The sequence below is a fragment of the Bilophila wadsworthia ATCC 49260 genome, from assembly GCF_000701705.1.
Taxonomy (GTDB): domain Bacteria; phylum Desulfobacterota; class Desulfovibrionia; order Desulfovibrionales; family Desulfovibrionaceae; genus Bilophila; species Bilophila wadsworthia.
In genome coordinates this window covers 1-42,650 of the sequence record NZ_JNJP01000030.1, presented here as the reverse complement: position 1 = coordinate 42,650, position 42,650 = coordinate 1, and the positions used below count along the sequence as shown (strand labels likewise).

At 59.0% G+C, this 42,650-nt stretch carries 42 protein-coding genes and 1 pseudogene; 33 read left to right on the top strand and 10 right to left on the bottom strand.

What is annotated here, in order from left to right; translation table 11 throughout:
* The 5 genes and pseudogenes from T370_RS0111580 to T370_RS0111560 all read left to right on the top strand — a co-directional run.
* Positions 1 to 388, top strand: a pseudogene (locus T370_RS0111580) (MarR family transcriptional regulator); the annotation flags it as partial.
* Positions 389 to 396: 8 nt separating this feature from the next.
* A complete protein-coding gene (locus tag T370_RS0111575; RefSeq protein ID WP_051643829.1) occupies positions 397 to 816 on the top strand; it encodes a Mor transcription activator family protein in 420 nt (139 codons plus the stop codon).
* Positions 813 to 1,349, top strand: coding sequence for a VRR-NUC domain-containing protein (locus tag T370_RS0111570; RefSeq protein ID WP_029435825.1), 537 nt, complete (start codon positions 813 to 815; stop codon positions 1,347 to 1,349). The genes T370_RS0111575 and T370_RS0111570 overlap by 4 nt, the downstream gene beginning before the upstream one ends.
* Positions 1,279 to 1,605 (top strand): hypothetical protein, encoded by a 327-nt coding sequence (locus tag T370_RS0111565; RefSeq protein WP_248604253.1) that lies wholly within the window; start codon positions 1,279 to 1,281, stop codon positions 1,603 to 1,605. The genes T370_RS0111570 and T370_RS0111565 overlap by 71 nt, the downstream gene beginning before the upstream one ends.
* Positions 1,572 to 1,901: a hypothetical protein gene (locus T370_RS0111560; RefSeq protein ID WP_248604252.1), complete on the top strand. Its 330-nt coding sequence runs from the start codon at positions 1,572 to 1,574 to the stop codon at positions 1,899 to 1,901. Before T370_RS0111565 ends, T370_RS0111560 begins: the two co-directional genes overlap by 34 nt.
* 237 nt (positions 1,902 to 2,138) lie before the next feature.
* Here T370_RS0111560 and T370_RS23645 read toward each other — a convergent pair whose 3' ends face one another.
* The 3 genes from T370_RS23645 to T370_RS0111540 form a co-directional block, all read right to left on the bottom strand.
* A complete protein-coding gene (locus tag T370_RS23645) occupies positions 2,139 to 2,825 on the bottom strand; it encodes a Rha family transcriptional regulator (protein ID WP_051643828.1) in 687 nt (228 codons plus the stop codon).
* Positions 2,826 to 3,132: 307 nt separating this feature from the next.
* Positions 3,133 to 3,438, bottom strand: a complete 306-nt coding sequence (locus T370_RS24365; RefSeq protein ID WP_081847545.1) for a Rha family transcriptional regulator — start codon at positions 3,436 to 3,438, stop codon at positions 3,133 to 3,135.
* 294 nt (positions 3,439 to 3,732) lie between these two features.
* Positions 3,733 to 3,993 (bottom strand): hypothetical protein, encoded by a 261-nt coding sequence (locus tag T370_RS0111540; protein WP_029435819.1) that lies wholly within the window; start codon positions 3,991 to 3,993, stop codon positions 3,733 to 3,735.
* A 161-nt stretch (positions 3,994 to 4,154) separates the two neighbouring features.
* On the opposite strand from T370_RS0111540, the gene T370_RS0111535 reads away from it, so the two are divergent.
* The 26 genes from T370_RS0111535 (at position 4,155) to T370_RS0111405 (ending at position 26,010) form a co-directional block, all read left to right on the top strand.
* On the top strand, positions 4,155 to 4,535 hold the full coding sequence (locus T370_RS0111535; RefSeq protein WP_029435818.1) for a D-Ala-D-Ala carboxypeptidase family metallohydrolase: 381 nt from the start codon (positions 4,155 to 4,157) through the stop codon (positions 4,533 to 4,535).
* An 11-nt stretch (positions 4,536 to 4,546) separates the two neighbouring features.
* Positions 4,547 to 4,765 (top strand): hypothetical protein, encoded by a 219-nt coding sequence (locus T370_RS0111530; protein WP_248604251.1) that lies wholly within the window; start codon positions 4,547 to 4,549, stop codon positions 4,763 to 4,765.
* 8 nt (positions 4,766 to 4,773) lie between these two features.
* Entirely contained in the window at positions 4,774 to 5,061 is a 288-nt protein-coding gene (locus T370_RS0111525; protein WP_156034412.1) for a hypothetical protein, read from the top strand.
* On the top strand, positions 5,058 to 5,333 hold the full coding sequence (locus tag T370_RS0111520) for a hypothetical protein (protein ID WP_005027273.1): 276 nt from the start codon (positions 5,058 to 5,060) through the stop codon (positions 5,331 to 5,333). Before T370_RS0111525 ends, T370_RS0111520 begins: the two co-directional genes overlap by 4 nt.
* A 2-nt stretch (positions 5,334 to 5,335) precedes the next feature.
* Positions 5,336 to 5,812 (top strand): hypothetical protein, encoded by a 477-nt coding sequence (locus tag T370_RS0111515; protein ID WP_029435815.1) that lies wholly within the window; start codon positions 5,336 to 5,338, stop codon positions 5,810 to 5,812.
* Between the two features lie 3 nt (positions 5,813 to 5,815).
* Positions 5,816 to 7,120, top strand: a complete 1,305-nt coding sequence (locus T370_RS0111510; RefSeq protein ID WP_051643827.1) for a hypothetical protein — start codon at positions 5,816 to 5,818, stop codon at positions 7,118 to 7,120.
* Entirely contained in the window at positions 7,120 to 9,222 is a 2,103-nt protein-coding gene (locus T370_RS0111505; protein ID WP_029435813.1) for a portal protein, read from the top strand. The genes T370_RS0111510 and T370_RS0111505 overlap by 1 nt, the downstream gene beginning before the upstream one ends.
* Positions 9,206 to 9,502, top strand: a complete 297-nt coding sequence (locus T370_RS0111500; protein WP_156034411.1) for a hypothetical protein — start codon at positions 9,206 to 9,208, stop codon at positions 9,500 to 9,502. The genes T370_RS0111505 and T370_RS0111500 overlap by 17 nt, the downstream gene beginning before the upstream one ends.
* 13 nt (positions 9,503 to 9,515) lie before the next feature.
* The gene (locus T370_RS0111495; protein WP_029435811.1) at positions 9,516 to 10,619 is read left to right on the top strand and encodes a hypothetical protein; all 1,104 of its coding nucleotides are present in this window, start codon (positions 9,516 to 9,518) and stop codon (positions 10,617 to 10,619) included.
* Positions 10,620 to 10,629: 10 nt separating this feature from the next.
* The gene (locus tag T370_RS0111490; protein WP_029435810.1) at positions 10,630 to 11,715 is read left to right on the top strand and encodes a N4-gp56 family major capsid protein; all 1,086 of its coding nucleotides are present in this window, start codon (positions 10,630 to 10,632) and stop codon (positions 11,713 to 11,715) included.
* Positions 11,716 to 11,723: 8 nt separating this feature from the next.
* Positions 11,724 to 12,173 (top strand): hypothetical protein, encoded by a 450-nt coding sequence (locus T370_RS0111485; protein WP_029435809.1) that lies wholly within the window; start codon positions 11,724 to 11,726, stop codon positions 12,171 to 12,173.
* A 46-nt stretch (positions 12,174 to 12,219) separates the two neighbouring features.
* On the top strand, positions 12,220 to 12,540 hold the full coding sequence (locus T370_RS0111480; RefSeq protein ID WP_016361037.1) for a hypothetical protein: 321 nt from the start codon (positions 12,220 to 12,222) through the stop codon (positions 12,538 to 12,540).
* A gap of 2 nt (positions 12,541 to 12,542) precedes the next feature.
* Positions 12,543 to 13,247: a phage adaptor protein gene (locus tag T370_RS0111475; RefSeq protein WP_005027256.1), complete on the top strand. Its 705-nt coding sequence runs from the start codon at positions 12,543 to 12,545 to the stop codon at positions 13,245 to 13,247.
* Positions 13,234 to 13,800 (top strand): phage adaptor protein, encoded by a 567-nt coding sequence (locus T370_RS0111470; protein ID WP_029435808.1) that lies wholly within the window; start codon positions 13,234 to 13,236, stop codon positions 13,798 to 13,800. The genes T370_RS0111475 and T370_RS0111470 overlap by 14 nt, the downstream gene beginning before the upstream one ends.
* 9 nt (positions 13,801 to 13,809) lie before the next feature.
* Complete coding sequence (locus T370_RS23640) at positions 13,810 to 17,154, top strand: pyocin knob domain-containing protein (RefSeq protein ID WP_051643826.1); 3,345 nt, start codon at positions 13,810 to 13,812, stop codon at positions 17,152 to 17,154.
* Between the two features lie 10 nt (positions 17,155 to 17,164).
* Positions 17,165 to 17,725, top strand: coding sequence for a hypothetical protein (locus tag T370_RS0111455; protein WP_029435805.1), 561 nt, complete (start codon positions 17,165 to 17,167; stop codon positions 17,723 to 17,725).
* Complete coding sequence (locus tag T370_RS0111450; protein ID WP_029435804.1) at positions 17,722 to 17,967, top strand: hypothetical protein; 246 nt, start codon at positions 17,722 to 17,724, stop codon at positions 17,965 to 17,967. Before T370_RS0111455 ends, T370_RS0111450 begins: the two co-directional genes overlap by 4 nt.
* Positions 17,964 to 19,226 carry a hypothetical protein gene (locus T370_RS0111445; RefSeq protein ID WP_029435803.1) on the top strand — a complete coding sequence of 421 codons (1,263 nt, stop codon included), beginning with the start codon at positions 17,964 to 17,966 and terminating at the stop codon, positions 19,224 to 19,226. The genes T370_RS0111450 and T370_RS0111445 overlap by 4 nt, the downstream gene beginning before the upstream one ends.
* 169 nt (positions 19,227 to 19,395) lie before the next feature.
* A complete protein-coding gene (locus T370_RS0111440; protein ID WP_029435802.1) occupies positions 19,396 to 19,845 on the top strand; it encodes a DUF4376 domain-containing protein in 450 nt (149 codons plus the stop codon).
* A 34-nt stretch (positions 19,846 to 19,879) separates the two neighbouring features.
* Positions 19,880 to 21,883 (top strand): hypothetical protein, encoded by a 2,004-nt coding sequence (locus T370_RS0111435; protein WP_029435801.1) that lies wholly within the window; start codon positions 19,880 to 19,882, stop codon positions 21,881 to 21,883.
* Positions 21,880 to 22,065 carry a hypothetical protein gene (locus T370_RS0111430; protein WP_016361036.1) on the top strand — a complete coding sequence of 62 codons (186 nt, stop codon included), beginning with the start codon at positions 21,880 to 21,882 and terminating at the stop codon, positions 22,063 to 22,065. The genes T370_RS0111435 and T370_RS0111430 overlap by 4 nt, the downstream gene beginning before the upstream one ends.
* Positions 22,066 to 22,075: 10 nt before the next feature.
* Positions 22,076 to 22,609: a hypothetical protein gene (locus tag T370_RS0111425; RefSeq protein WP_148399793.1), complete on the top strand. Its 534-nt coding sequence runs from the start codon at positions 22,076 to 22,078 to the stop codon at positions 22,607 to 22,609.
* 2 nt (positions 22,610 to 22,611) lie between these two features.
* Positions 22,612 to 23,223 carry a hypothetical protein gene (locus T370_RS0111420; RefSeq protein WP_029435800.1) on the top strand — a complete coding sequence of 204 codons (612 nt, stop codon included), beginning with the start codon at positions 22,612 to 22,614 and terminating at the stop codon, positions 23,221 to 23,223.
* Positions 23,224 to 23,226: 3 nt separating this feature from the next.
* Positions 23,227 to 23,586 (top strand): hypothetical protein, encoded by a 360-nt coding sequence (locus tag T370_RS0111415; protein ID WP_029435799.1) that lies wholly within the window; start codon positions 23,227 to 23,229, stop codon positions 23,584 to 23,586.
* Positions 23,579 to 24,010, top strand: a complete 432-nt coding sequence (locus T370_RS0111410; protein ID WP_016361033.1) for a hypothetical protein — start codon at positions 23,579 to 23,581, stop codon at positions 24,008 to 24,010. The genes T370_RS0111415 and T370_RS0111410 overlap by 8 nt, the downstream gene beginning before the upstream one ends.
* Positions 24,011 to 24,018: 8 nt before the next feature.
* Positions 24,019 to 26,010 carry a hypothetical protein gene (locus tag T370_RS0111405; RefSeq protein WP_029435798.1) on the top strand — a complete coding sequence of 664 codons (1,992 nt, stop codon included), beginning with the start codon at positions 24,019 to 24,021 and terminating at the stop codon, positions 26,008 to 26,010.
* Positions 26,011 to 26,104: 94 nt separating this feature from the next.
* Here the strand turns inward: T370_RS0111405 and brnA are convergent, their stop codons facing one another.
* The 7 genes from brnA to T370_RS0111360 all read right to left on the bottom strand — a co-directional run bounded on the left by brnA (position 26,105) and on the right by T370_RS0111360 (position 30,738).
* A complete protein-coding gene (gene brnA, locus T370_RS0111400; protein ID WP_029435797.1) occupies positions 26,105 to 26,347 on the bottom strand; it encodes a type II toxin-antitoxin system BrnA family antitoxin in 243 nt (80 codons plus the stop codon).
* A 76-nt stretch (positions 26,348 to 26,423) separates the two neighbouring features.
* The gene (locus tag T370_RS0111395; RefSeq protein ID WP_029435796.1) at positions 26,424 to 26,702 is read right to left on the bottom strand and encodes a hypothetical protein; all 279 of its coding nucleotides are present in this window, start codon (positions 26,700 to 26,702) and stop codon (positions 26,424 to 26,426) included.
* 58 nt (positions 26,703 to 26,760) lie between these two features.
* Entirely contained in the window at positions 26,761 to 27,447 is a 687-nt protein-coding gene (locus tag T370_RS23635; protein WP_051643825.1) for a Rha family transcriptional regulator, read from the bottom strand.
* A gap of 290 nt (positions 27,448 to 27,737) precedes the next feature.
* The gene (locus T370_RS0111385) at positions 27,738 to 28,496 is read right to left on the bottom strand and encodes a group I intron-associated PD-(D/E)XK endonuclease (RefSeq protein WP_156034410.1); all 759 of its coding nucleotides are present in this window, start codon (positions 28,494 to 28,496) and stop codon (positions 27,738 to 27,740) included.
* Positions 28,486 to 28,995, bottom strand: a complete 510-nt coding sequence (locus tag T370_RS25015) for a hypothetical protein (protein ID WP_156034409.1) — start codon at positions 28,993 to 28,995, stop codon at positions 28,486 to 28,488. The genes T370_RS0111385 and T370_RS25015 overlap by 11 nt, the downstream gene beginning before the upstream one ends.
* Before the next feature lie 406 nt (positions 28,996 to 29,401).
* Positions 29,402 to 29,851 (bottom strand): hypothetical protein, encoded by a 450-nt coding sequence (locus T370_RS0111370; RefSeq protein WP_051643824.1) that lies wholly within the window; start codon positions 29,849 to 29,851, stop codon positions 29,402 to 29,404.
* Positions 29,852 to 30,192: 341 nt separating this feature from the next.
* Positions 30,193 to 30,738 carry a phage regulatory CII family protein gene (locus T370_RS0111360; protein ID WP_029435790.1) on the bottom strand — a complete coding sequence of 182 codons (546 nt, stop codon included), beginning with the start codon at positions 30,736 to 30,738 and terminating at the stop codon, positions 30,193 to 30,195.
* Between the two features lie 90 nt (positions 30,739 to 30,828).
* Between T370_RS0111360 and T370_RS0111355 the strand changes: the two genes are divergently transcribed.
* Both T370_RS0111355 and T370_RS23630 read left to right on the top strand, forming a co-directional pair.
* Complete coding sequence (locus tag T370_RS0111355; RefSeq protein WP_005027215.1) at positions 30,829 to 31,074, top strand: hypothetical protein; 246 nt, start codon at positions 30,829 to 30,831, stop codon at positions 31,072 to 31,074.
* 75 nt (positions 31,075 to 31,149) lie between these two features.
* A complete protein-coding gene (locus tag T370_RS23630; RefSeq protein ID WP_029435789.1) occupies positions 31,150 to 42,306 on the top strand; it encodes an LPD38 domain-containing protein in 11,157 nt (3,718 codons plus the stop codon).
* Positions 42,307 to 42,650 lie beyond the last annotated feature (344 nt).

Here is a 42,650-nt window from a genome sequence, read left to right as displayed (position 1 = left end):
CTTTCTGGACATCAAAGGACTATCCGAGTCCCTTGTGTCTGTTATTTGCCGGGCTGCCCAACAGGAAGCGGCGCGCAGGCCCGACCTTGTGGCGCGGGGCAAGACGCCGAAGATGCTGACCGGGTGGCTGTCCGGGCGGCGATGGGAGGACGAGGCGGACGCACCGCCCCCGCTTGTGCCGGTTGCGGCCCGTGGCCCTCTGCTTGGCGATCCCGTCATCGACATACCGACGCAGGAACAGCGCGATGAAGGCTGGAAGGCGGGCTTGTCGTTCATGGAAAAGTGGCGGCATGGCGAGAGACCGGACAATCAGGCCGGACAGTTTGACCGCCGGAAGCCGCTGCCCATTCCAGCGAACTTTGGGCGCGTCCTGCAACGGGCGCTGTAGGAGAATATATGAGTGATGAAGCACTTACGGCGGAATCGTTATCCGGCCCTTTGCGCTCTGTCGCGGAACGCTTGGGAATGCCGTTCGTTTTCCGGCTGGTCGAGAACTTTGGGGGAACGACCGTGGCAATACCGTCCGGGAGTGCCGGGAAAAAACAGTATCGGCGTCTGTGCGCGGCGTTGGGGGATGAATCGGCCTCAGCGTTGTGCCGGGAGTTTGCGAGACGGGCAATTTACATCCCCAACCTCAAACAGGCGATGCTGGACAAGCGCAACTCGTCTCTGAATATGGAACGGGACGAACTGGCTGGAAGGGGGCACAGCGAGAGGGCCTTGGTTGCCATTCTTGCCCGCAGGTACGGCCTCTCCGAGCGGCAGGTATGGCGCATCCTGAAGCAGCCGAGGACTCCGGGGGAGGCAACGCAATGAGCGATACCTGCACCTTTGCAGAATTCCTCGACCATTGTACGGGCAGGAAGGTGATGCCGCCCCCGGCACAGGCGAAGAAGCGGCCCTCCTGCCCTCCCGAGTCGGAAGAGCAGAAAGCCCTTTTCGACTGGTGGCAGCGAACGCCGTATGCCCGGCACTTCGTCATGTACCACATCCCCAACGGCGGGCGCCGGGACAAGATCACCGGGGCGCGGTTGAAGGCCGAGGGCGTGGTGGCGGGCGTCCCCGACGTGTTCCTTGCCTCGCCCCGGCAGGGGTTCCACGGCCTGTACATCGAGATGAAGCGCCAGCGCGGGGGGACGGTTCAGGCTACGCAGAAGGAGCTGATCACAGCACTCCGTCAGGCCGGGTACCGCGTCGAGGTCTGCAAGGGCTGGTGGGAGGCGCGGGAAGTCATCGAAAACTATCTGACCGGGGAAATCCCCAAAGGAGCGTCCAGGCGTGTCGAGCCAGCAGCAAACCAGCAGCCCCTCGCGGATCGTCGAGGTCGTCGTGCCGTTCAGGGAAGATGAAAGCTTTGTAGACAGGCTGGCCCGCGCCAATGCCGCCCTCGGCAGGGCTATCCATGCGCAACTCCCCGCGTGGGACGTCAAGCGCAACGAGATCGCCGTATTCGGGCCGCAACGGGCGCATCGCAACGGAAGCGTCTCGTATGTCTACCGGCTGGTCGAGGACCGCAAACCGCTGTTCGGCAAGGGAAGGGGGGCTGAAAGGGCGCTCATGAGGCACGAGATATGGAGTCAGCAACCGGAATCCGCAGCGCAGTAGGCTGGCGAAAGGTGGGTGATGTCGTGGAACTGATGGAAGCGGCCGTCCTTCTCGGCAACGGCGGACAGCGGGACGGGATGGCCATAATTGCGGCGCTGGCCCGGCGCATGGCGGAGGCGCAGAAGAAACATCCGGTGTTCGCGGAGGGCAAGTACCACGCGCTCGGCGTCATCGGCGCGGAATATGAGGAACTCGTGCGGGCGGTGGAGCGCGAAACGCCGGAACGGGTACGGGATGAGGCGCTTGATGTGGCGGTAACCGCCTTGCGCCTCTGGGCGGGGGAACAAGAGGCATGAGCAGAGAGATTCTGGTTTCGTACACGCCGAAGATCCTGCGGAGTCTCGCGGAGATCAAGGACGTCTTCGGTGTAGGGGAAAGGAGGATCAAGCTATGGGTGCAGCAAGGGGCACCCATAGCGGTGGAAGGTGAGGGGAACAATGTGCGTTATAGTGCAGAGGCTGCTAGGTTACAGGTGTGGCGGGAGGAAAGGGAACGCCCCCAAGTCCAGTAAACCGGAGGGCGCAGGCTTCATTTTACCGTGCGCTCATGGCGCGGGCGTATTCCAGCAGGAGCATTGCCGGGTTCTTCTCGTCCGGCAACCTATCGTCAAGGGAGTGCAGGGCGGCGATCATGCGCTCGGTGAAGTATCTGTCCCACTGGGCACCAACGCGGGTGCCGTGGAAGGGACGGTCGGGAGCTTGCTTGTAGACGCGGCTTTCCAGCGCGGTGAAGACGGGGATGCTCATGGTGATCAGCCTGCTGCACAGGCGGCTGAAGGTACGGTAGTATTGCTGTTGGGCTTCGCGGATTTCGGCAGCGAGTTCCAGCATGGCGGCTTCGTCGAAGCGCGGAGCGGCGGGCAGGGCGGGGCGGTTGCGCTTGGCAAGTTCGGCCTCCATGCGGTTGAAGGCTTCGATGTAGGCGAGCTTGAGAGCGAGGGCCTTCTTCCCGGTGTAGCCCATGACAAGGAGCATGAAGCCGTCCTTTTTGATAATGTACATGGGACGCGACTTAGCCTGCTCGTCAAGGTAAGATGCCAATCCAAAATTGGATTGGTTAAAATTGTCAGATAGTTGTTCGATAAGATCCTTAATCGAACGCATGACATGAAAATGCGTCTTCCCGAAGAACTTTGCGACTTCAAGGGAGGTGGTAGCGGGACGTCCATCGTGGAGAGAAACGGAAGGGACGGGATCGGAGAGAAGAAGAGCCTGACTCATATGAGCCTCCAAGTGATTAGTAGTTTGGCATTGGATATGAGAAATGCCGGGTCTCAACTACGCCACTTGGAGCGCTGCTCTTATTCCCCGTGAGGGTATTGTATTAGGAGCTATCAACCCGGCAAAATATGCATGGATAGATGGGCACTATAGCCCAAAAAGAAACCCAGCAAAGAGCCGGGCAGAGACGCGCGTAATTTTTTGAGCCAGCGGCGCGGACACTGCCAAGTGAAATAGTGAAGGTAGTCTCATTGAAAGCGCGTAAAAAGTCAAGAAAAAGCCCCGCACGAGGCGGGGCAAGGAAAATTTAACGGGCGAGCTTGAAGCGTATGGCTTCCGGGCCTGTATAGCCCATCGCCAAGAGGGTAAAGCCGTCACGGAAAATGATATACATAGGGAGGGACCGCCCAGTTTGATCCAAATAATTACTCACCTCAAAATTGAGGGCAGTAAATTCTTCTGGGCAGTTATCCATGATGCTACGGATGTCGCGTACTACATTGTCATGCCGCTTACGGAAATAGTGGGCAACTTCACGTGATGTGGTAGCGGGGCGTCCATCGTGGAGAGAAAGGGAAGGGACGGGATCGGAGAGAAGAAGGGCCTGTGACATAGTGAACCTCTCAGATTTTTTCGATTGGCCCTTGAAAATAACAAGGGCCGGGAGCTCGAAACTGTCTGAGAACAGCCAGGCCTATTTCCCCGAAGGGTATTGTATTAGCCTACTCCCGACCCGTGAAGATCGTATGATACACCACCCCCAAGGCATCAAGTATGTCTTGGCAGGGCACAAAAATAGCCACTCTCACGGGGTTGGCTTCCGTCTCAGAAAGGAGTTTCGAGGCTCCGTAGAAGGAAGTTAACCATGAAAGTGGCTGAAAGTCAACAGGGATAGAGATACACAAAGCTAGTCATCAAGGTAACGGCCCAAAATGCCATTTAATGAATAGTCATCACCTTCATAGAATATCAGAATATCAGTCATTTTTTTAATGAAATCCTCTTTACCCTGAGTATTGTATTCTGCACCGGCTTCTATTGCAATTCGAACATTACTCCCATCACCAGAAGGCATAATAGTAAGTTTTCTACCATTAGTAACATAAGAAAATTCTTGATCACTGTTCAGCAGGTTGTTGATGCAGATCTCTAGATCTTCAGGTCTCATAATGCCTCCTATCGAAAAAGTATATTTGTTATCTGTTCGTTTTTTGAAATGCTGTCAATCCCCCCTCCGGTCCATCACCAGTCCTCCACCAGTCCCTTATCAGTCTGACGTGCCCAAAACCTCATGTTACGCTTCTGAGCAAAAATCAGGAGCGTTTTTTCATGTCCACTCTTCGTTTTTTCAAGCCTGAGGAATTCGCCTGCAAATGCGGGTGCGGGCGCGGGTATGACGACATGGACGCAGGACTCCTGCGTATGCTCGACGAGGCGCGTGCGCTGGCGGGCATTCCGTTTTCCCTCTCTTCCGCTTTCCGTTGCGCCAAGCACAACAAGGCGGTGGGCGGGGTGGCTGATTCCGCGCACACCCACGGCTATGCCGTGGACATCAAGTGCACGTCCTCCCACTACCGTTTCCGCATCATTTCCGCGTTGCTTGAGGCCGGGTTCCGCCGCATCGAGGCCGGGCCGACGTGGGTTCATGTGGACAACGATCCGGCCAAGCCGCAGGACGTCATCTTTTACGCTGCCGGGAGGGTGTATTGATGGATTTTTCCATGATTTCCGATTTCCTGAATTCCCAGACCGGATCTTGGGCTTTGTTCCTGTCCGCCGCCAGCGCCGTGTGCGCGTGGGCCGCCACGCTCATGCCCGCCCCTTCGGAGACATCCGGCGTTATCTATCGGTCCCTCTACAAGGTCATCAACTGGATCGGGGCGAACATCGGCAAGGCCAGAAACGCCGATGACGCGCAGAAGCAGAGGAAGCTCCAATGAGGGGGGACATGCCATGCAGACGTTCCTTCGCCTTCTGGAAGCGGTGGCATCCCTCTGGGCTTCATTCCGCGCGTATGCTGAACGCCGCCGCGCTTCCGCTGCTCGTGATGCTCTGTCTGCCGCTCCTGTGCGGGTGCTCTGCGGCAAGCTCGGCGGACAGCCGGACAATCCCGCTGTCGCCCATACTGACGAGCCTGCGTCCGGTGACGCTGGACGGGATTGAAGGGGCATGGATGGACTGGCGCGACGCTCAGGCCCTTGCCGCGTGGATCGACGGCGTGGAAACGGCACGGTGAGCGACGATATGCAGATGCTCCGCGATCTCGGCGAAGTGAAGGCCGAACTCTCCGCAGTCAAGGCGGAACTGGCCGGGCTGCGCGAGCGCATCGACGATGTCGTCATCTCAAACCTGCGAGATCACGGCAAGCGCATGTCCATGCTCGAAACCCGCGTTGCCGCGCTCGAAGCCGCCGAGAACCGCCGGGCCGGGGGCATGGCCGCGCTGGTGGCCGTGGCGGCTGCGGCAGGTGCGGCCGGAAACGTCCTTTCGCGTTGGATTGCGGGGTGAATATGAGGAAGCAGCGGTACGACTGGGAAACGATCAGGGCGGAGTATGAAGCCGGTTCCAGCATGGGCAAGCTCTCCGACAAGTACGGCGTCGACAAGGCCGCCATCAGCCGCCGGGCGAAGAAAGAGGCATGGGCTCAAGATGTTACGGGTGCCGTTGATCGGGCAGTTGACGCAAAAGTCAACGGCATCGTCAACACCGTTGACCCTGAAAAAAAGGCCGCTGCCATCGCTTCCGCCGCTGACGAAAAAGTTGCGGTCATTATCCGGCACCGCGAGGAGTGGGAGACACAACGGGCGCTGGTCACAACGGCCATTGAGAAGAACGATTTCGACAAGGCCAAGCTCGCCAAAATCACCGCCGAGACGCTCAAGATCCGTCAGGAGGCCGAACGCAAGGCGTGGGGCATCCGCGACGTGGACGCCCAGCCTGACGGCGGCGTGCTGACCGTGCGCATCCTCCGGGTGAGCGGGGAGTAGGGGATGGAGATCACGCTTCCTCACAACTGGCGGCCCCGGGACTATCAGATTCCCATGTGGCGGTACATGGAGCACGGAGGGCGCCGTTCCGTCCTGCTCTGGCACCGACGCGCGGGGAAGGACGACAACAGCCTGCGCTACCTCGCCAGCGCCGCAATGGAGAAGACCGCGACGTACTGGTACCTGCTGCCCAAGGCCGTGCAGGTGCGCCGGGCCATTTGGGAGGCCGTCAACCCGCATACGGGCAAACGCCGGGTGATCGAAGCCTTCCCCGACGCCATCGTCGCCCGTACCCGCGACAACGAAATGACCCTCACCCTCGCCAACGGTTCCTCCGTCCACTTCCTCGGGGCGGACAACTTCGACACGCTGGTCGGTTCGCCGCCCTACGGCATTGTCTTTTCCGAATACTCCCTGACCAACCCGTTGTCGTGGGCGTACCTTAAACCGATACTTGAAGAAAACGGCGGATGGGCCATCTTCAACTTCACCTCGCGCGGGCGGAACCACGCGGCCACGCTCTACGAGTACGCAGCCGGGGAGGAAAGCTGGTTCGCGCAGCGCCTCCCGGTGACGGAAACGTCCGTGTTCACGCCGGAGCAGGTGGAGGAAATCCGCAAGGAGATGCACCGCACCTACGGCGAGGAGGACGGCGAGGCGCTGTTCCGGCAGGAATACATGTGCGACCTCGACGCGCCCGTGGTCGGGGCCTACTACGGCAAGCTCCTTGCCCGGGCGGCTGACGAGGGACGCATCACCGGCGTGCCCTATGACCCCGCCGCGCCCGTGTTCACGGCATGGGACCTTGGTATGGACGATTCCACCGCGATCTGGGTGGCGCAATGCGTGGGCCGGGAAATCCACCTCATCGACTACTACGAGGCCAATGGCCAGCCCCTCGCGCATTACGCGGACTGGGTGCGCGGACGCGGCTACGGCAGGCCGACGCACTACCTGCCGCACGACGCCCGGGCGCGTGAGCTCGGCACGGGCAAGAGCCGGGAGGAAGTGCTTGCCGGGCTGGACATCGGCCCCGTGCTCGTCGTCCCCCAGCAGAGCGTGGCCGACGGCATCAATGCCGTGCGCACCATCCTGCCGCGTTGCTGGTTCGACCAGATCAAATGCGGGGCCGGTGCGGAAGCCCTGCGCAATTACCGCAAAGAATACGACGAGAAACGGAAGGTATTCCATGACCGCCCGCTGCACGACTGGACGAGCCACGCTGCCGACGCCTTCCGGTATTTGGCCTTGAGTTGCGGTCAGCATCAGAAGTCCGGTTCCAAGGGCTTCCGCCCAAGGAGGCGATAATGGCGAAGCACGATAACCGGATGCCTATTCAGACAGCCCTCGGCTACGTTGAGGAGGCGCGCGCCGCCTCCCGTGACTGGCGGGCCAAGTCGTGGCGCGACCATGAGATGTACGACGGCGACCAATGGACGCCGGAAGACCGCCAGCGCGCCGTCGACGCGGGCATCGATCCGCTGACCATCAACCGCATCTTCCCGGCCATCAACCTCATCCTCGGGTCGCAGGAGCTGAACCGGGCGAACATCATCGCCAAAGCCCGTACCGCCAAGGACGGGCAGATCGCGGAGATCATGACCGAGGCGCTGGCCTTCGTGCTTGACCAGAACGACGGGCAGTACCGCATCGGTCAGGCTTTCAAGGATGCGGTGATCCCCGGCATCGGCTGGCTGTACTGCGGGTTCAACAACGATCCCCGGCAGGAGCGGATCAAGCTCGACTTCCGCGACTGGAAAGAGGTGTTCTGGGACCCCTTCGCCTCGCCGTGGCTGGAATCGGACAAATGCCGTTACGCCTTCTTCCAGCGCTGGATGGACCTCTTCGACCTGCAATGCCTGTATCCCGAGCGGGAAAAGGAGATTGGGGAAGCGTTCTCCGGCCTGAGCGCGCACGATTCGGACTACTCCTACATGGACGACGAGGCCGACATCGTGGAGCAGGACAAGCGCGTCCTCGGCTCGACCCGCTGGTCGGACCCTGAACGGCGGCGCATCAGGCCCGTGCAGCTCTGGTATCCTGTACTTGAAAAGGCCGTGTTCGCGCTGTTCCCCGACGGGCAGTGCGTGGAGGTGAACACCAAACTGCCCGACGCGCAGGTCTACATGCTGGTACGGAACGCCCAGCAGCTGATCACCACCTCCGTCCGCAAGCTCCGGGTGAAGACCTTCATCGGTTCCTATGAGCTGTCCGACGAGCCGTCGCCGTTCCCGCACGGACAGTACCCGTTCATTCCCTTCATCGGCTACCTCGACCGCTATTTGAATCCCTTCGGCGTGCCCCGGATGCTTTCCGGGCAAAACGAGGAAATCAACAAGCGCCGTTCCATGAACCTCGCCATGCTCCAGAAACGGCGCATCATCGTGGAGGAGGGCGCCGCCGATGACCTTCAGGACCTCTATGAGGAAGCCAACAAGCCCGACGGGTTCATGGTGTTGAAACCCGGAGGCCGTTCCAAGATGGAGATCATCGAGGGCGCGCAGCTCTCACAGTACCAGATTCAGGTGCTGGAGCAGTCGGAGAAGGAAATCCAGCAGATTTCCGGAGCCAACGACGAGGCGATGGGCTACACGTCCAACGCCAATTCCGGCAAGGCCATTGAGCTGCGCCGCCAGCAGTCCTCCACCATAATGGCTTCCCTGTTCGGCAACTACCGCCGTTCCATGTCCCGTCTTGGCCAGCTCGTCATCGCCAACGTGCAGGGCGCGTGGACCGCCGAAAAGGTGCTGCGCATCACCGACAAGATGACCAATGCCGAGCGGTTCGTGACCGTGAACCAGAAGGTTCTCGGCGAGTCCGGGGACGTCGTGGAAATCCACAACGACATCACACAGGGAATGTACGACGTGATCGTGTCCGACGCCCCGGCCACGGACAGCGTGCGCGAGCAGAACATGAATCTGCTCATCGAGTGGTGCAAGCAGTCGCCTCCCGAGGTCATCCCGTACCTCATGGGCATGGCGATGGAGATGAGCAACCTGCCGAACAAGGATCAGCTCATGATGAAGCTGAAGCCCATGATGGGCATCACCCCGGAAGAGATGGACATGTCGCCGGAGGAACTGCAGCAGCGGGCGCAGCAGGAGGCCGAAGCCAAGGCGCAGGCCGAGCAGATGCAGCAACAGGCGCAACAGCAGCTCATGCAGGCCGGGCTGGAAAAGGCGGGGCTTGAGAACGAGCTGCTCCGTGCCCAAATCGACAAGACGCGCTCGGAGGCCGGGATGAAAGCCCGCGAGCAGGATCGGAAGGAGTTCCATACCGGCATTGAGGCCGGGAACGCCATCCGGCAGGCCCGCAACGAGGATGCGGCCGTTGCTTCCCTTATGCCGCCAGCGCCGTTGCCTGTCTCCAACCCTCAACCCCCTATGCCGTATGGACAGACCTATTGATTTCGGGGCCATGACCACGGCGCAGGAAGCGGCATTCGACCGCAAGGCGGAGGCATGGTGCCGTGGGCACCGCCCCTGTCCTTCCGGGCGTGACCCCCGGTTCTGGAACAGGCGGGACCGCCCCGGCGCAATGGATGCCTACCGGAACGGCTACGACCGCATCCGGTGGGGCACTCCCGACACAAACGACACGGGCCGCACGGACAGTTCCCCGGCCCAGAGTCTTTCGGACGCATCCGCCGTCATGGATGCACCAAACCACTCGCCCGCTCAGGCGTAAAACGGAGAGGAACATGGAAGAAGAAATGATGGAAGCGTCGCAGGAAGCCCCGGTTCAGCAGGCCGTATCCCCGGCGGAACCCGCGCCCAAGCCCGCGCCGGAACAGGCCGGGCATGACGAACTGGACTTTTTCGACGAGGCGGTCAGCGAAGCGGAACTTCGCGGCGAAACGCCGGATGGCGAGGCTCACGGGCAAGACCGGACGGAGACGCCCGCTCCGAAAGAGCCGAAACCGGAAACGAAGCCCGGAGACGAACCGACGGGCGGGGATACCTCCCTCGGCGAAGATACATCCGCAGACGGGGCAAAGCCGCCCAAGGGGTTCGTGCCGCACGCCGCGCTGTCCGAGGAGCGCACGAAGCGCAAGGAAGCGCAGCAGCGCGTGGAGCAGCTTGAGCAGGAACTCGCGGCAAGGAAGGCCACCCATGAGCAACGGGAGATGCCGGAAGCGCCCAAGGATGCCTCCGAAGCGGCCCGGCGGTTCGCGGAACAGAATCCGCAGTATGCCGCGCTGGTTTTCGAGGATTCCCGCGACGGCCAGCTTCTTCGGGACAAGCTCGACACCTACGGCGAGGAAGACGCCATCGTATTGGCGAAGACTCTGCACGTCGAGCGCGAGTTTGCCGAGCAGAAACGCCGTGAGTCCGGTTCCGCCGACGCGGCCTTCCTCGGCACCTGCGTCCGCGAAATGGATGCGATGTTCGAGGGCGGGCTCAACGGGCAGCAGGCCAAAGAGCTCATCGGCTACCTGCAAAACGAGGCGGGGCTGACCCCCGACACGATCACCCTGCTGACCTCGCCGAACACGATCGTCATCGACCCCCGCACGGGGCGGCAGTCGTATCTCGGCGGGCGGGCGCTGGAGGTCGTGGGGCTGTTCAAGGATGCCCATACCCTCGCCGCCGCTTCCAGCCCGGAACGCATCCGGGAATCCATTGAGGCCGAAGTCACCAAGAAGGTGATGCAGAAAATCAACGGCGAACAGGCCGCCTTCCGCGAACTTGGGGATGTCCCCGGGCACGGGGATGCCCCGGTCGGGAACATCCCGGCCACGGAAGACGAGTTCGCCCGACTTTCCCCCGAACAGCAGGAACGCCTGCTGCGCGGGGAACTTTAGGAGAACATGAATGGCAGGAACCGAGTTTCCGCTCAATCATCCGCTTGCGGTACAGGTCTGGTCCAACAGCCTCGCCGTGGAATCCGGCAAGCGGCAGTATTTCAGCAAGTTCATGGGCACGGGCGAGTCCGCGCTCATCGTCGTGAAGACGGAGCTTCAGAAGCAGGCCGGTGAAAAGATCACCGTGGGCCTGCGCATGAAGCTGCGCGAGGACGGCGTGGAAGGCGACAACCTCATCGAAGGCACGAGCGCGGAAGAGGCGCTCACCTTCTTCAGCGATTCGCTGTTCATCGACCAGAAGCGCAAGGGCACGAAGTCCAAGGGCAAGATGTCCGAGCAGCGCGTGCCGTACAACCTGCGTAAGGAAGGGCGCGACGCGCTGGCGACGTGGTGGTCCGAGTACTACGACGAACAGTTCATGATGTACCTTTCCGGGGCTCGCGGCATCAATGCCGACTTCATTTCGCCGCTGTCCTTCAAGGGCCGCGCCAACAACCCGCTTCAGGCGCCCGACGCCGAACACATGGTGTACGGCGGTTCGGCCACCGGCAAGGCCGACCTCACGGCGAACGACAAGATGTCGCTCGGCATCGTGGAAAAGCTGGTTGCCAAGGCCGAAACCCTCGACCCCATGATGCAGCCCATCACCGTGGAAGGCGAACGCAAGCACGTCCTGCTCATGCATACGTTCCAGGCATTCAGCCTGCGCACGTCCGTCTCCCAGAACGACTGGCTGGACATCCAGAAGGCGGCGGGCGTCCGTGGGGACGGCAACCGCGTCTACAAGAACGCGCTCGGCGAGTATGCCGACGTCATCCTGCACAAGCACCGCAACGTGATCCGCTTCAATGACTATGGGGCCTCCGGCAACGTTGGCGCGGCCCGCGCGCTGTTCCTCGGCGCTCAGGCCGGGCTTGCCGCATGGGGCGGGGCATCCGGGCAGGGCCGCTATACGTGGAACGAGGAAAAGGACGACCGCGGCAACGCGCTCGCCATTACTGCAGGGGCCATCTTCGGCGTGAAGAAGTCCCGGTACGACAACAAGGACTTCAGCGTGATCGCGGTGGATACCGCCTGCGCTGATCCGAACGTGTAGGAGGGGCTATGGCGACTTTCAAAAGCGACGCCGTGAAAAGCGGCTTGATGTTCCTCGGCACGGCGCAGCCCGGCTGCGTCCTGTGCCGGTCGGGGCGGGTGAAGGAAAAGTTCACCGCCGCCGACGTGGCGGAGCTGGTTCCGATCCCCAAGGGGGCGATGGTACTCGATGTCCGGGTGGTGAATGAGGCGCTCGACGCCTGCACCAGCGTTTCTGTGGGCGACAAGGACGATCCCGACCGCTATTTCGCCGCGCTGGATTTGTCGTCCGCCGGTGCCCACAGCGCTCAGAGTGAAGGCCCCACGACCGCCCATAACCATGTCTACGCCGACGAAGCCGTGCTGACCGTCACTGTCCCGGCCACGCAGACGACCGCCAAGGCCATCACCGCCCACGTCTTGTACAAGATGGTGGAGGGCTGCCTGACGGACGAGGCCGACGTTTTCCCCGCCGCCTAACCCCAGACCGGGGGTCGGATTGCATTCCGGCCCCCAAGGATATGCCATGTTGTTGAAAATGCTTGGTTCCCACTGTCTGGAACTCACGATGCCTTGGCTGCACGGAGGCCCGTACACGGCAAGCCCGGGGGCCGTCTTCGAAGTGGACGACAGGGACGGAATCACTTTGCTGGAAGGGAATGACCGTCTGTTTGAGCGGGTTGACGGCCCGGAGAACGGCCTTGTGGAAACGCCCCTTCGATCAGGCCCGGCCGCCGAGGGAGAGCAGGCTGACCAGCCTTCCGTTCCGCCTTCCGCGCCTCCTGTGGAGGAGAGGTCGCGCCGCCGGAAGAAGGGCGCATCCGAAGCCGCAGGGAAGGACGCATAGCCATGCTGTGCAGCGAGATCCTCCGCAGCGTGTCCGGCAAATTGCAGGACGAGGACGCCGATGCCCGGCGCTGGCCGTGGGAATCCGCGTCCGGCGCGTATTCGCTGATGGACTCCCTGAACGCCGCCGTCCGGGAAATCGTGACGCAGCGCCCGGACGCCACGGCCCTGACGGAGCCCATGCGGCTGGAGCCCGGCATGATGCAGCGGATTCCGCGCGCGGACATCCATATGACCAGCCGGAACGCCGTATCGCTGATCAACGTGATCCAGAACTTCGATCCTGACGGCAATACGCCGGGACGCCCGGTTTTCCGGGTGGAGCTGGATGCCCTGCGGACTGCGGCCGCATGGGGGAAAGCGGGGGGCAGGGTCGAGAACTGGGCCTACAGCCCGCTCGACAACCGGGAAGCGTTCTGGGTGTACCCCGGCGTCGAATCCGGGAGGGACGTATGGATCGAAGCCGTCTATTCCGCCGAGCCCGTGCGGGCCGCCACGCCCTCGGATAGGTTCCCTCTGCCCGAGTCGTTCGCCAATGCCGCGTATCTCTGGATGTTGTTCGACGTGCTGGCGGGCGATCATTCGGAATCGAATTTTGCCAAGGCGCAGGCGTTTCTTCAGGCATTCGCCCAGAGCCTCGGCGTGAAGCTGCAAACGGACCTTGCTTTCCCCATCAGACAGGGAGGCGTCAACGATGCCCAGGCTTGACGATGTGATCGCCGACATCCTGCCGGAAGCCCAGAACGCCCCGGCGGACGTTTTGAAAAAGGCCATGCTCGATGCGGCACGGACGCTGTGCCGCCGCAGCAAGGTCTGGCGCGTGGACGTGGAGGGGACGCTGATTCCCGGCATAGCTCAAGTGGAACTTGAACTTCCGCGCGAAACGTCCGTGGTGGACGTGGCCTACCTCTACACGCAACGAGAGCAGCTCTTTACCGGGCGGTTCAGCACTGTTCCCGATGGAACGGTGACGCTTGCGGACGTTCCGGTCGACGGCGGCCTGCTCCGGGCCGTGGTTTCGCTTGTTCCGACCACAAAGGCGACATGCATTGACGATGGCCTCTATGACCATTGGGGCACGGTTATCCGGCACGGTGCGCGCTGGCTTTTGAAGTCCATGCACGGACGGGAATGGTTCGAGGCGCAGGTGGCGTTGTATCACCAGCAGGAATTTGAGCGGGGCATCGGGCAGGCGGCGCACGCCGCGCTCAACGCGTGCCGGAAGTCGCCTATCTATCCTTTGAAGAACAGTTTTCTCTAGCGAGGGCGCATGATCCCTACAGTCAATGTCACCGTCGCCGTGCACGAACAGGACGGTTCCCCGGTCCGGGACGCGCTGGTTTTAGCCAAGCTGACGGCGGTCGAACGCTACAACGGATATGTCGTCGCGGACGAATATACGGGACGGACGGACGAAAGAGGCCGCGCCGTGGTCGCGGTTTTCCCCAATGAGCTTGGCAGCGAAGGCAGCGAGTACCGCTTCAGGATCGTCACCCCGGCGGGCAAGACGTTCTCGGTCTACGCCACGGTGCCGAACTCCGACTGCAACCTACATCAGATCTGCGAATTGGAGCCCTCCGAACGCCGGGGGGCAGGGCAGGTCGTAAGCACTGAAATGGCCGGATACGTCACGCAGGCTGAAACCGCACGGGACAAGTCGCAGGAAGCGGCAAACCGGGCGCAGGCCGCAGCGGTTCAGGTCGACGTCTCGGCGCAAACGGCCACGGCGGCGGCAAGCCAAGCCCTATCCAACGCCAATGCGGCGAAACGCGCGGCGGAGGACGCAACGGGGCTCGTGCAGCGCACGGAAACCGCCGTGGCGGGTTTTGAATCCGAGGTGATTGGACGGGTGGAGGCTGAAACGCAACGGCTTGGCGGCGAGGCCTCCACGGCAGTCAGTACGGCGAAAGATCAGGCCATGACGGCCCTTGATGCCCACATGGAACAGAAGACGGAAGGGCTGGATTTACACGCGGCGGATCTGAAAGCTGCGCTTACGGCCTCCCTCGGGACACGGGAAGAAGAGGCGATCGGCGCCGTCAGGATTGAGCGTGACGCCGCGCTCGTCGTCCTGCGCGAGGAAGGGGCTCAGTTCCGTGAGGATTTGAACACTCTAGCGGAGCGTTCCGAGGATGCCGCCAAGCGTGCCGCGTGTTCCGCCGCCATAACGGTCAAGGCCGCTTCCGATGTCGATGAGGCTCTCACCGATACGGCCATTGATTTGCTGGCCCCGCAGGTTGTGGCCGAGGCTGTGCGGCAGGCCACGGAGATCGCGTTGGACTCGGCGAACACGGCGACCGTGGAGGCCGAGAAATCCCGGCAGAGTGCAGCAACCGCCTGTGCCTGCGCCGATGAATCAGCCGCCAGTGCGCAAGGCGCCGCCGATTCCGCCGCTGCCGCTGAAACGAGTGCCGGAGCCGCAGCGGATTCCGCCTCAGTTGCAGCGGCAAGCGAAGCAGTGGCCACAGCCAAGGCGGGAGAAGCGTCAACCTCTGCCACGGCGGCGAAAGCTTCCGAGAACGCGGCCAAGGCCAGTGAACAGACCGCGACGGAAGCCGCGAATACGGCAACAATGAAGGCTGGAGAAGCCTCCGTTTCCGCCGCTGCTGCCGATGTAAGCGAGACGAACGCCGCCTCCAGCGCTACGGCTGCCGCCGATTCCGCCAACGTCGCCTCCGCCGCGCAAACGGCTGCGGAAGCTGCCTGTGAGGAAACCAAAAAAGTCGCCGTACTGCCCGCAACGACGACCTCTCGCGGTTCCGTCATGCCTGATGGGCTGACGATTTCCGTCACGGCAGACGGCACGATCTCGGCGAAGGACGTGGCGATTGGGGGGAACCTTGAGGATCTGGCGAGCGCGCGGGGGCAGGTTGGGGATGCAAGGCAGCTTGCCGATTTAGATTTCAACATGTTGACTGTACCTGGTTTTTACAGAACGACAGGTAATCCCAAAAATGGCCCGATCGGAATATCCGGAGCATCAATAGGATCGCTTTTTGTCTCAGGAATGCAGGGCAACGGCAATCGCCTTTTTCAGATTATGGTATCCGGAAATGGCATATACTGGAGAACATCCATATCTGGCGGAACTACATGGGAAATATGGAATCAAGTACTTACCGGGAATAAGATCGGAGACGGAATCCGTAATACAAACGGCATCATCTCCGTACCCGAGATGCAGGGCGCGACGTCTGCGCAAGCGGGTGTGTCGGGGTTGGTGCCGCCTCCCCTTGCGGCTGACGTCGGGAAAACCTTGGGGGCTGACGGAACGTGGTCTTTTCCGAAAGACGTGGCGATTGGCGGGAACCTTGCTGATCTGGCGAGTACGCGGGGGCAGATTGGGAATTATAAAACAGTATTTGCCACGGGGGATGATCTCAACGATGTAATCACATCAGGAACCTATGCTGTTTCTCCGGGATGCGCCAATGTTCCGATGAATGGCACCTCTGATTATTATGTACTTGAAGTGCTTCGTGATGAATCAAATGTCAATGCGGTTACCCAGTTCATCTATTCCAGAGTCAACACGGCTGGCCCGACGTGGTCGCGCCGACGCATAAGCAACGGAACATGGCAACCTTGGCAGCAACTTGTCCAGACAAACTACATTGGGGACGGCGTCAGGGTGTCACGTTCTAAAGCCCTTCCCGATGGCACGGGCGGCCTATGTGTTCTTTCCGTGCCCGAATACGAGGGCGCGACGGCATCGGCCGCCGGGACAAGCGGCCTTGTACCACCCGCAGCCGCCGGGCAGCATGAAAGCTTCCTGACCGGAGGCGGGGAGTACAAGCCCGCGCTTTCAACTGGCGGCGGCGTCATGACGGGCAGCATCCAGATCAATGATCCCGCCAACGACATCGCCGTAGCCCCTCCCGCGAATACCGAACGCGGCATGTTTCTTGGCGACAAAAACAGCGTGGTCATGGGCGGGTTCGATGTCATACAGCGCGCATCGGATAATGCTAAGTACACGCAATTCTATTCAAAAAATAGCAGAGGAGATATAGCGTCCCTTGCTGCTGTGACTTATGAAGACGGCACGAGAGAACTTGTGGCGGATAGCCCTCTCCAAATCAACGACATACAAATAAAACAGGTCGTTGACGGCGGAAGAAGGGTAATCGTGCTCTCTGGGGCGCGTGGCAACGAAGGGTATTCGCTGCGGTTCTCTCCAGACACCGGGGAAGTCTACCTCGACGGCAGGGCCATACATGGGAAAGCGGATTCCGCCGGATACGCAGATACCGCCGGAAGTGCTCCGGCAAATGGCGGGACGGCATGGGCCGCGAACCGCCTGCGCAGGGAAGGGGGCGTCGATACCGTCTGGAATTGGGCGGGGCAGGGAGGCCAACCCGGTTGGCTGTGGGGAGGTAATGACGGAACCAATATGTACGTCTACAATCCCGCTAATTTCAGCGTGAACTATGCGAACAGCGCGTACATATCCACCGCAGTCTCGGGAGTATGGTTCGGGCGCAATAATCAAACTGTCCCCAGCGGAGGGACATGGAGAGTGATTACGTCGATAAATGGAAAGGTTGATTTCATGACCGTCGCTGGCGGAACTTCTATCCCGCACGAGTGGTGGTATGCGGTCAGAGTCGCATAAGGGGGAAAGTATGGATTACGGACAAATCATCTACCGAACCGCTGATGATTCCTACGTCATCACGAAAAACGGAATGCCCTACCACGTCTACCCATACGCTGCAGAATTCGCGGAAGAGTGGGACGCCGTGTTCGCCTACGCCGAGGCGCACCCCGAATGCGTGACCGAGGAGCAGCCCTACGTCCCGCCCGTACCGACGCTTGAGGAAGTGAAGACCGCCAAACTCTCCGAAATCAACGCGGCTGCGGACAGGGCCATAGCCACACTCACGGCGACCTACCCTGACCGAGAACTCGCGACGTTCGACAAACAGGAATCCGAGGCCCGCGCCTATGCCGCCGACCCTACGGCTTCAACGCCGCTTCTTTCGGCATTGGCGCAGGCTCGGGGCATTCCGCTGCCCGACCTTGTGGAGAGGGTGCTTGCCAAGGCCGACGCCTTTGCCGTGGCTTCCGGTTCCATTATCGGCCAGCGTCAGGCACTGGAAGATCGGCTTGATGCCTGTACGACGCTGGAAGAGGTGCAGGGCATCACCGTCAACATCTCCATGCCGGGTGGGGGAGAAGCATGACGTACGGAAAGCGAACGTTGATCGCCGTCGACCAGCTCCTCAATACGCTCCTCGGCGGCTGGCCGGACGAAACCCTGTCCTCGCGCTGTTACCGTTGGGCGCGGGACGGGGTGAGAGCGTGTCCCCGCAAGCTCGTGGACGGGCTGTTCTTCTGGCAGAGGGAACACTGCAAGAGCAGTTATGAGAGTGAGAAATGCGGACGGCAGTTACCTCCGGAACTGAGAAATAGAGGTACGGTATGATTAGCTTGAGGAACAATGCCCAGTCAGTTTTGACGCTTCCCGTATCCGCCGAACAAACGTTGCTGAATCTTTCGCTCGGGGATGGGGGCAAGTTTCCCGATTTGTCCCTTGGAGATTCCTTTCGGTGCGCCATCAAAGATTCGGCGGGGAACGTGGAATTCATCCGGGTTGTACAGCGTGCCGGGGATATTCTGACGGTTGAACGAGGGCAGGAAGGAACCAGAGCCCGCGATTGGAAAGTTGGAGCCCGTGTTCAACTCCGCATGACGGCGAAGACATGGGAGGAAATGGCCGGAGAGCATTGGAGGCGCGTCATGGACGCTTCGGGGCTCCCCATCACGCCTACAGTGGTGGGCCCCTCTTCATTTAGCTTGCCGGGGGACTTCGTTTCCCTCTTTGCACAGACGCGTTCCTTCCGGTTGTACACGGGCGACGGAACGTTTCTTTATGGCTATGTAGCCAACGCTTCCCTCTCGGGTAATGCCACGCTCATCGTTGTGGAAGGGATAAGTCTTCCTTCCTCTGTCGTTGCCGTCGATATTGGATTGCCGTTGAATGTGCATCCTAAGGCGGTGAACGCCGCTCCTGTTGCTCACTTGATGGATCCCGCCGCCCACTCCGCCATCATTATTCCCCTCAGGGTAGACATCGACGAGATTAAAGAGATCCTCAGCGGACTCGTCCGTTCGGACGGGACCATTGATGCCGCCATGCTTCCCCCCGCCACAAAGAAGACCCTCGGCGGCGTGATCATCGGGAAGGGGCTGAAGGTCAACGACGCGGGGGTCGCCCAAGTCGACGAAGCCGTTTTTGCGAAGGTGCCCAGCGCCGCCAATGCCGACACAGCGAACAACTCTCTGGCCTTTGCCAATGGGCGGCGCTGGGCTGAGGTTATGCATGAGGGCAACCCCGGTTGGTTGATCGGGTCGGTAAATGACCAGTTGCGGCCCGTAAATGTTGCCAGCTTAAGTGTAAACTACGCCAATTCGGCCAACTACGCGAACAGTGCAGGGATGGCAGGGAATACGAATCTCATCACCGGGGCAATACGGAGAGGACGCACGGAATGGGTAGCTAGTTCAGTACATAGGGTCGTCGGGCCGAAAGGTGGCCAGTTCGCCGTCTTTTATCCGATTAGCCTGTGGTATTTCAACACAACAATACAACCCGGAGTCTATGAGGGCGGACACGTCTTTGGTTCGTTTTCCAGAGATAATTTCCCTGATGAGGACTTCGGCGTATTTTTTCAGGTAGGGTAACACAGTGGCATTTACGATTACTGGTCAGATTCTTTCGGATGAGGCAAACCGTAAATGGGATCTTTCTGAAATCATTTTGCGCGATGATGGCTCCTATGTGCTTAAGCGGGTGGATCTTATTCTTGGAAGCGGTCTTTACCATGTTCCGAACGAGAACGGATGGACAGAGATGTACGCTGCCGTGCGCAACTACGTGGAGCAACACCCGGGAGCCGTGCACGCCGAATGCACTCCCTCTCTTGATGAATTAAAGGCCGCAAAAAAGGCTCAGATAGACGCGGAAACGTCCGCCGCCATCCTTGCCGGATTCGACTATGCCGTAGACGACACGACCTACCATTTCAGCTACGCGCTGGACGACCAGCAGAACTTCTCCGATACGGCAAACGTCTGTCTGATGAAACAGGCGGGGATGCCGGGCCTGCCCGACTCCGTAATGTGGAACGCCTACACGGTTCCGGACGGTGAGCTTGAGCGCCTGACGTTCGACGCGCCGGGCTTTCTCGCGCTCTACGCTGGCGGTGCCATGAAGCACAAGAACGAGACGATGCAGCGCGGCGGGGAACGCAAGGCGGCTGTGGAGGCCGCTGCCACGGCGGATGAGATTACGGCGGCCTGACTCGTGACGAAGCGAAAAGCCGTAGGAGAATCCGATGCCGGTTATTGATGTGACAACCTTTACCGGAATGCGTCCCGCCGTTGCCGGTCACCTGCTTGAACAAAACGAGGCACAGTCGGCATTCAATGTGGATACATCCACAGGTGTCCTATCCCCCGTGTATGCTTCCCGGCTGGAAGCGCAGTATCCTTTCATTGCGGGCTCCCTCTTTCGTCATGATGCCCGCGCATCGGGGAAGGGGCTCGTCTGGCGGGTTTATCCCGACAAGAGGCAGTTTGTTGAATCGCCAGTCGCCGGAGACCCGCATTCGCGCCTGTACATGAGTTCTCCCAATGGCCTCCGATTCATCGACGGACACGGGAACGAATACGCCCTCGGCATCAAGGCACCGGAGAAGGCCCCGCGCATTGGAGATGCGGGGCAACGGGGCGGGCCGGTATCTTTCGACGCAGAGACGAAGACCATGACCTTCACGTCGACGGATCGTGCGGCGTGCCCTTATCTTACTCCCGGGGGGAAGGTGGTTTTCTCCGGGATGCCGCCCTCGCCCCTCGCAGCAGGCACGACATATTCCGTACTGGAAGGCGTTCCCGACGGACAGGGTGGGCATCGTTACAGGCTTGGTAATCCGGCCTCCTCCCCTAATACGCCCATAGCTTTCGCTGACGGCACGGCGCAGTGCTCTGTAGCCTATGAAGGCCGGCAACAGAACCGCGTCTATGTCTTCACTGTGGTGAACAGCTATGGGGACGAGTCCGCGCCGAGCCTGCCCGCCAGTGTCACAACCGATATTTCGTGCAATCAGCGTATCCTCGATCTCGTGTATGCGCCCGCTGCAGGTGAGGCCCCTATGGCGAAAAAGCGGATTTACAGGCTGGCCACGGGAGAGAACGGAAATTCGGACTACCTGTTCGTTGCGGAAATCGACGGTGGGCTTACCGAGTTTACGGACAACCGCCTCGACGTGGAGCTTGCGGAATCGCTTCCATCCCTGAACTGGCGACAGCCCGACCCTGGACTGCGCCATGTCGCGTCCCTCCCCGGAGGGGTCCTTGCGGCACATACTGCGGGTGGCGTCTACCTCTCGGAATCCTATAAGCCCTACGCATGGCCGGAAGCCCACAACTACACTTTTCAGGGGCGTATCCAGACCATAGCCGTTTCGCAGCGCACGCTGTTCGCGCTCACGGAGAGCGTCGTGCACGCCCTGACCGTGGACGATCCTGCCTCGGCATTCGCCACGACACTCGACGGGTATGCGCCGTGCCTGTCGGCTGACGGAACCGTCACTTCTCCGCTCGGAGTCCTTTTTCCCTCTTCGGACGGCCTCTATCTGGTGTCACAGGGTATGACCTCTCCTCAAAACGTAACCGACGGGCTCATCAGTGATCGGGAATGGCATGACCTGAACCCGTCATCTTTTTTCGCGGTGTTCTACGACACCACGTATCTCGCCTTTTATCGGCGCCTGAACGGGGAATACGGAACGCTGATGCTTGACTTCGGCAAGAATGGGCAGGCCCGGATGCGGCTCATGGACGAGTGGGGGATGGCGATTGTCGTCGTACCCGGTGGACGGAAAATCTATTATGCCAAGCAAATAGGCAATACTGGCGAAAGCGGTCTGTATGAAATGTTCGGCAATGAAGATGCTCCTTATATAGCCACATGGCGTTCCAAGGAATTTGTTTTTCCGACTCCGGTGAACATGGCGGCGGCTATCGTCGAGAGCGAGGGCGACGAGATGGATGGCGGCGAAGAGGAAATCTTGTTTTGGGGCGGGGCCGTTGGGGATCAGATGTCTGGCGAGATCCCCTTTGCCGATGAGGATTCGGACGTGTATCCCGGCGGCACTCCCATATCTTCAGTGCTCCGTGTCTTCGCCGACGGAAAACTCCGGGCAACGCTGTATGTGAAGCCCAACAGATTTATGCGGTTGCCGCAAGGATACGCGGCACGGCGTTGGGAGTTTGAAATCACGACGCTCAAGCCTGTGAAGAGGATCGCCATAGGCACGGCGATCGAGGAGCTGCGATGAAAAATCCGTTGCCGCCCGTCCCTGCGAGGACGGATCCGGAACTGAGAGCCTTTCTGGAGTCGGTGCGGTCAGCCGTCAAGACGATTCTGGAGAGGGGGAATCTGAACGCGGGCGATTTGAAGGATGCTGGCATCATCACCGCCGAGCAGGCCGATCGCCTGAAAGGGCGGGGAGGGAAGTAGGATGTATGGCATGACCCACAAGTCGGCGCTGCCGGACGTGGCCCTGTATGAGCTGTACGATCGCCTGAAGGATGCCGGCCGATTCCACGAAACGTTTTACGATGGCGAGATTGAAGACAGCCACCACGGCTTTCGGGACTATGCGCGCCGCCCGGACATCCATTTATGGGCCTTGATCCACGGCGGCGAGCTTTCCGGCATGTGCTGGCTCACGCATGTCTGCCACGGCGGGACGGCCTTTGCGCATTTCGCCATGCTGCCGAACCTGCACCCGCTGGTGACGCTGCGTCTCGGACGGTTCGCCGTGGCCTCCATGCTCCGGCTGCGGGACGAACGCGGGGCGTTCATTTTGGAGGCGTTGCACGGCACGACGCCCGTACGCCGCCCAAAGGCCGTGCGGTGGGTCCAAAAGGTGGGTTTCGTCTCGGTGGGCGAGCTGCCGTATGCGGTTTTTATGGCGGATACGGGCCGGAATGAGCCGGGACTTATCAGTTATGCGGACCGGACGACGGCTCCGGGCGCATGGTGCGGAGAAAAGGAATGAGAATGTACACGCGGATTGAGATGGAAATGCGGACGGGACGGGTGTTGCACGCCTGTTCCAGCGAGTACGCGGGGCCTATTGCCTGGCTGAAGGGCGGCAAGGGCGGAGGGAGTTCCACCACCAACATCAGTTCCGAGCCGGACAAGGAATACAATGCCCGCATGGCTTCGGTTGCGGAACGTCAGCAAGGCCTTTCCGATCAGTTCTTTAAATGGTGGCAGGATGTGCAGGCTCCTGTGGAGAAGGCCAATGCCGAAGCCCAACTTGGGCTTATCCCCGTACAGACGGACATAGTTAAAGAAGGGCTTGAAGGGTTCAAAGGCATTCAGACGGACTTCTACAACGCCTCCCGCCCAACCTCCACGGAAACCTACGCGGGACGGGCGGTAACCGACGCGAACATGGCGCTGTCCAAAGCCACGGGCAGCATGAACCGGAACATGAGCCGGATGGGCATCAGTCCGACAAGCGGCGCGGCGCAGTCGGCCAGCCGCGATTTGGCCATACAGGGGGCCGCGTCCATTGCGGGGGCCGCGAACACGGGCCGGATGCAGGGCGAAGAGATGAACCTGAAAAAGTTGTCCGGGGCGATGGCCTACGGGCTCGGAGGGTAACGCATGAAACTCATGTCGTATACGTCGGCGATGCAGCAGGGATTTGTACCCCGGCTCCAGAGCATGATGCCGCAGGCTCCACAAGGACCGAGTCTCGCGGGCGGGATGCTTGGAGTCGGAGTGGGGCAGGAGGGGGATGGAAGCCTCATCCCCACGCCGCAGGGGGACGCCGGAGGCGATGCGCTCAAGGAACTGCTGCCCCAGTCCGGGCCGCAGCAAACGCAGCCCGGCCAGCAACCCACGCAGCCGGGGATGGGGACCATGCGGCAGAACGTCACCCCGGACGTGCGCGGTCAGCTCCGGCAGGGCATCGGGCTTGAGACGCAGCCTGCGATGAAGGCGGCGGGAGGCGCGTATGCCTAGAGGATTGTTTCAGATGGGGACCCTCGGCTGGACCCCGGCGGCGCAGCTCGCCACGCAGAACCAAAGCGGGGCAGCGGCTTCCTATGCTTCGATGGACAAGGCCGTGAACCAGACGCAGACCACCAAGGTCAGTGGGGGAAGCAGTAATATCTTCGGGGATATTCTTCCTGTCGTCGGCGCGGCTGCGGGATTTGCACTCGGAGGAGCGAATCCCTTGGCGGGAATGGCACTCGGGAGCACACTGGGCGGCGGCATAGGTTCGGCAATAGGCGGGCAGAGTGCGGCGACGCTTGGTGGACTTGGAACGCTTGCGGCTGGAACTCTCTCCGATATGTCGCTGAAGTCCGGTGAAGGGGTACAGAACCTTATTGGAGACGATACCGCGAAAAAGAATATTGCTAATCGGCTTGGGAAATTTTGGTAGGAGAACGTATGGGACGAGGTGGTTACGCAAGTTTGGCGGGGGCTGCGCCGATTAACAGTTTTGGCCAAGATTTTCTCGGCGGGGCAGCCGCAGGCGAGAAGATGCGGCAAGTTGTCGGGGATATACAGATCAATGACCGACTGAAACAGATCGGCGACGCGGTGACGCAGGCGGGAGGCTCGATAGACGGAATCGACCCGACGCTGTTTTCCGACCCCGTGGGGTTACGGGCGCTCGGCGAGTATACGACGCAGTACAATTCCTCGCAGGAGGGGTTGCAAAAAGCTTGGAAGAATCACGATCAGGCAATCATGCGTATGTTCGAGACAACAACCTATGCACCGCAGGCTTTCAAGCAGAGTGGGGATCCCTCCATATTGGATCAGGCCTCGGACAAACTCGGGTTGCCCTATCAGACGCAGTATAACCCTGAGACGAAACGCCATGAAGTGATGTACGCCGGACGATTCGGGCCGGAGGCCACAGGACAGAGTTTCACGTCTGAGGAGTTGAGCAACCTTTACGGCGGGCTTGCCAAAGATCCGAAACGGTTCAGCCAACTTGCCTTCCAGTATTCTCTGGCGACGATGCGCCAGAACGAGGACTACCTGAAAGATCCGAGCAAATGGCTGTACGACAACGACGGTAAAACCGTGTTCGTGCCACGCAAGATGATGACTGCGAACGGCTTTCGGTCAGGGTACATCGTGACGGACACGGCAAACAAGACGTCCAAGTTCATGACGAACGAGGAACTGCAACAGGCAGGCGTATTCCCGAAAGACCTTCAGACCATGAAGGGGCTGTTTGACATGGAAAAGGGCCGGGCGGACATGGCGAACGACAAGGTACGCCTCGGCTATGAAGGACAGCGCGTCTCACAGGGATGGGCAACGCACAACCTCAACCGTGAGCGGTTCGAGTACGAAAAAGGCGATGGGCTGATTCCGGGAATGCCCGGCATCAACCGGAAGGGTCTCAAAAAGACAATGGACGCCGATTTCAATCAATGGATGGCTGCGTCGGGGTATACTGAGAAAAACGGTGTCTTCTACAAGCCGGAATACAACAAAGACGGAAGCATCGCTGTTGACGACAAAGGAAAACCCAAGCTGAGGGCCATGTCACCCGCAGAGGTTGGAGAGGCACGGGCCGAGCATCAACAAGATTTCGTGAAGCGATACACGGGGCAGTCGGCTCCGGGACAGGGGGGAGATGTTGGAAATATCATTCTCTCTCGTGGGTTGGAGTATAAAGGCGGTAAGCCCTCCGTGCCCCCTGCTGGCAATGGCGGGAGTATACCCTCTCAGGGAAAAACCTCCACTGAACAGCCTGCGCGTCTCGGTGGGGGGATGTTTGGAGATCCCGCTGTACCCACTAAGGACGGCTTGATTGAGCCGGGGAACATAGATTTGAATAATCGCCCCGTCGTTCATAATCCTGACGGAAGCTTCAGTACAGTGAGAACTATTTCCGTTGGCCTTGATGGTAAAGAATACCTCATTCCTACAGTAAGCGACGATGGTAAGATATTGACGGAACGTGAGGCCATCGATCTTTTTAAGAAGTCTGGAAAGCATTTTGGAGTGTTTGTATCTCCAGATGCAGCGACGCGGTACGCGAAGAAGCTCCATGAAGATCAGGAAAAGCAATACGCCCCGAAAGCGCGCCTTAGTGGGGCGATGCCGAATGTCGCTGGCTCTGCAAATGCCACGATGGATTTGCCCGTTGCGCCGGATGAAGCTGATATCCAAAAGGTTGGTGATAAATATTACCTGATTCTTCCGGGAAAGCATCCTATTGAGATCGACAAAGCTACCGCCCAAGAGCTTGGGCGGCGACAAAAAACCTCAGTCCAACGTTGGATTGAAACGGGCCGGAGCGGGACAGCTCCAAAACTTCCGACAAAACATGATACACGGTTTGCACAGATGACTGATGAAGAGAAAACAATTTGGCGCAAGACAGGAAGATTCCCAGACCGTCTTGTTCAGCGATAATACGTTAGTTCTTTGACAACTGCATAGAGAAAAGGAGGAGAAAACAAGGGCCGGGTTCCTCACGGTTCCCGGCCCTGTTTTTGTAAGTGAGCCCTCACACCCTAGGGGCTGTATGGGCGGTATGCGTCAGGCAGTTGGCGATCCAGACCTTCACGAGGGCCTGACGGCTTACGCCAAGGTGTGCGGCTTCCTTGTCCAATGCCTCGACCATCCATGCGGGGAAGTCCACATTGACGCGTTTGGTCTTCACGTTGGGCCGTTCCGCTTTGGACATGTCGGCAAAGGGCATCACACTGCCGCCATCATCAAAGTATTCATCAAAATCATTCGCTTTCATAGGCAGTTATCTAATGGATTGAATCCTCTCTCGCTTAAAGCCGTGGGCTTCGTTTTCCCGTAAGCTCATGGTCGGGTTATTTCATCAAGGCAATGATTGCGGCGATGATCGCCACTGTCTGGGCGGTGATGATACCCGCTACCCATTTGATGGTTTCGGCTTTGGCCTTCTGAATTTCGAGACGGACGCCGTCGATTTCCTTCAACAGGCGCAATTCTGTTTCCCGCAAGTCGCCCTTGGAGGCGCTGGCGCTCCTTTGGCTCTCGTCAAAGCGTTCCAGCACTTCCACGATGGTTTTCGCGGCTTCCTCGCCCACAGCCTTCTCAAGTTTCTTTCCGTCATCAAACAGCAACATGGGGGATTCCCTCCGTTGGGTGCAGGATACAGGATCATGTTCCCAATGCCAATGGGAATCAGCGTGCGCTCATGGCGCGGGCGTATTCCAGCAGGAGCATTGCCGGGTTCTTTTCGTCCGGCAATCTGTCGTCAAGGGAGTGCAGGGCGGCGGTCATGCGCTCGGTGAAGTACCGTTCCCACTGCGCTCCGATGCGGACGCCGGAGAAAGGACGGTCGGGAGCTTGCTTGTAGACGCGGCTTTCCAGTGCTGTGAAGACGGGAATGCTCATGGTGATCAGCCTGCTGCACAGGCGCCCGAAGGTACGGTAGTATTGCTGTTGGGCCTCGCGGATTTCGGCGGCGAGTTCCAGCATGGCGGCTTCGTCGAAGCGCGGAGCCGCGGGCAGGGTGGGGCGGTTGCGCTTGGCGAGTTCGGCCTCCATACGGTTGAAGGCTTCGATGTAGGCGAGCTTGAGAGCGAGGGCCTTCTTCCCGGTGTAGCCCATGACGAGGAGCATGAAGCCGTCGCGGTGGATGATGTACATGGGGCGGTTCTTGGCTTGTTCGTCGAGGTAGGAGGCCCCCACAAAATTGTGGGCGCTAAATGATTCCGGGCAATTGGATGTAATAGCGGCGATGTCCCGCAAGACTGCATCATGCCGCTTGTTAAAATAACGGGAAACTTCGCGGGAGGTGACGGCGGGGCGTCCATCGTGGACAGAGACGGTGGGGACGGGTTCGGAAAGAAGAAGAGCTTGAGACATGTGCCACTCCTAGTTTTGGATATTGGCACCGCCGATGAATAGCGATGCCGGGTGTTCATCACCGCAACTAGGAGCGGCTGCCCGCCTTTGGGCCGAAGCCTTGGACATATCGGGCACACCCGGCATCGAGAAGATGCAAGTATAGCAAAAAACCGCAGTCAAAAAGAATCTTGACTTTGGCAAAAGGGCACAAAAAGAGCCATGCTATCGGGTGGCGTTGTCCGCCTAGTTTGGTGTGATGAGCACCGTGGGAAGACAACGCCATAAAATAGGGGGAATGTCAAGGATAATTATAGAATTATTTCACCAAATCTACCAAAATAGTGTGTAATATTTTCTTTACTATTGAGAGTATACACCGTTTTTTTATCGTTCACGGTGATTGTGATGGATAATATATTGCCGTCACGGATGACACCTTTCATGATAAAAGCATCAAGAATATTCCCCTGAATGATTATATATCCATTCTGAGTATCCTGCCGAAGAACAAATACATAGAAAGCGTTGTGGCTTTTGTATTTACTGAATGAATTTTTCGCAATGGTAAAAGTATATTTGTCACCATCTTGTCGCATGGATGTTTTGACTTGGATATAGAAAAATTTATTGTTTTTATTCGCTACGAGATCAATTCCATCATCAACCGTCATCTGGGATACATTGTACCCCCAAAACAGCAATTCGCTCATGACGGCATATTCGCCAGCTTTTCCCGTGAAGTTTGAGTTCACCCCAGGTATGGAAATCTTCGTTTCGGGCGGCTGTACCCGTTCTTCTTTGACCCTGTACCAGCCCTGCCTTGGATTTCCTTTGCGGGGCCCACTGTCCCAGTTTACCTGAGCAAAGGATGGCTTCCCCCTTTTCAACTTTAGGTTTGCGGCCAAAGCGGCAGTAATCTTTTTTTTGAACTCTTCAGCGGTTAACCCCATGTTTTTGTTTTCGTTGACAGCTGCCTGAGAAATTTTAGATACATGCATACCCTTTCTTCCTGCAGAGCTCAGGATCTCTTTCACTGCCTGAAGGATAGGGGTGAGGTTACTTCCCATGGTTTTCCCCCAAGATATCTTTTACGGAATCAGTCAGGCGCGAGAACCATGTTTTCTCAGCTGCGGCTTGCTCATTTTTCAATTGGTCCAATGCCGTATGCAGGGCTTTGATCTCTTCTCCCTGACGTTCCAATTTTTTCTCAAGTTCAGATATTTTTTGGGCAAGAATTTTTTCCTCGTGAGACGGAAAAACGGAAGGTTGTGGCGTAGGAGCGCTAGCAGCGGGGAATGGTTTCAGAATGGGGCCCCTGTCTTTGGGGGGAGTATCCGGTAAAAGCGGAAGCTGAATCGGTTGGGATGATTTTTGTGATTTAAGTTCGTCGAGACGGGAGCAGATCCGTTCTTTCAACCTTTTTGCGCTTGGAGAACTTCGCTGCTCAAGCTCGAATTCCAGCACCTTCAGCTTCTGTGGTTGGTCTATGTAGGCATCAAAAAGGTTGGACAGGTCTGATAACCCTAGAGTGAAATATGGACGTTGCTTTGAAGCTCCTTGTCCCATCTCCCATTCCTCCATTTTCCCCACCCATACCAGAAACCCTCTAACAGGGCAAAGAAAAAGGCAGCCCCGAAGAACCGCCTTTCCCTTATCCAGTCCTTTATTTCAGGCGAATTGAAATCCTCAGCCCTCATCTGCACGACGGGCTGAGCGTTCCGTCGCAACACCGTACCCGTCCACCGCTGGAACAGCCGCACATGCCGCCGTGCCATGAACATCCTCGGTGAGTTCGTCACATCTGGGGAGAGACCCATAATTTGCCCACAGACGTCCAACGTGACTATGTGGTGCGTCTCTTGAGCACCTGTAAGGCGGGAACTTCGAGGGCAAGCAAGGTAAAAAACAGTCATCTTACGCAGAAAATTTGCATATCCTCAAGCTCTGTTATTTAGAATCTTTCTATTTTAAATCAAAGTTTATCATCTTTACTGTCTTCTGTAACGGTCTTTTTCTTCTTAGGGACAGTAATCGTCCCGACTTTTGTTACCACATCGTGTTCGTCGTAGGTAAGCATGAGGCGTTTCTTCTCACCTTGGAAACCCTCCACAGGAGTTCCTACAACTTCCCAAATTCCCAGAGTGAGAACATCCATTACTCCGTGACCTATTGCGCGCCCTGCTGAAGGCTCGTTTCCTATCTCATATTCGTAGATGTCCACACGGTGACCGTTTTCCTCACGGACCTCTATAGGTGAACCTAACTGAAGCTCCATTTCGCCGCGAGTGGCACCAACTCGTATTGCGCCAAGTTCCGGTTGTTTTTTACCGCTCATGGCCATGCCGACGGAGCACCCCTGAAGCATGAAGCCTGTTGACGAGAGCAATCCAAGTATTGCCAACGTGCTCAATATACCTTTCATCCTATCCTCCACAAACCTTACAAGCCCGATACCCGTTTGCCCTAGCCTCTTCCGCCGATTGGAACACCACCGTGCACGCCTTGCAGTTGAAGTACCTGCACCGTACGTTGTGGTAGATGCGGCTCTTGTAATTCCCATGTACGACATATGCCGCAAGAGCCTCGTTAAGCATGGAACATGCCGCAAAACAAAGAAAAAAGGCAGTGACGATCGGAAGCCATTTGGATTTCTGCATCTCCTTCCTCCTAATTAGATTTTTGCATACCAGACAATCTATAAAAGAGGAAGGGCAGCTTCATAAGATATGAAAAAGGCCACCCGAAGGCGGCCTGTATTTTGCATCAATCCTTTTTCCAAAACTTCCACCAGCTCCGGGGAGGGCGGCTTTCCTCTTCTCCCGGGAGGTTCTTCAAGGAAAACAGCGGGGCGTATTTCGTCATATCCCGATGCGCCGCCAGCGGCTGGAGGGATTCCTTGGCTATGCGGCACTCGGTGATGACATCATTCAGGGCGGAACGGATTTCACGGGCATGGTGAGGGGCAATCACCTTTGACTCTACAAGAATCCGTTGCACATCGCCAAGCGCGACACTGGCGCGGGCCACGGACGTCAATACTTCCGCCCGGCTTTGGGCCGGAGGGACAGACTCTTCCTCTGATTCGACTTGTGCTTCCAACCATTGGAGAAGAATCGTATTTCCGAGCACTGCGCACAGCCGGGGGAGCATTTCGAGCCCCGGGAGATAGCTGTCCCCTGACTTGAGGTAACGCTTGATCACCGACGGGGAGACATTCAGCCGCTCGGCAATTTCATCGGTCGTAAGGGCGCTTTCATCCTTCGCAAGTTGAAACGCTTCCGTTCCGGTCATGTTCTTCAAATCCGCCATGTGGTCTTTTTCCTCAAAAGGATACGCTGATTGTCTTCCGTAAAGGCTATATTCACTCCGTGATAACGCCATATGTATAAGGAGGCAATCATGAGCTTGAGCAAGGAAGAACTCGTGCTGACCGCATGTTTTCTCAAGAGTACGGATATGTCGATTTCCATTGAGGATGCACTGGGCGATGTGAAGCAAATCTCCACGAGTCTCCCCGAGTCGTTTGACCCTGCTCATAGCCGTCTGCTGGCAAAGGCCGCCTGTATCCTGCTTGCGTCGAACCGCTTGTCCCCGGGAGACGCGATAGCTGAAGCTCAGAAAGTTATAACCCTTGCCGGACTCTGATACTTTCCTGTATCATTGGCATAACGCTCCTCCTTTTCTCTTTGTTTTTAACACATTGAAATGGAGGAGTTTTCTTTGAAGACAATCGGCGAATACCGTGCCCGTTACCCGCAGCTCCGTGAGCTTACAGACTATCAGCTTACCCGTGCCGTCTATGACACCACGGCCCCGGACATGCCGCTGGAGGATTTTGCGAAAGCGTTCGGAGGGGTGACGGAAGAAGACCCCGAAGAAGTCAGGATTCAGGAGTATAACCTTTCCCATCCCGACGATACCATCCGTCGGGAGGACATGGGGAAGGCGAGCCTTCTCTCCGACACGGGGCATGGGATCGCCGCAGGCATCAACGAGCTTGCGGCAATCCCTTTCTGGCTTGCGGAGGAGATGGGCATTGAGTCCGCGGGCAAGGCCAAAGACTATTTTCTGAAAAGCGCCGAGGAGAAGCGCAAGGGCTATTCCCCGGAAATGAAGTTGGCTCGGGCAGAGGAGTTCTTCACGGAGGAGCCCGACGGTTCCTATGGTTTTGGCGGGGCGTGGACGTCTCCCCGGAAGATTTTGGGAAGCGTCGCTGAATCCGCGCCCGGCATGGTCGGGGGGATGGGCCTCAGCGCACTCGCGGCACGGGGGCTCATGAAGGCGGGGTTTTCGCGCGGGCTTGCCTGGGCGGTCGGGTCTTCGCTCGGTGAAGGAACCATCGGCGGCGCGCAAAACGCCCTCGATGTCCATGAGGCGATTTTGGCCATGCCCGAAGACAAGCTTGCGGCCTCGCCCGAGTACCAGGAGATTCTGCAACGTACGGGGGATCCAAAGCGGGCACGCGAGGAGCTGGCCAATTCCGTAGCCGCAATGACGGGGCTCAAGACAGGGGCTTCCACTGCGGTCTTGTCCGCGCCGTCCGGCTATATGTTCGGCAAGATCCTTGGCGGGGAGACGGGCAAAACGCTTCTGGGGACGGCGGCCAAGCAGGGGGCGGCTGAATTCGGCGAAGAGGCCGGGCAGAGCGGCGCGGAACAATATCTCTCTCAAGCGGAACTGCAACGCGCCGATCCGACCATTGATCCTATGAGCGGAGTTGGGGAAGCGGCTGTAAGCGGCGGTTTTGCCGGTATGGCGATGGGTGGCGGCATGGGCGGTTTCGGGCATGTGCTCGGGGGCCGTGCGCAACAGCAGCCCGGGGCTCCTGCGGTCTCCGATGCGCAACCAGTTCTCCCACCCGAACAGCAGGCGGCCTTGCCCGAAGGTGGGCATGGATCCCCTCTTGAGCTTGGTCCCGGTCAGAACATCGTCATGGGAACGGACAGGGCATACGAAGACCCCATCGCCACACCGCCTCCCACCTCCCCGCTGCAGAAGGGGATGGAGGCCATCCTTGGCGGTCCTCTCGGCCTTTCCACTGCTCCCGCCGCGCCCGACTTCGCCGTTACGCCGGGCGGGCGTGCCGTGTCCGCGAATGGCATCGTGCAGCCGGACGCCTTTGGCCCCATCGCGGCGGGGATGCGTTCCGACATGCCGCCGTTGCTGGCGGATCAGGTCTATGACGTCGAGTATTCCGTAGTCCCGGGTGCGCCCAAAGCTCTGAGCGAAGCTCCACGGGGGCTTCCCTTGGGGCAGGACAAATCGCCCGTCGCACCGGAGTCTCCTCAACCCTTTGACGCGCAGGCCAATGGCGGATCTGCCCCGTTGCAGCTTACGCGCATCAACGACAAGTCCTTCATGCTGCATGGCGACACCGCGCCCTTTGAGGCGGCGATCAAAGCGGCGGGCGGGCGGCTGGATCGCAATGTCGGGGGTTGGCGGTTCCCGCTTGTCAGAGAAGGGGAAATCAGGGAGTTGTTTGGTATCCCTCTTGGCGCAGAGACAGTGCCGGGAGACAACCTTGTCTCCGAAGTACCGGAGGCGTCACCGGAAGTCCTGCGGGAAACTCCTTTGCCCGTATCCGGCGATATGGCAATGTCCGGGCAAACCGGACTGGAGGTAATACATGGCGGTCTACAGCAAGGAACGCCCGGAACTGGAACTGGAGAGCTTCTTTCGGAGTCTGTACCCGTCGACGCGGCGGGGAATCCGGGAGAACTGGCTGCGGCTGCAAGAGGATCCGGACGATACCATGGGGATTTGGGAAATAGACCTGATCTGGATACGGCTTTACCTGGAGTTGATGGCAGAGAGGCCGGACTTGGAGCCGCTGTTCAACGAACCGCGGGATCTGTCGAGGTTCCCGGAGAAGGGCGGGGCCAGAATGTGTCCTTCAACCAGATTCCTACGATTCCTGACTCGGGAAGATCTGCTTCTGGACGAGGAGATGAGCCAGCATTTCGAGGATTGCCAGAAGTGGGACGCGATGTATCCGGAGGAAGCAAAGGAACGAAAAATGCGTCGTTTGAGAAAAATGGGCGGAAAGGAATAGAGCGGAAGCTGCTTCGGGCCATAGAACGTCAGCAGGGCGGGGTTTCTCCTGAAGCCGAGGCATGGGCGCACGGATTGAACCCGCAGGAACGAAAGAAGGCTTACGAACAACTCGTACTGAACGAGTTCAAGAGACATACGGCGTCCGAACTCGGTGTGGATGAGGAGAGCCTCAGATTTATCCCAGTACGGAAGGACAGCGAAACCTCGCTCCGGCTGAAAGAGATCGGGGGTGTTTTCGGACAGGATGTCGTCATTTTCAAGGATAGTTCGTCCGTTCAGACAGGCATCCGCGGCGCGTCTGTTCCGACCATTGAGCATGTGGTGTTCATGGAGGGGAGCGCGGAGAGAGAAAAGCCTTATCTCTTCGTCCTCGGGCATGAACTCCTGCACAGAATGCGGAGCGAAGACCTCAAAGCATATAAACAATTCCAAGAATATCTGTTGGATGACCTTCAGGAAGACGCCATTCCCCGTTACCGTGAAAACCTCGATCGTCGAACGGGGGGCGACGGAACCGTGGCCCGGATGTCGGATGAAGCTATTCTGGAGGAGATCGGGGCCGACCTCGTGGGCAAGCGGCTCACCGAAGAATCGTTCTGGGCGAAGATGGCTGAAGAGCGCCCGAGCCTGTTCGCGCGGGTGTCCCAGTTTGTCCGCGACTTACTGGACAGGGTGACGGCCGCATTCCGTGCGGATCCCCTGCCCGCAGCATGGGTGAAGGATTTTGACGCGATCCGCCGCCATATCGATGCCATGATGGGGCAGTGGGCGGAGAAGAACGCACGGGCAAAAACCGGCGGTACGCCGCCTCACTCTGGAAACACACGGGAGGTTCTTGATGGAAGAGACGAAACTGTACGGAACGCCGGAAGAAACGGCGGAGAAGGAAGCGATCATGCAGGTGGACTTCTCCAAAGCAACCGGGGAAGACATGGCGCGCCTGTTGACCTCGTGGGCGACGGAGGACGAGGAGGAGATCGAGGACGCGCTGCACAACCTGCCCCGGAAGGACGGGAAGGTGAACGGCCCCGACAGCCTGTAGCCGTCAAGATTCCGAATAGGGCGGACGAACCCGCACATTACGAGCTTCTGGAAGCCGACGATGTGCGGGCTTCCCATCTGCCTTCCAGAGGTTTTCAGAAGAACCCCGCATATGGGCTGGAGAACGAGCGGCGCTACCATGACGAACCGGGCAGCCGGGCCAAGGTCATGGAGAACGCGGCTAAGCTCGATCCGGCTTTCCTCATGGAGTCCGTGGACGCAAACCACGGGGCTCCCGTCATTGATCATGACAACAACGTCCTCGGCGGCAACGGGCGGGCCATGTCCATTGCCCGGGCCTATGAATCCTTCCCCGAACGGGGCGAACAGTACCGCGAGGCGCTGAAAGCCAATGCCGACAGGCTCGGCATTGATCCGGCACAGGTGGACGCCATGCATTCGCCCATGCTGGTGCGCCGACTTGAGCGCGGCATGTCGCGGGAAGAACGCCAGCAGCTTGTCACGGCCATGAACGATGACTTCAAGGACGCCAAGGAAAAGCGGGCGTCCGGGAAATCTCGCGGCGAACGGTTCGGGAGGCGGACGCTGGATATGCTCTCCGCCGGATTGAAGGACGCCGAGAGCCTGCGCGAGTACTTTGATACGCCCGCTTCCGTAGCCGTCGTCGAACGGATGATGGAGGATGGCGTGATCCAGCGTTCCGAGCGCAATGCGTTAGTCGGAGCCGACGGTCTGCTCAATCCTGACGGCAAGAAGGTTGTCGAGGAAGCTCTTCGTGGTCGTATCGCACGAAGTTACGAGGCATTGGCGAAACTTCCGGCTGATGTCGTGGGCAAGCTCGATGCCGTCATCCCGCACATTCTGGTGGCCGAAGGCATCGGCAAGCCGTGGAACATCACAGAACACGTCAGGGATTCCGTGGATCTGCTGGTCGGTTTCAAGGGGAGCGGCGTCAAAGAGCCGGGCACCTACCTCAAGCAGGTGAACATGTTGACGGGCCGGGCTCCCGTACAGGATTTCTCCAAGCAGGCCATAGCCCTGTTCCGCATGGCGCTGGACGCGAAGAAGGGCGAATACGTCAAAGCGTTCGAGAGCTACCTCAAGAACGCCAAATTATCCCCGGAAGCGGGTAATATTCCCGGCGTTGCGAAACCGCAGGACAAGGCCTTCCGCGATGCCTTCGGGATGAAAACGGAAGCTACGCCGAACAAACCGGAAAAGCGGGAAGCGGAGAAGCCACAGACGGAAGAAGAGACGAAGGGGCAGCCGCCGGAAAAGAGTCCGAAAAAGGAACCGCAGGAGCAGACTTCCGGCAAACCCGGAGACGCTGGACACGTTGAACGCCATCGGGCTCTCTACAAATCTCTCCTGAACGGGAAGGCTTCCCTTGAGGACTATCACCGTGGTTTTTCGGCTTTGCTGGAAAATGAGGAGGCTGTCCGTGCCGAACTGTCCGGCATGACCGTCAATGCCTTGCTTGCGCGTGGCGGCGCCATGTTCGCGTGGCGGCACAAAGGGGACAAAAAGGCAGATATCGTTGATGCGCTGTACCGGGACATGCTGTCCGACTTTACTCTTGGGCAGCCGTATTCCGTCAGCGGATTCATGGGTATGGGCCCGGAGGAATACCGGAAAGCCACCGTCGCCAGCATCCGCAGGATTGTGGATGCCCAGAGCGAGCAGACGTTGGCGGATTTCGCCAGAGACGCCGCGGCGCAGCGCGAAGAATACGCCAGCCGTCGCAAGGCCGAACGCGAGGCGGTCGAGAATCCGAAGACGTTGGAGGATTTTCGGTCGTTCATCCGGTTTCATATGGATGAAGGCAAGACGGCTGGTGAGGCCCGTGATCTGCTTTCATTCGAGCAGAGGGAACAGTTTGACCGTCTCGCGGCGGAAGCGAGCAGGAGCACGCGAAAAACAAAGGCGGAACCTGTCCTTTCCTCTTCGTCCCAGACCACTGGCGGAGAAATCATTGCCACAAAGCATACGCAGAAAGGACATGATCTGTTCGTGGTTCGTCTTGAAGACAGGGTAAGCCGGGAGGATTACCTTGCTCTGTTGTCCAGTGCCAAGAAGCTTGGCGGCTATTATTCCAAGTTCCGTGGCAATGGGGCCGTACCGGGATTCCAGTTTACCGGACGGGAACAGGCTGAAGCGTTTCTGAAGCTGGCGCAGGGAGATAAGGCCGAGGCTCAGGAAGCGGTGAAGGCCCGGCGGGATGCCTATGAGGATGACCGTTCCCAGACCGCCGTACAGCGTCTCAATGAAATGGCTGACAGGCTGGATGAGGATGCCGATGCCAGCCTGAACGCGGCGCGCAAGGTGAACACGGCAAAGCGCGCGGGGCAGGCGGCGGCCGCCGATGCTATGGCCTATGCCGACAAGTCATTGGCGAAGACTATGCGGAACATCGCCGGGGCCATCGGGAACGGAACCGCGACATTCCTTGACCGCGTGCGCGAGAAAAAGCAGGTCGAGCAGCTTCGGGATGCCCTGCGAATGGCGAAATGGGAAGAGGACAAGACGAAATACCCCGCATGGGATCAGCGCGAGAAGCACAGCGAAGAACCGGCGACCACCCAGACCGTAGAGTTTGCCGCCTTCCCCCACTACAGGCTCTACCGTTCCAGTTGGGCTGAACTCGGCAGAAAGCTCAGCGAGAAGGATGGCACCAAGAGCCTCGGGAAGAAGATTCTTTCCGTTGCCGACGATGTGACCGAAACCTATCTGGAGTTTGCCCATTCGCATCTGGAGGAGGTTTCCACCTATGCGACACAGGCCGGCAAGCCCGCCGTATTCAAATCCCGTGAAGATGCGGAAAAGGCCATTGCCCGTAGCGGCTATCGTGGCAAGGCCGTGGTATTGCCGGTGAAGCGCGGGGAGAACAGAATAATCCTGTCTCCTTCTGCGGCGCAGGAGCGCGGTATATGGAAAGGCGATGATGACCGGATGCTCTCCTTGCGTCCCGAGCTGGTCGATGAACTGTTCGACAAGCAGGGAAGCACTTCCCGTGACATTCCCTGGCAGCTTTTTGATATTCGGCAGAAGAGGAAAGCCCTTGCACGGATGGGGATTGAGACGCCCGCCGAATACCGGATGGCTCTGCGGGAGTTCGTGGGGCTTCAGGCGGCAGCCAAGCAGGACAAGGTGCGAGAGCTTGAGCGCAGCGTCATGCGCGACGCGGCGAACAACCGGGGATGGCTGGACTTTTTCCCGACACCCGTAGCCGTGACGGAGGAAATGCTGGCGGCTGCGGACATCAGGCCGGGCATGGGCGTTCTGGAACCTTCCGCCGGGATGGGGCACATCGCCGACCGTATCCGGGAGAAGGGCGTCGAACCCGTGGTGGCCGAGCTGGAGCCGCAAAAGCGCGAGCTGCTGGAGGCCAAGGGCTACGAGGTCATCGGCAAGGACTTCATGAAGGATATTCCCGAGGGAGAGAGCTTTGACCGTATCGTCATGAACCCGCCGTTCTCGAAACGGCAAGATACGGAGCACGTCCGGCGAGCCTACGACCTGCTGAATCCCGGCGGGAAGCTGGTCGCCATTGTGAGCGAAGGCTCCTTTTTCGGGAAGGACAAGAAGGCATCCGAGTTCAGGGACTGGCTGGAAGAGGTGGGGGGGACTTCGGAGAAGCTGGCTGAAGGCTCGTTCAACGATCCGTCCCTGCCTGTGACCACGGGCGTCAATACGCGCATGGTGGTTATTGAAAAGGAAGGCACACCGATGGCTTCCGTCACTCCCGGCGAATTCCTGCCCGCTATGCCGTCCACACGCCTCCGTATCCGCAAGGCCGCGGTGCAGCGGGTGGCGGACGCGCTTGGCAAACGGGCGGCCAACGCCGCCGACACGCGGGGGGTTCAGTCGTTTGAGGAATTGCCCGAACACATCCGGCAGCTTTACGGCGATGTGGCATCGCGTCTGGAGGGCGTGTACGATCCCGCTTCCGGCACGGTGTACCTCGTGGCGGACAATCTGCACAGCACGGCACGTGCGGCGGAAGTATGGATGCACGAGAATATGGTGCATCATGGCTTGAACGGGCTCTTGGGAATGGACGAAAAACGGCGGGTGCTCAACCGGCTGTGGCAGGGTATGGGCGGCATGGGCAATGCGGAAATCGCGTCCGTCGCCAACAAGTATGGGGTTGATCCGCTTTGGGATGTGAAAGACCGCGCTCTGGTCATGGAAGAGTACCTTGCCCGCCTCGCGGAAAAACGGGCGGCAGGCAAGTTGTCCGATCAGGAACAGACGCTTTGGCGACGCTTTGTGGAGGCGGTCTTGCGAGCATGGCATGCGCTGGTGGATGCCGTGACCGGGCGCACTGGGTCCATGAAATACGAGAACGTGGACAGGCTGTTGTCCGCGCTGGATCGGTATGTCTTTGAGGGCAGGCCCGAAGGCATGGCCGAAGGCGGCATGGTCCCGGCTATGGCGTCGGTGGACAGGTCCGGTTCGGATATGGAGGCCGCTCACGCCGCGTGGGCGCAGGTGCAACGCGATGCAGAGGAATGGGGGAGGCAGGTTGACGCCTTCCACCCTCATGAGGGCACCGGAGGAAGGCAACCCCGACTCATGGCGGTGTGCCGCACCCCCGACGTGTTGCAAAAGTTGGGCGCGCCGGATTTGCCGATGACCATGACTGCGGACAATTTGGGTAAGGTGCTTTCCGACAAGGTGGATCACGGACTTCCCAAGGAGCTGGTAAAGCAGCTTCCGCAGGCGCTGGCCGAACCGATTATGGTATTCGAGTCGGCGTCGCAGGCGGATTCCTTCGTCGTTCTGACGGAACTCAAGCATGAAGGCCGTTCGGTTATGGCGGCTGTTCATCTGGATACCGAGAAACAGCGCGTCAGAGTCAACGATATTGCCAGCGCCTACAAGCGAAGCAATGAGACGTGGTATGCGCGGCAGATAGAAGAAGGGAGGCTCCTTTATCAGGACAAAAAGAAAAGTCTCGCATGGGCGCGGACAAACAGGCTACAATTGCCCAGAGTGCGCAAACTCCCATCGAGACTTTCTGGAAAGAGAGTACTCACCGAAGAGGATATCGTCAAGCCGATTGCTCCGGATAACAAGCCGTTGGCCTCCCTGCGCGACGTATTCGGCACAACGGCGAAAGAGGAGCAACGGGCGGAAGATGCCGCACCGAAAACGCCCCTTGATTCTTTCCGAAGCAAGATCGGCGGGCATCGGCCTACCGTTGCCGAACGCTTCGCCGCATTCCGTGAGAACTGGAAGCGCAAAGTCGAGCAGCAGGTATTCGACCACTTCGCCAGCATCAAGGACGTATCCAAGGACGGCTATGTTCAAGCCCGCATGACCACCAGTCTGGGGACGCAGATTGAGAGCCTGATCAAGTATGGCGCACCGGTCTGGAACGACGGCATCATGGGAGTGGAGGGCAAGAGCCTGACCGACGTGTTCGCGCCCGTCGCCTCCGAGATGGATTCCTTCATGGGCTGGATGGTGGCGAACCGCGCCGCCCGGTTGAAGAAGGAAGGCCGGGAAAACCTGTTCACCGATGCGGAAATCGCGGCGGCCCAGAAACTGAACGAGGGCGTCATGCCCGACGGTTCCAAGCGTGCGGCTACTTATAAGCAGGTGTTCGAGGACTTCGCCCGGTTCAAGAAGGCTGTTCTGGACTTCGCGCAGGAAGGCGGCATCATCGATCCTGAATCCCGTTCCGCATGGGAGAACGCCGACTACATTCCGTTCTACCGGGTGAAGGATGGGCTGGACGCCGTGCGCAGTGCCCGGAACAACAGCGGGCTTGCCGGGCAATCCTCCGGCATCAAGACGTTGAAGGGCGGCAAGGCAAACATCGGCGATCCCGTCGAAAACATCATGCGAAACTTCATCCACCTGATTGACGCCGCACAGAAAAACCGGGCGGCCGACATGATCCTTCAGGACATGGCAAAGGCCCGTCTTGCCCGCAAGCTCACGCCGGAAGAGGTCGCACGGCTTGAGAAACGGCAGGGTGATGAATTGACGGAGGTACTGGCGCAGGACAAGGAGCTTGCCGCGCAGTGCGGGCCCCTGACCGACAGCCAGAAGAAGGTCATCGCCGCGACGTTCAACCCAACCGAGTTCAACTACGTCCGCGTCCAGAAGGACGGCAAGAGCCTCTATTATTCCGTGGAAGACCCCATGCTGCTTGATGCCTTGACGGGCATGTGGAAACAGGACGGGAGGCAGGGGCCGGTGTGGAAACTGCTCCGGGGCACCCGGCGGCTCCTGACCACGGGCGTAACGTCCATGCCGGATTTCATGCTGCGGAACTTTTTGCGGGACACCCTGCACGCATGGACCATCGAACACCAATCCGGATACAGGCCGTTGGTGGACTCGCTGGCGCAAATCAAGAACACCTTCAATGTGGACGAGGACACGAAGCAGCTCCTCGCCGCCGGTTCCGCGTTCATGGGCAGCGGGTACCGTCTGGGGAACTCGGGAGAAGAGGCCGCAAAGGCGCTCAACAAGGTACTCGACAAGTACGGTATGGACAAAAAGGCATTTCAGGATTCCGTGCTGGATACGGGGGAGAAACTGAAAGCCTTTGTCGGCAAGCTTCGCGAAGGCTACGAGCACGCCGGGTCGGCCGCCGAGAACGCGGCACGGCTTGCCGTGTACAAGAAAATGCGGGCCAAAGGGTTCAGCCATCGTGAGGCCGCTTTTGCCGCCAAGGATTTGATGGACTTCACCGTGCGGGGACAGAGCCAACTTATCCAGAGCTTGTGTGAAACGGTGCCCTTTCTCGGCGCACGGCTTGCCGGGCTGCACCGGCTCGGGCGCGGGGCTGTGGAAAACCCACGGGCGTTCGCCGCCAAGGGCATGACCATTGCATTGGCCTCAATGGCTCTGTACGCCCTGAATCAGGCGTTGAATCCCGATGACTGGGACAAGATGGAAGACTGGGAAAAAGACACCTATTTCCATTTCTGGGTGGACGGCGAGCATTTCCGCTTGCCCAAGCCCTTTGAAGTCGGGTTCATTTTCGGAACCATCCCTGAGCGGATGATGGAGCAGCTCGTAACGGACAAGTCGGGCGGGGTCTTTGCCAGCCGAGTGTTCGCCGGGATTTGGGACCAGCTCGCCTTTAACCCGTTCCCGCAGGCGGTACGGCCTCTCGTGGAGCAAGTCGCCAACAAGGATTTCTTCCGTGAAACGCCCATCGTCGGCATGGGGATGGACAGGAAGGCCCCCGTGGATCAGTTCGATTCCCGGACGAGCCTGACGGTACGGGCAATGGCTTCGTTCATGGACGCGCTCCTCACACCCGTCATGGGCAAGACCGGAGCGGACGTGCTGCGTTCCCCGAAACGTCTTGAACATCTCGTCAACGGCTATTTCGGCGGACTCGGGGCGTTCGTACTTGGAGCTTCGGATATGGTTTTGAGGCCGCTCGGCAATGAGCCGGAGGCACCCGAACGGAAATTGGAGGAGTTGCCGATCATCCGTTCGTTCTACGGCGGAAGCGGAGAAAAGCGCACGCGGTACGAGTCCGAACTCTATGAGGTCATGAAGCAGGGGAACAAGCTTCACGCGTCGCTGAAGCAGATAGCGGAAGAGGGCGGGAACGTGTCCGCAGCGAAAGCCGAACTTTCCCACGACGACATTGTGGCCTTGGCGAATCGGAAGGGGCTCACCGCACTAACGAAGGAGTTCGGAAAGCTGAACAAGGCTGCGGAGAAGGTTCGGATCAACCGGGTGATGAGCTCGTCCGATAAGCAAAGGGAGCTGGACAACATCCAGCGGCGGAAGAACATACTGGCACAGCGGGCGATGAAAAGAATTGAGGAAATGCGGGTGCAGTAGAGAAGGGGCACGCCTGACGCCAAAGGCCCGGCAGAAGGGCGAGGCGTTCCAGAGCGTGTGGGGGTAGGGGCGGGCCGGGGTCTCTTGCAGCCCCCGGCCTTTACTTGCGACTGGCGATCCTGATATATAGATGCCTCGTCAATGTGCTTGCGGAGAAAGTACATGTGGCGGATGGAGCATTAAACTTTTTGGGGTACTTTTGAGGGTATCTCAAAAAAATGAAAAAAATTTATAGAGAAGTATCAACCTGTTGCGAGTAAATTTTCAATCCCTCCCTCTCCGCCATATTTGTATCTCATGAAGGCTCCTGACGACTCATAACGTCTCAGGAGCCTTTACTTTTT

Bases quoted from the DNA above. Each gene is read 5' to 3' on its own strand.
- T370_RS0111575 (WP_051643829.1), top strand. From the start codon at position 397: ATGAGTGATGAAGCACTTACGGCGGAATCGTTATCCGGCCCTTTGCGC.
- T370_RS0111570 (WP_029435825.1), top strand. From the start codon at position 813: ATGAGCGATACCTGCACCTTTGCAGAATTCCTCGACCATTGTACGGGC.
- T370_RS0111560 (WP_248604252.1), top strand. From the start codon at position 1,572: ATGGAGTCAGCAACCGGAATCCGCAGCGCAGTAGGCTGGCGAAAGGTG.
- T370_RS23645 (WP_051643828.1), bottom strand. From the start codon at position 2,825: ATGAGTCAGGCTCTTCTTCTCTCCGATCCCGTCCCTTCCGTTTCTCTC.
- T370_RS24365 (WP_081847545.1), bottom strand. From the start codon at position 3,438: ATGTCACAGGCCCTTCTTCTCTCCGATCCCGTCCCTTCCCTTTCTCTC.
- T370_RS0111540 (WP_029435819.1), bottom strand. From the start codon at position 3,993: ATGAGACCTGAAGATCTAGAGATCTGCATCAACAACCTGCTGAACAGT.
- T370_RS0111535 (WP_029435818.1), top strand. From the start codon at position 4,155: ATGTCCACTCTTCGTTTTTTCAAGCCTGAGGAATTCGCCTGCAAATGC.
- T370_RS0111530 (WP_248604251.1), top strand. From the start codon at position 4,547: ATGATTTCCGATTTCCTGAATTCCCAGACCGGATCTTGGGCTTTGTTC.
- T370_RS0111525 (WP_156034412.1), top strand. From the start codon at position 4,774: ATGCCATGCAGACGTTCCTTCGCCTTCTGGAAGCGGTGGCATCCCTCT.
- T370_RS0111515 (WP_029435815.1), top strand. From the start codon at position 5,336: ATGAGGAAGCAGCGGTACGACTGGGAAACGATCAGGGCGGAGTATGAA.
- T370_RS0111510 (WP_051643827.1), top strand. From the start codon at position 5,816: ATGGAGATCACGCTTCCTCACAACTGGCGGCCCCGGGACTATCAGATT.
- T370_RS0111505 (WP_029435813.1), top strand. From the start codon at position 7,120: ATGGCGAAGCACGATAACCGGATGCCTATTCAGACAGCCCTCGGCTAC.
- T370_RS0111500 (WP_156034411.1), top strand. From the start codon at position 9,206: ATGGACAGACCTATTGATTTCGGGGCCATGACCACGGCGCAGGAAGCG.
- T370_RS0111495 (WP_029435811.1), top strand. From the start codon at position 9,516: ATGGAAGAAGAAATGATGGAAGCGTCGCAGGAAGCCCCGGTTCAGCAG.
- T370_RS0111490 (WP_029435810.1), top strand. From the start codon at position 10,630: ATGGCAGGAACCGAGTTTCCGCTCAATCATCCGCTTGCGGTACAGGTC.
- T370_RS0111485 (WP_029435809.1), top strand. From the start codon at position 11,724: ATGGCGACTTTCAAAAGCGACGCCGTGAAAAGCGGCTTGATGTTCCTC.
- T370_RS0111480 (WP_016361037.1), top strand. From the start codon at position 12,220: ATGTTGTTGAAAATGCTTGGTTCCCACTGTCTGGAACTCACGATGCCT.
- T370_RS0111475 (WP_005027256.1), top strand. From the start codon at position 12,543: ATGCTGTGCAGCGAGATCCTCCGCAGCGTGTCCGGCAAATTGCAGGAC.
- T370_RS0111470 (WP_029435808.1), top strand. From the start codon at position 13,234: ATGCCCAGGCTTGACGATGTGATCGCCGACATCCTGCCGGAAGCCCAG.
- T370_RS23640 (WP_051643826.1), top strand. From the start codon at position 13,810: ATGATCCCTACAGTCAATGTCACCGTCGCCGTGCACGAACAGGACGGT.
- T370_RS0111455 (WP_029435805.1), top strand. From the start codon at position 17,165: ATGGATTACGGACAAATCATCTACCGAACCGCTGATGATTCCTACGTC.
- T370_RS0111450 (WP_029435804.1), top strand. From the start codon at position 17,722: ATGACGTACGGAAAGCGAACGTTGATCGCCGTCGACCAGCTCCTCAAT.
- T370_RS0111445 (WP_029435803.1), top strand. From the start codon at position 17,964: ATGATTAGCTTGAGGAACAATGCCCAGTCAGTTTTGACGCTTCCCGTA.
- T370_RS0111440 (WP_029435802.1), top strand. From the start codon at position 19,396: ATGTACGCTGCCGTGCGCAACTACGTGGAGCAACACCCGGGAGCCGTG.
- T370_RS0111435 (WP_029435801.1), top strand. From the start codon at position 19,880: ATGCCGGTTATTGATGTGACAACCTTTACCGGAATGCGTCCCGCCGTT.
- T370_RS0111430 (WP_016361036.1), top strand. From the start codon at position 21,880: ATGAAAAATCCGTTGCCGCCCGTCCCTGCGAGGACGGATCCGGAACTG.
- T370_RS0111425 (WP_148399793.1), top strand. From the start codon at position 22,076: ATGACCCACAAGTCGGCGCTGCCGGACGTGGCCCTGTATGAGCTGTAC.
- T370_RS0111420 (WP_029435800.1), top strand. From the start codon at position 22,612: ATGTACACGCGGATTGAGATGGAAATGCGGACGGGACGGGTGTTGCAC.
- T370_RS0111415 (WP_029435799.1), top strand. From the start codon at position 23,227: ATGAAACTCATGTCGTATACGTCGGCGATGCAGCAGGGATTTGTACCC.
- T370_RS0111410 (WP_016361033.1), top strand. From the start codon at position 23,579: ATGCCTAGAGGATTGTTTCAGATGGGGACCCTCGGCTGGACCCCGGCG.
- T370_RS0111405 (WP_029435798.1), top strand. From the start codon at position 24,019: ATGGGACGAGGTGGTTACGCAAGTTTGGCGGGGGCTGCGCCGATTAAC.
- brnA (WP_029435797.1), bottom strand. From the start codon at position 26,347: ATGAAAGCGAATGATTTTGATGAATACTTTGATGATGGCGGCAGTGTG.
- T370_RS0111395 (WP_029435796.1), bottom strand. From the start codon at position 26,702: ATGTTGCTGTTTGATGACGGAAAGAAACTTGAGAAGGCTGTGGGCGAG.
- T370_RS23635 (WP_051643825.1), bottom strand. From the start codon at position 27,447: ATGTCTCAAGCTCTTCTTCTTTCCGAACCCGTCCCCACCGTCTCTGTC.
- T370_RS0111385 (WP_156034410.1), bottom strand. From the start codon at position 28,496: ATGGGAAGTAACCTCACCCCTATCCTTCAGGCAGTGAAAGAGATCCTG.
- T370_RS25015 (WP_156034409.1), bottom strand. From the start codon at position 28,995: ATGGGACAAGGAGCTTCAAAGCAACGTCCATATTTCACTCTAGGGTTA.
- T370_RS0111370 (WP_051643824.1), bottom strand. From the start codon at position 29,851: ATGAAAGGTATATTGAGCACGTTGGCAATACTTGGATTGCTCTCGTCA.
- T370_RS0111360 (WP_029435790.1), bottom strand. From the start codon at position 30,738: ATGGCGGATTTGAAGAACATGACCGGAACGGAAGCGTTTCAACTTGCG.
- T370_RS0111355 (WP_005027215.1), top strand. From the start codon at position 30,829: ATGAGCTTGAGCAAGGAAGAACTCGTGCTGACCGCATGTTTTCTCAAG.